Here is a 56,353-nt window from a genome sequence, read left to right as displayed (position 1 = left end):
CCGTCGTGGTGAGAAGGGCAACGCTCAGGCCGCGATGCAGACCTTCGAGGCGACTCGTCCGGCCGTCGGCGCCCAGGCGCTCGGCATCGCCCGCGCTGCGCTCGAGTACTCGACGGAGTACGCGAAGGAGCGTCACGCATTCGGTCGTCCGATCATCATGAACCAGTCGATCGCGTTCATGCTCGCCGACATGGCGGTCGAGGTCGAGGCCAGCCGCAACCTGATCTGGCGGGCCGCGTGGCTCGGCAAGCAGCGTGGCTTCAAGCACGCCGAGGGTTCGATGGCCAAGCTCAAGGCCGGCCGCACCGCCACGTGGGTGACCGAGCGTGCGATCCAGATCCTCGGTGGCTACGGCTACACCCGTGAGTACCCCGTGGAGCGTTGGCACCGTGACGCGAAGATCCACGACATCTTCGAAGGCACCGAGCAGATCCAGCAGCTCGTCATCAGCCGGGCCATCTCCGGCCTGCGTATCGAGTGATTCTGTAGTGATGGCCGGTCAGCGATTCCGATCGCTGGCCGGCCATTTCTCGTTTTCATGCCGAGTGATCCTCGCTGCGAGCAGGAGACGCCGTGCTCAGTCGCTCTGATCGTTGTCGAGGACTTGCTGGAGTTGGCGTCGAAGGGCCGGGATGTCGCGTTGAACCAGGTCGCCGATGATGTCTTGATCGATATGGAAGTAGGCGTGAGCGAGGATCACTCGTGTGCCGACGATCTCGCGCCACGGGATCTCGGGGTGGGCGGAACGGAGCTGATCCGAGAGATGCGAAGCGGCCTCGCCGAGCACTTCGATCCATCGCTGTGCGGCGGCCTGGACGACGGGGTCGGTGGCCAACACGTCGGGATCGGAAGCGTGAGCGATCAAGAGGTCGCACATCTCCACCATGTCGAGGAGTCGGTCCCGGTCGTTCCTCACAGCTCGACGGCGTCGTGCAGAACCCGTGTCGAGACACGCGCTCGGAGGCCGGCCTCGGTGACGACGTCGACATTGTGTCCGAGGAGTTCTTGGAGGTCCATCAGCAGCCCTCCGAGGTCGAAGAGTCCTCGGTCCTCATCGAGATCGACGAGGAAGTCGATGTCGCTGTTCTCGGTTGCATCGCCTCGAGCGACCGAGCCGAAAATCCGAACTCGCGATGCTCCGCGAGCGCGTGCCGTCTCGATGATCTCGTCGCGGCGATTCCGCAAGTCATTCAACATCGGTGAGCTCACAACACAGAGGATAGATCCATGGGGGCCGCCCGCGAGCAGAGCCCGCTTCCTTCGCGAGGCGTTCCAGCTGTTGTCGATCAAGCGCGGCGTCGCCCAACGGGCACCAAAAAGCGCAGAACCGGGGTACCTATTCTCGTCCTCGGCACGGTTGGCCTCGGTGACGGACCGTCTGCCGTTGGCGGCTCCTTCTCAGTTTTTCCTTCCGGCCGTGAAGGGGTTGTGGCAGGGTGGGAACAGTTGCTGTTGCCGGGTGACTGCCCGGCGGTGCGTGAGGGAGGCACAGATGGGTTCAATGACGCGGAAGCGTTGGGCGGCGATCGTGGCGGCGGTTGCCGTGACGTTCGGTGCATCGAGTCTGCTGATGGCGAGTTCGGGAGAGAGTCCGGCGTCGGTGTTCGTACCGATCTCGCCGACACGAGTCCTCGACACGAGGGCCGTCGCGGCGATCGGGTTGGACGGCAGTTTCGTCACCGAGGTGCCGCGCACGTTGACGGTGACGGGAGTGGTCGAAACGGACCTCGGCGATCGCGAGGTGGTCCCGGACGGCGCCACCGCGGTCGTGTTCAACGTCACCGTGGTCAACCCGTCGTCCGGTGGATACGTGTCGTTGCGCCCGGGCGACGCAACCGGTGTACCGGCAACCTCGAGCATCAATTTCGGCGCCGGCCAGACGACTGGCAACGCCGGCACGGTGTCATTGCCAGTGAGTGGCGCAATGGCGGGAGCACTCGACATCTACTACAAGGGCGCCGTTGCCGGAGCCGAGACCGAGGTGGTGCTCGATCTCACCGGCTACTACATCGAGGGTGCTGGCGAGCCGGGTCCTGCTGGCCCTGCCGGATCTGATGGGGCACCGGGACCCGCTGGGCCGCAGGGCCCGGCGGGGGTTGCCGGATCTGATGGAGATGATGGCGCGGATGGGGCTGACGGGGCTGATGGCGCGCAGGGTCCGGTCGGGCCGCAGGGTCCCGCAGGTGCCGATGGAGCGCCAGGATCTGTTGGGCCTCCGGGGCCGGCTGGTCCGCCCGGTTCGCCGGGGTCGGCTGGTGCTGATGGGGCTCAGGGTCCGGCTGGTCCAGCCGGTGTGCCGGGTCCGCAAGGTCCACAGGGTCCCGCTGGATCCCAAGGCCCCGCTGGCGACCAGGGCCCCGCTGGACCTGATCACGTCGTATCCGGTCTGGTGGGCTCCGACGGTGAGGTGCGATTCGGAGAGGGTTTCACCGCGATCAGATTTGGGGTGGGTCGGTACCTCGTGACCCTCGACACCGACCTCGCCCCTGGTTTCGTGATGCCAACCGTCACCCCGTTCGCCAGCGCACCGGCGATGGCGACGGTCGACTCCGTCGCGGCCTCAAGTTTCAGCGTGCGCACGTTCGCTGAGGTCGGCGGCGACTTCGTTCCCGCAGATGAACAGTTCCACTTCATCGCTCGAGACGGGGCCCCGCAGAACTGACGCGGGAACAGCGCTCGGTGCCAGGCCCCATCGTTGATGGCTTGGTCGAACGGCGGGCAGCGGCATGCTGAGTTTCGGTCATGACCGGATCGTTCGCCACGACACCCGCACGGGCTTTCGAGCAGAGTTCGAGCGACCGGCGAGGAGTGGATCGTTGCTCGTCTCCGGTACGGAGGTTCGGGGCGACTGAACGGCTCCTGTCTCGACAGCCCTACTCCCAGAATGCGGCGACGGCTTGGCCGTCGAAGTTGTGGAACCAGATCTCGGCGAAGAGCGGACCGTCGAGTCGGGCGAGATGGAGCGTCAGGTTGTCGAGCGGCGCACGCCCGGCGCGTTCGGCAGTGATGCGGAAGTAGAGCGCCACATAGTGGTCGCCGATCAAGGTGTCGAGGAGTTGGAATCGCTCACCGTCGTCGGTCTTCGCGGCGGTCTCGAGAAGGAACGTCGCGAGCGCGTCGACGCCGACGAGGTCGCCGACCGCTGGAACGTGTGCGACCACGTCCGGCGAGACGGCGCTGAGCACGGTCGCCCAGTCTGCTTGTTCCATGGCGATGCCGACCCGGGAGGCCAGCTCGTTGATGTCGTGGGGATCAGTCATGACGCCCGATTATACGACGTCAAACATTCGACGTCGAAATATCGGGAACGGTAGTCTCTGCTTCCATGAGCAGTGATCCGATCGACGCACTCGTCGAGTCATGGCAGCGTGAGCTCCCCGGCCTCGACGTGGCGCCCATGGCGACCGTGGCGCGCCTCAATCGTCTCTCGCTGCTCGTCAATCGGCGGATCGAGGAGACGCTGGCCGCGCACGGCAGTTCGCTGGCCGACTTCGACGTGCTCTCCGCGCTCCGCCGAAGCGGCGCCCCGTACCTGCTCAAACCGTCGGATCTGTCACGTCAGGTGATGCTGAGTCCGAGCGGGATGACGCACCGCGTCGACCTGCTCGAAGCGGCCGGACTCGTCGAGCGGCGGCGCGATCCTGCGAACCGGCGCACCATGCCGGTCGCCCTCACCGAGGCGGGCGTCGAGGCCGCCGAGGAACTGGTGCGCGTCGTCGTCGACGTCGAGTCCGAGATCCTTGGCCGACTGACTCGCGCACAACACAAGTCGATCGACGACGCGACGCGGACTCTCCTCGCCGACCTCACCTCCTAACGCGCTGTCAGTCGGTGATCACGCGCACTGCGAAGTCGACGCCGACCGTGCTCTGGTGCTCGTGGTCGCACGCGACGTTGATGGCGCCTTCTGATGTCAGCCCGGCTTGCGTCTCGGCAATGCCGTCATCGCTGCGGTACTTGCGATACCACGTCGACAGGTTGTCGTTCTTGGCGCCCATGTAGTAGGTCTCACCGGCTTCGAGGGTCAGTGTGAAGTCCTCGGAGTAGTGCCACGCGTCCTGTGAGACCGTGCCCGGGGTGATGGGCGCACTCTCATAGACGACGTCGTACGCAGCGTCGAGCACGAAGAAGTCGATCTCGGGAGCTCCTCCGATGGGTCCGGATCGGAAGTAGACGCCGAGCCTGCGAATGGTGACGTCGCTGTCACCGACGACGAAGCGGGTTCCAGCACCGGAGCATCCACCGCTCAGGGATTCTTTCTGCCCCGACAGCCCCGTCCAGGTGTCGTGAAGTTCACCGGACTCGCAGATGTAGGAGGCGCCGTCGATCTCATCGGGGTCGAGTGTTCCGTCGGCGTTGTCGTCGAGGCCGTAGTCGAAGCGGTCGCCGCCGACGGCGCAGTTGTCGCCGACCGGCTCGGTTCCCGCCGAGATCAGACTGTTCAGGCCATTGGCTCCGTCGGCTCCCGGGTCGCCGTCGGCTCCCGGGTCACCGTCGGCTCCTGGAGATCCGTTGCAGACGTAGCTGGTGGTGTCGATCTCGTCGTCGTCGAGAGCATCGTTGCGGTTCTCGTCGCTGCCGGCGTCGACCTTGAGGCCTCCATGCGCGCAGTTCGTGCCGGTCGGTTCTTCGGTGGTGTCGATGAGTGTCGTGAGTCCGTCTGCCCCGGCGGGACCGACGTCGCCTTCGGCTCCGGCTGGGCCGGGTTCGCCGGAGGGGCCCGCGGGCCCTTGAGGTCCCTCTGGGCCGGCGGGCCCTGGTTCGCCCTGCGGTCCGGTTGCGCCGCCCTCGGTCGGCACGTAGTAGCCGGTGACGTCGATCACGAGGTCGACGCTGCCAGCGCGGTTGTATAGGTCGAATGACCCGGAGTCCGACAGAGCGACGGTGACGGCGTTCGCGGTGGGTGGTTCATCAGGCGCCGGGTTGAGACTCGCGGCCAGGGGGCGCTGGCCGCCCGGCCAAGCGGTCACAAAGGTCGATTCGGTTGCGTTCACCGCCGTCACGTTCGAGTTGATCGCTGTGGCGGTGGCGGGGATGTCCGAACAGTTGCCGTTTGTTCCGGTGGCCTGCACGGTGTTGGTCGTATCGTCGGTGAGTGTCGTGATCGTTCCTACCTGCTCGGTCGGGCGCGTGTCGAGGAGTCGACACGGTGTGATCGCGACATATGACGATGCCTCGCCGCTCGTGGCGGCGCTCGCCGTGATGATCCCGCCGGCGGCGGTGACTGCGACAGCGGCGCCAACGGCTGCCCAGCGGCTTCGATGTAGCGACTTCATTGCAGCGACTCTCCGTTGTGGCCGACGTCCGCGGGCGTTCGCATGCGAACAGGGGTGATGGGGTCATTGGAACCTCGTCGCTTCGTCGCGAGGCCCTGACCCGACTTTTCAACGAAAGAAGCTAGCAATCGCTCGCCGTCACCGTCAGCGGTAGTAGATGGCGTAGGGGGTGTCGTCGATGATGTGGACGTCGATGGGGATGTCGTAGATCGACTCGAGAATCGCCGGGGTCATCACCTCGACCGGCCGGCCTTGAGCGACGATGTCGCCGCCCTTCAGGGCGACGATGTGATCGGCGTGCGCCGCCGCGAAGTTGAGGTCGTGGATGACGATGACGACGCTCTTGTTCTTCTGATCGACGAGCCGCCGAAGGTGCCGCATCATCCGCACCGAATGGCGCATGTCGAGATTGTTCAACGGCTCGTCGAGCAACACGTACGGCGTGTCTTGCGCGAGCGCCAGCGCCACGAACGCCCGCTGCCGCTGACCCCCCGAGAGCTGGTCGAGGTGCCGACGTTTGAGATCACCGAGCTCGAAGAAGTCGAGCGCTTCGTCGACGATCCGATCGTCGTCGGGCGTCAGCCGACCACCCGAATGCGGGAAGCGACCGAACGCGACGAGCTCCCGAACCGTGAGACGCGACGTCATGTGCGTGTCTTGCCGCAGCACCGCCAGCCGCTTTGCCACGTCGTCACTCTTCGCCCGAGCGATGTCGAGCTCGTCGACGTGGACGGTGCCGGCGTCGGCCTCGGTGAGTCGCGAGATGATCGACAGCAGCGTCGACTTGCCCGCCCCGTTGGCGCCGACGATCGCCGTCAGCTTTCCCGGGAGCAACGACAGGTCGACGTCGCAGAGAACGGTCGACGTTCCGTATGCCTTGGAAACATGTTCAGCGCGGATCACAGGTCGGCCTCCCGCATCAAGAGCCAGATGAAGTAGACGCCGCCGACGAGGTTGATGCACACCGTCAGCGTCGTGGTGAAGTCGAGGAGTCGAGCGGCCACGAACTGGCCGCCGACGGTGACGATGATGCCGATCAACGCCGAGCCGATCGCCAGCGTGCGATGTCGATACGTCGGCAGCAGTTGACGAGCGAGGTTGGCGACGATCAATCCGATCAACGTCATCGGCCCGACGAGTGCGGTCGACGTCGCCACCAGCACCGTGACGATCAGCAACGTCCGGTCGACGACTCGTCGGTAGTCGAGTCCCAGCGTCACCGCACTGTCACGGCCGAGCGCCACCACGTCGAGCTTGCGCATCAACGGCACCGACAGCGCAAGCGCAACGATCGTGACCGCCGTGGTGATCGTGAGAAGCTGCGGGTCGATCGTGTTGAAGCTCGTGAACACGAGGTCTTGCAGCGTGAGGTAGTCGTTCGGACTCAGCAACCGCGAGGCGAAGAGCGCGAGGCTGGAGAACAGCGTGCCGAGCACGATGCCGACCAGCACCAGCACGAACAGGTCGCGAGTCGTGCGGCGCAGGATCGCCCGATACAGCAGCATCCCGAACGCCGTCATCACCGCGGCGTTGATGACGAAGCGCGACTGCACGTCGAGGTTCACGACGATCGCCGAACCGAACGTCCACACGAACATCGTCTGCACGAGTTGGAACAGCGCGTCGAAGCCCATGATGCCGGGCGTGAGGATCCGGTTGTGCGTGACCGTCTGGAACATCAACGTCGCCACGCCCGTCCCCGCGCCGACGGCGACGAGCGCAACGAGCTGGCGAGCCCGCAGGTCCATCACGTAGTCCCACGCGCCCTCGACCAGCGCGAACTGATAGACGACGACGAGAACGACGGCGGCGATGGCCATGACCGCGAGCCGAACGGGGATCGAGTTGCGAGCGTTGGATGCGTCGGTGTCGGAGTCGGCGCTCGATCCGGCGACGGGGGAGAGGACGTCGGTGCTCATCATGCGGTCAGATCGGTGCGGGCACGGAGGATGAGGACGACGAACGCGAGCGCCCCGAGCACTCCGGCGATCGTGCCCACCGGCACCTCGTACGGGTGGCGGACGATGCGCCCGACGACGTCGCACGCGAGGACGAAGCCAGCACCGGCGATCGCCGTGATCGGCAACGTGCGGCTGAGGTTGTCGCCGGCGATCATCGACACCACGTTCGGCACGATGAGCCCGAGGAACGGGATGGCGCCGACGACCACCACGACCACCGCGGTGTTGACCGAGGCGATGACGAGGCCGAGGTTCAACACGGCGTGATAGTTGACGCCGAGGTTCTTGGCGAACTGCTCACCGAGGCCCACCACCGTGAACCGAGCGGCGAACACGTACGCCACCACGCCGCCGACGAGCACCGCGTAGAGCGGCTCGTACCGGCCGCGCAAAACCCGGGAGAACGAGCCGGTCGTCCACACGTCGACCAGTTGCAGCAGGTCGGAGCGATAGGCGAGGAACACGGTGATCGCCGACACGACCGCACTGAACATCAGCCCGAGCAGCGGCACCACGATGATGTCGACGATGCGGATCCGCTTGAGCAGCCGGACGAACACGAACGTGCCGACGAGGCTCGTCGCGATTGCCACCAACATCCGCGTGAGCAACGAGTTCGACGGGAACCACAACGTGGCGAGCACGATGCCCAGCACCGCCGACTCCACCGTGCCGGCCGTCGACGGCGACACGAACCGGTTGCGGGTGACCTGCTGCATGATCACGCCGGCCACGGCGAGCGACGACCCGGCGAGCAGCAACGCGATCAACCGCGGAATCCGGGCGATCACCAACGCTCGATACGCATCGGTGTCGGACTCGAAGATGCTCCACGGGGCGACATTGACGACGCCCACGAACAGCGACAGCAGCGACGCCACCGCCAGCCCGGCGAGCGCGATCGGAATCGCGGCACGCCGCCCCGGAGGGCTGTGTTCTCCGGAGCGGCGCACCAGCATGGGGAGACTCAGAGCACCGACTGGACGTCGGCGAGAATCTGCTCGAACGAGCTCGGGGCGTAGGTGGCGATGTACCACGAGAAGCCGTCGACCTCGACGATGCGATCGTTCTTCGCCGCGTCGGTCGTGTCGACGAGACCGTTCGACAGCACCTCGAGTGCCGGCGACGCTTCCTCACCGATCGTCTTGCTGCGATCGAGCACGAACACGACACCCGGGTTGTACTGGACGAAGAACTCCTGGCTGATCTCCTGGCCGTGCGACCCCTCGTCGTCGACGGGAGCATCGGTCGGCGCGAAGCCGAGGTCGTCGAACACGATGCCGTAGCGCGAGCCCGGTCCGTAGGCGCCGACCGTGCCGCCACTCACCTGCACGAACATCGTGCTCAGCTCGCTGGCCGCAGCAGCCTCGGCGGTGTCGCTGATCGAGGCTTCGATCGCTCCGAGCCGCTCGCTCGCCTCGTCTTCGAACTCGAAGATCGTCGACAGCTGCTCGACGCGCTCGATGAACTGCGGGATCTGCTCCTCGGCGTTCTCGTAGCGGATCGACATGTCGATCACGGCGGGGGTGATGCGCTCCATCTCGGCGACCACTTCAGGGGTGCCGCTGCGCGAGCCGACGATGATCAGGTCGGGTTCCATGGCGCTGATCGCCTCGTAGTCGGGTTCGAACAGCGTGCCGGCGAGAGCTGCCGACTCGGCGACGGGGGCGAGGTCGTCGGGGAGCGTGCCGACGGCCTGTGGCGCTCCGTCGACCTCGACGCCGAAGTCGGTGAGCGTGCGAATCGCACTCCAGTCCATCACCACGACCGTCTCGGGGTTGCGGGGCACCTCGACCGTGCGGCCCTGCGAGTCGGTGATCGACACGGTGTCGCCGGCGGCCGGAGCGTCGGTCGTCGGGGCGTCGGTCGACGGCGCTTCGGTGGCGGCGGTGTCGTCGGCGGGGGCCTCGGTTGCCGGTGCGCTCTCGGTGTCGGACGCCGAATCGGTGGCAGCGGGCTCGGTGGTCGCTGCCTCGTCGGCTGATCCGGTGTCGTCGCTGCCGCACGCGGCGAGCGTGAGGGCGAGGACGGTCGCGGCGGACGCGGTGAGGTGGAGACGGTGGCGTGTTCGCATGGTTGGAGTAGCTCTCTGATTGGGTTAGGGAAACCTAACAACAATGGGTAGGCAGAAAGTACTACCGGTCTGCTCAGAGAACCGCAACGTTCACGAACGACTGGTCGGAAAATCGCCGCTGGACACGCCCGCCGCCACGCGCACTTGTTTCCCTCGGACCAGGTCCAAGGGAAACATCCAGGGGAACGAGGGTGTCGCCGACGGGATGTGGGTGACGGCAGATTTCTTTCGAAAGCTCCGCGACTTCCCGACTCGTGCTGCGTTAGAGAAGATGCCAGCCGCTCGCAGAGCTGGGAGATGTCGTCAGGAGCATCAGTTGAACACCCCCTCCGCCACCCGCCTGTTCCGAACGAAGACCTCACCGCCGGTCGACGGAACCTCAGCTCTCGCGGATCCCGTCGTCGACGGCGATGCCCGTGGTGCTCGCGTCATCTCCATGCCGGCTCCGGCGCGAACCGACGTCGGGGTCAATGCCCCGTTCGCACCACCCGCACCCACCACCCCGGCGGTCGAGCCGATGGCCGCGCCGCACGCCGACGCGCCTGCGCAGCGCAGCAACGCGGCGGTGCTGACGACCGAACTCGTCGGAGGCCTCCGCACGGCGAGTCGCCACATGTCGCGCCCGTCGGCCTCCGAAGGCCACCTGCGCACCGAACTGACGATCACCGCGCGACGCATCGACTCGGTGATCAATGCAAACGACGCTCACGGCCAGGCGTGGGCGATCGCTGCGATGTCGCTCGTCCACGACGCTGGAGCGGCCCTCGATCAGCGACGCATCACCGACGGCTGGCAACTCCTCCGTGCCGCGCAGACCGAACTGCTCGACGGCCTCGACCGGCGCGGCCTCGCGGTCGAACGAGCCAACATCACCGGCAGCGATCTGGTCATCGACGACGACGTCGACACCGACGTGCTCCGCAGCGAGGTGTGGGCGATGCGCCACACCAAGAACACGTACCGCGCCGAACTCGAGCGACGAATGTTCGAAGCCGCCCGCGGCCTCTTCCACCGTGCGTGGATGATCATCGGCGTTCTCGTCCTCGGTGCGGTGGGTGTCCTCGTCGCGGCGCCGTCGAGCGACTCGGCCGACGCACTCGGCAGCATCACCGCGTACCTCACGATCATCGGGCTCGGCATGACCGGTGCAGCCGTTTCGCACGTCTTGTTCACCGACAGCTCGAAGCGGGCATCGGCGGTCTCCGAAGTTGTCAACCCGGTGCACGTCGTCATGCTGCGCCTCGCCTTCGGCGCGGTGGCCGGGCTCCTCGTCGTCGTGCTCCTGCAGGCCGACATCCAGAACCTCGTCAACGTCACCGCACTGTCCGCCTACCCGTGGGCGATCCTCGGCGGGTTCGCCGAGCGCTATGTCGATCGAGTCATCGACCGCGTGGAGGTCGATGCACACGCAGCGGCAGCCGAAGCCTGCCGCATCGGAGTGTCGTGAGCGGCGCCCACGAAGCTCCCCAGGCGGTTGGAGCGATCGGACGCATCATCGGGCTGCTCGCTGGTCTCGTGCTCCTCGCAGCCAACCTCGGCACCGTCGACGTCGACGTACTCGTGGTGTCGATACCGGTGCCGCTCTCGTTGCTCGCCCTGGCCGCAGGCGGGGGCGGAGCGTTCGCCGCGCTGCGATGGAACGCGGCGCGGATCGCTGCAGAGCGGGATCGTCGCGAACGACGCCGCGAGATGGATCGTCTGCTCGGTCGTCGCTCGTCGGCGGCCGTGCGACACTGACGCATCGACCTCAAGCGCACCATGCCCGATGTCGGGATTCCCGCTGCTGACATGGCGGCGAACGACACGCAGATCAGTTGGCTCGTCGAGAACTACGGCGGCCTGCTGTATCGCGTCGCGTTCGCTGTCGTGGGTAACCGGCAACTCGCGGAGGACGTCGTGCAGGAGGTGCTCGTCAAAGCGTGGACCTCGATGCCGTCGTGGGACGGTGACGAGCCGATCAGATGGGCGCGCGTCGTCACCAGGAACACGGCGATCAGCACCGTTCGGTCGGTTGCAGGCCGACCCTTCGAGCCCCTCGACCCAGACGACGGCTCGCTCGTGTCGGGCGCAGCCGACGCCGATTTCGAGCGCTCGGAGGAAGTCGCCGAGATGTGGGCCGCGCTCGGTCGACTCGACGACGACTCGCGCCTCCTGCTCGTCTTGCACGAGGTCGACGGCCTCTCGTACGAGCAGATCGTCGAGGCAACCGACCTGACGATGTCGGCGGTCAAGTCCAAGCTGTACCGAGCCCGGCTCACTCTCCGGAAAGCGATGAACCAATGAAGTTCTTCCGTCGTAGACCCTCCGACGACGACCTGTTGTCATGGCTCGAAACAGGCGAGCCTCGGCGCGTCGACAAACTGCTCGACGATCCTGACACCACCGATCGCCTCGAACGCCTCACGGCGCTACCCGCCGACGACCTCGCGGCCTTGCATGACGTGGTCGAGCCCGCTGACGGGTTCGCCGAACGTGCCGAATCTGCGGTGCAGACCCGGGTCGGTGACCTGCAGCGTGTCGGCACCCTCTTCGGGCTGCTCGGCCTCGGCGCCGAGACGGCGAAGACGCTCACGTCGGACGATGAACTCTCATGAGCATCACCAGTGATCTTCAGCGCCTTCCCGCCGCGACGGCGCGGGTGGGTGCGAGACTCTCGACCATGAACGACACGTGGTGGTGGGCCGCCGGGTTGATCGCCGCCGGCCTGGTGCTCGGCGTGATCGCGAGCGTCGCGGCGCGCAAGTACCTTGGTGCAGCAGGCCGGCGCCCGGCGCTCCGCGAGGCGGCCGGTCCGGCCGCAACGCTGCTGTTCTGGCTGTTCGTCGCGGCGGGCTTGATCGCCGCCGTGGCGTCGTCGAGCCCGACCACGATCGAAGACATCCCGTCAGATCTCCTGGGCTGGCTGCCACGACTCGGCGTGGCCGGGATCATCCTGATCGCCGGATTCGTGATCGCCACGATCGCCTCGACGGGCGTCGCCCGAGCAGCCAGTCGCGCGACAGGTCGCCGGCAGCCTGCGGTCGAGACGACGGTGCGTTTGGGTGTGATTGCCGGCGCCGTCGTGCTCGCGCTGACGCAGTTGGGGGTCGACACGACGATCCTCGACGTCCTCGTCGCGGCCACCGCGTTCGGTGTGGCGCTCGCCCTCGCCGGGATCGCCGTCGTCGGTGGCCGTGACACGGCTCGATCCGTTGCGGCCGGGAAGCAGTTGTCCGAACACCTCGAGGTCGGTGCACGCGTCACGATCGGGAACCACACCGGCACCCTGCAACGGCTCACCGCCACGCACGCGGTGGTCATCACCGGTTCGGGTGACACTGCCGTCGTGGCGTTCGCGTCGATCGGCGATGTCATCCTCCACCCGACGCCCGACGACGCCTGACCACGTCTGACCGTGCGGCTCGGCGCGATGGTCGCACGCGCCCGCCTTTCCCCCGGCCCAGATCCAACGGAACCACGGGGGTCGCAATAACCGGAGCGAGGGTCGATCGGGCTGGGCTACGTTCGTTTCGAGTCGGGGAGCGGCCCCGGCACTGGGAGGTAGCCATGAAGTTCACGACGATCCGACGAGTCGCAGCGGTGTTCTTGACCGCAGGTTTGTCGCTGGCGATGACCGGTTCACCGGCGTCCGCCGACCGGCCGACACGCGTCGACTTCACCGTCAGCGAGATGCTTCCGATCGGTACGCCCGGCGACTTGAGCGCCAGCGACGTTCCCGGGTGCGAGTCGGGCACGGTGACCACGCCGGATGTCGACACCTACGAGCGAGGCCGCCGCACCACGTTCACCGGCACGAAGCTCGTCGACTGCGGCGACGGCGACTCCTTCACGATGTGGTTCGCCGCGACCGGGGTCGAGTGCCGCGAGACCATCAGAGGGTTCTGGGTGCTCGTCGGTGGAACCGGCTCGTTCGACGGAGCGTGGGGAGCCGGGCGCCTGACCGGCGACTACGTCTCGGCGACGGGCGGTCAAGGCGACTTCTGCGACAACGCCGGCGTCGACGATCGCTACACCGGCCGCATCCGCCTCGCCGGCTGAGCATCTGCAAGGCATCAGACGCCTGCCATGCGGCGGTCGGTTGATGGCAAACCGGGCTGAAAACGCACAACGCCGCCGATCCGTTCGGATCGGCGGCGAAGCTCAGACTGTTGAGGTCAGATGCCGCGGACGTTCTGGGCTTCGTCGCCCTTGCGTCCCTGGCCGATGTCGAATTCGACCTTCTGGCCTTCGTCGAGCGACTTGTAGCCGTCACCCGAAATGTTCGAGTGATGGACGAAAACGTCATCCCCGTCGTCACGTGAGATGAAGCCGAAGCCCTTCTCGTTGTTGAAAAACTTTACGGTGCCTTGCATTGGTTCACTTTCGCTTCGAACACGCCGACGTGACGCGTTCGCGGTCACGATACGCCATAGAACCCGCGCAACGGCCGGAAAAGAATAATCGACCCGCGAATGCAACTCCCAGAAATCCGCCGAAAAACACCAGATCGGAGCGCAGAGGCTCCTGCGAGCACCGTCGGGCAGGGCTGATCAGGCAGCGGTAACGTCCGCCGCGGGCGAGCCGCGCCCCGCTGTCGAGAGGCCAACACATGCAACCCGTACCGATCGCCCGATGGAGTGAGCTGCCCAACCGGGAGCCGCAGGGGGCACTGATCGGCAACGTCGATCTCGTCATCATCCGCTACGAAGACAACCACTCCGTCCTCTACGGACGCTGTCTGCATCGCGGCGCCATGATGGCCGACGGCCACCTCTCCGGCGACGATCTCATCTGCGGTCTGCACGGCTGGGACTACGGCATCCACACCGGCATCAGCGCGTACAACAACGACGAAGCGCTCGAGAAGTTCGCGAGCTGGATCGACGACGACCGACTCATGGTCGACGCCGACGAGATCGCCGACTGGGAGCGGACGCACCCGCAGCCCTACGACCGAGATGCCTACCAGGGCGCCTACCAAGACGTCCACGGCGCTCCGGAGGAGCCGCACGTCGGCCTCATCAACACACTCGCTCGCGATGGCCTGTCGAAGCTCGGTCACCACGGCACCGTCACCTCGATGGGCGTGCCACGTGACCGACTTCCCGCCTGGGACGACATCCAGTTCGTCACCGCGCAGATCGCTCGGCGGCCGCTCCTCGACGACGTCGACGTCGCCACGCAGACCGTCATCGGCCCCAACGCAAAGCGGCCACTCGTGCTCGAACGACCGCTCTTCGTCTCCGACATGAGCTTCGGCGCGCTGTCGGAAGAAGCGAAGGTCGCGCTCGCCATGGGCGCCGATCAGGCCGGCACCGGCATCTGCAGCGGCGAAGGCGGCATGCTGCCCGAAGAGCAAGCGGCCAACAGTCGCTACTTCTACGAACTCGCGTCGGGCCGGTTCGGCTGGGAACTCGAGAAGGTCGAGCGCGTCCAAGCGTTCCACTTCAAGTTCGGTCAGGGCGCCAAGACCGGTACCGGAGGACACCTGCCCGGTTCGAAGGTGCAGGGCAAGATCGCCGAGGTCCGCGGCCTCGACGCGGGTGAGGACGCCGTCAGCCCGGCGACGTTCCCCGACCTCATCACACCTGTCGACTATCGCGAACTCGTCGCACAGGTGCGCGACGCGTCGGGCGGGATACCGATCGGCGCCAAGCTCAGCGCGCAACACATCGAAGCCGACATCGACGCCGTGCTCGACATCGGCGTCGACTACGTGATCCTCGACGGTCGCGGCGGCGGGACCGGAGCCGCACCCGTGATCTTCCGCGACAACATCAGCGTCCCGACCATCCCGGCGCTCGCCCGCGCCCGTCGTCACCTCGACGCGATCGGGCGGAGCGACGTCACGCTCGTGATCACGGGCGGGCTTCGCACGCCCTGGGACTTCGCGAAGGCGCTGGCGCTCGGCGCCGATGCGGTGGCCGTGTCGAACGCCGCGATGCAGGCCATCGGATGCCTGGGCATGCGGGCCTGCAACTCGAACAACTGTCCCGTCGGCATCGCCACGCAGAAGCCCGAGCTCCGCGCTCGGCTTCCGGTGCAGGACGCAGCGAACCGGCTCGAACGATTCTTCCGAGCGTCGACCGAACTCATGGAGGTGCTGGCGCGAGCGTGCGGCCACGACGCGCTCGACCAGTTCGACGTCGACGACCTCACCACCTTCGACCGTGAGATGTACCACCTCACCGGGATCGCCTACGGCGGCGTCAACCCCTGAGCTGCGCCCTCGGGTCGACGGCGCGCCCAGCCGTCATCGTGACGGTCGGTGTCGTCGTGTCAGTCGACGTCGTCGGGCTGGTCGGTGTCGTCGGTGATCCCGAGGGCAGCTTCGAGCGTGGCCAGTCTGGCCTCGAGCAACTCGACGCGCTGAGCGAGTGTCGGGCCACGATCGTCCATGGCGCCGCTCACCCCCGCAGCTGCCGGCGCCGAACTCGGTGACGTTCCCGCAGCGACGTCGGGCACGAACTCGCCGAGCAGGTGCGCCCACCGGTCTTGGCTCTGGCCCGATGCGCGGCCGATGTTCGCCACGAGCGGATCGCGTCGTTCGGCGAGTCGAGCCAACACCGCCTCGATGCTGTCGGCCGACTCGAAGCCGGTGCCCTCGACGGTCGCGTAACGCTCGGTCCGGGTCTTGAGTTCGCCCACCGACTGCGGGCCACGCAACATCGTCACGGCCAGCACCGCGACTTCGTCGGCGTCGAGTTCGAGCGCGTCGGGGAGGATGTGGCGGTGCTTGTCGGACCGGCCGCTGGCGTTCGTGCGGGCGAGCCCCTCCTGGCGGATCTCCAACATCGCGTCGACCACGGTTCGCTCGTCGAACTCCACGAGCGGATCACGGTTCGACTTCTGATTGCACGCGTTGACGAGCGCGTTGGTCGACAGCGGGTAGTGGTCGGGCGTGGTGGCGCCCTTCTCGATGAGGCATCCGAGCACGCGGATGGCTTCGGCGGTCAGCTCCATCGCCCCACGGTAATCGCAGTGCGTTGTGCGCTGACCGCCGCCATATATCGCGAGATTCTCGGAAGTGCGCTCCACGTTCAGTGGTCAGGCGTCACAGATGTATGGTCCGGCGATGGCCACGAACATGCCCGTTCCGCAGTCGCTCGACGACGTCACCGCTCACTGGATGAGCGAGGCACTCGGCGGGTCCATCGACTCCATCGACGTCCGGCCCATCGCCGCCGGCGAGGGCTTCATGGGGCAACTCGCTCGCGTCGGCATCACGTCAGCCGACGAGAAGGTGCCGGCATCGGTCATCGTCAAGCTGCCCACCGCCGACCCGGGCGGCCAGGTCATCGGCCAGATGATGGGCGTCTGGGAACGCGAGCACTGCTTCTACCGCGACGTCGCTTCGCAGATGACCATCCGCGTGCCCACCGCCTACGTCAACATCGCCGAACCGCCCTGCCTCGTCCTCGAAGACCTGGCGCCCGCCACGGTCGGCGATCACGTCGCCGGCGCCACGCTCGATCAAGCGCAACGTGCCGTCGACGCGCTCGCACGTCATCACGCCGCATGGTTCCAACACCCGTCGCTGACGACGTACGAGTGGATGCCCGGCCTCGACGACCCGTCGGTGCTCACGTTGAAAGACACCTTCGACATGGGATGGCCGCTGTTCCTCGAACGGTTCTCGGGCGAGTTGCCCGAGCGTTGCCTGCGCTGGTGTGAGCGCTTCGTCGAAGACATCCCGACGTGGATCGCCGGACACTTCGACGACCTCGTCACGATGACACACGGCGACTTCCGGCTCGACAACCTCTTCTTCTACGACGACGGATCGGTCGCCGTGATCGACTGGCAGATGAGCATGCGCGCTCCCGGCCAGGGCGACTTCGTCTACTTCTGCGCGAACAACCTCACCACCGAGATGCGCCGCGAACACGAGCACGATCTGCTCGAGCGCTACGTCGCCGGACTCCACGCCGGCGGCGTGCCCGCGGATGCGGTCACGGTCGACATGGTCAGGCAGGGCTACCTCGAAGGTCTCGTGTTCTACGCCGTGTCGTTCGGAGCGAGCCTCCTCACCATCGACCCGGCCAACGAGCGAGGCGCCGCGCTGTTCGAAGCGCTCGTTCGGCGCACCTTCGCCGCGGTCGACGACCTCGACGCCGGCCTCGCGCTCGGCTTCCCCGTCGACGGTTGACCGGTCGTGGCCGAGTCGACCTCATCGCTCCTGACGCGATGTCGACACTCGGTCGCTCCGGGTCGCTGGCCGTCGACCCCGATGGCTACCGTCACGAGTGAGCCATCCGTCACACCTTGCGGCGGCTAACCCCCACACGAGTCGAAGGTCACGAAGTACACGAAGTCACCACAACCGAGGAGCATCATGTCGACGATCGAGGAAGAGATTCCGCAACACCTGCGAGGCAACTGGGCCCCGATCCAGGACGAGCGCACGATCACGCGCCTCGCCGTCACCGGCACGATCCCGTCCGACCTCGACGGCCGCTACCTCCGCAACGGTGCCAATCCGCTCACCGGCATCAGTGATCATCCCTTCGTCGGCGACGGGATGATCCACGGCATCCGTCTGCGCGACGGTGAAGCCCAGTGGTACCGCAACCGCTACGTGCAGACGCCGTTCATCGCCGAACCCGACCGAGAGGTCATCGACATGGCGGCCAGCCTCACCGACATGACGTCGTCGAAGGCCAACACCAACGTCGTCGGACACGCCGGACAGATCCTGGCGCTCGAAGAAGGCCACTTCCCGTACGTGCTCGACGGCAATCTCGAAACCGTCGGAGCAACCGACTACGCCGGCAAGCTCACCGGGCCGTTCACGGCACACCCCAAGATCTGCCCGACCACCGGCGAGATGCTGGCGTTCGGCTACTCCATGATGGAGCCGTACCTCACCTACCTGCGGGTGTCGGCCTCGGGCGAACTCGTGCAATCGGAGAACATCACCGTCGGCGGCCCCACGATGATGCACGACTTCAACGTCACCGCCAACAACATCGTCTTCATGGACCTGCCCGCCGTGTTCGATCTCGAACTGGCGATGAAGGGCGAGCTTCCGATCCGGTGGAGCGACGACTACCCGGCCCGGCTCGGTGTCATGCCTCGTACCGGCACCGACGCCGACGTCGTCTGGTACGACATCGACCCCTGCTACGTGTTCCACCCGATGAACGCGTACGAGGAGAACGGCAAGATCATCATCGACGTCGCCCGCCTCTCGCACATCTGGCGTGACGGTCCGATGGACTTCCCGGCGCCCGCATTGCACCGCTGGACCATCGACGCCGCCACCGGTCGCGTCGGCGACGACCAGATCGACGACCTGCCCGCCGAGTTTCCACGTGTGCCCGACTCCGTGGTCGGGCTGAAGCACCGCTACGGCTACATGATGGCCAACGCGGCCGCATCGGCGTTCGAAGAACCCATGTCGGCCAACGGCGCCATCCTCAAGTACGACCTCCAGACCGGAGAGCGCACCAGCGTCGAGGTCGGCAAGGGTCGCCTGCCCGGCGAAGCGTCGTTCGTGCCCAAGGCCGACCCGAAGAGCGAAGACGACGGCTACCTGATGACGTACGTCTACGACGCCGGCAACGACGCGAGCGAGTTCGCGATCTACGACGCCGGCTCGATGAGCAACGACCCCGTTGCCACCGTCGAGCTGCCACGAGTTCCGTTCGGCTTCCACGGGAACTGGGTTCCCGCCACCATCGCCGACTGAAGCCGTGTGTTGGCCCGATGGGGGTCGGGCCAACACGCGATTCCGCGATCGCATTCCCGCGATCACGGCCAACCACGAAGACACGAAACAACTTCGGCGCCACTTCCGGCTCCGACCAAACAGGGGGAACCATGTACCGATCACATCAACCGTCGTCCCGACGTCGGGGAGCGCGCCAACTCGGCGCGCTGCTCGTCTCGTTCGGACTCTTTGCCGCAGCATGCGGTAGCGACGACGACGAGTCGTCGACGACCGATCCAGCGCCTGTCGAATCCGACGCACCCGCCGAAGAACCCGCAGAGGAGCCCGCCGATGAACCAGCCGAGGAGCCTGCTGAGGAACCCGCAGAGGAACCTGCCGAAGAACCTGCTGAGGAGCCTGCGGACGAACCTGCCGACGAGCCCGCAGAGGAGCCTGCTGAGGAAGGAGAGGTCGCTGCATCGGCGTCCTTCCCGAACCTCGATCCGCCCACCGGCGAACCGATGAAGGTCGCCCTCGTCAACTCCGAGGGCACACCGGGACTCGACTTCCCCGACATCCGCATCAACGTCACGTCGACGATCGACTACCTCAACCAGCACGGTGGCTTCGGCAACCGGCCGATCGAACTCATCGACTGCACGGTCAACGGTTCGCCCGAAACCTCGCAGGCCTGCGCCCAGGAAGTCACCGGCGAAGGCGTCGAACTCGTGCTGCTCGGCCTCGACCTCTTCCCCGACTACGCGACCTACACGGCCGCCGACACGCCGGTCATCGGCATGCTGCCGATCCTGCCCGGCGACTACGCCGCCAACGCACTCTTCCTCACCGGCGGCAACGCCACGACGAGCGGAGCGATGGCAGCCGCAGCCAAGGAGCACTACGGGGCGACCACGGTCGGCATCGTCAGCGCCGACAACGCCGGAGCGAACGCCAGCGAGGCGGCGCTGACCGCGGCACTCGATGTCGCCGGCATCAGCCACACCACGGTCAAGGGCGGCGACAACGAAACCGACGCCGGCTACCAGGGCCTCATGCGCCAGGCGGCGTCCGACGATCCCGATCTGCTCATCTCGCTCTACGCCGATGCCGGGTGCATCGGCACCATTCGTGGCCGCGCCGCGCTCGGTATCGACATCCCCGTGATCACCACCAGCATCTGTGCCGACGCCGAGATCATCGAAGAAGTCGGTGACGACGCGCTCGGTTGGGTGTTCGTCGGCATCGAAACCGATCAGATGACCCCGGAGCGCGACATCCTGCAGGAGATGCTGGCCCCCGGCCTCGGCGTCGACCCGTCGGAAGTCGACCCCAACGCACTCGGTCTCGGTGGACTGGGCGCTGTCTTGGTGATGTCGCTGGCGACCTACTCGATCGGCCTCGTCGACGAAGGTGGCGAGGTCACCGGTGCATCGCTGTACGAGTACATGAAGACGACGCCGGGCCTCGCCCAGTGGCCCGACAGCCCGCCCGTCGAGTGCGGAGCATCGCCCGACTACCCGGCGATCTGCGCCTTCACGTTCCCGTTCGCCGAATACCAGGAAGGCGGCGGCGTTCTCACCGTCCCAGGTCTCGAAGCAGTCTCGAGCCTCGACTACCTCCCGTGATCCATCGGACAACGGCAGGGAACTGAACGAGAAGACATCGAGGAACGGATATGACCGACTACGCGTACTACTTACTGCTGGGCACGGGGGCGGGTGCGATCATCGCTGCACTCGGCCTCGGCCTGGTGGTCACCTTCCAAGGATCCGGAGTCGTGAACTTCGCTCACGGCGCCATGGCGATGTGGGTGGTGTACGTCTACGCAGACCTACGCGAGGGGTCATATCCGTTCCCGATTCCCGGCCTGCCCGGCAGATACCACTTCAACGACGACGTGGGGTTCTGGTGGGCGATGTTCCTGGCGATGAGCACGGCGGGTTTGCTCGGGCTGCTCGTCTATCTGCTCATCTTCAAACCCTTGGCGAAAGCCCCGTCGTTGGCCAAGGTCGTGGCCAGCGTCGGGCTCGTTGTGGTGCTCACCGCGCTCGTCGACCGTCGCTTCGCCGACAAGACCAGCATCCGCGTCGGCAAGATCCTGCCGCGTGAGTCGGTCACGATCACCGACGACCTGACCATCCCGCGCGACGGGTTGTGGCTGGCGCTCGTCGTGATCGTGGTCGGCCTGGCGCTGTGGGCCTACACCCGGTTCAGCAAGATCGGGCTGGTCACTCGTGCTGCCGCTGAGAACGAGAAGGGCGCCGTGCTGCTCGGCTATTCGCCGAACTTCCTGGCTGGTGCCAGCTTCGTGCTCGCCAGCCTCACCAGTGGGTTCGTCGCAATTCTCGCCGCACCGATGATCCAACTCGGGTCGAACGTCTTCACCTTCGGCTACCTCATCCCCGCGCTCGGTGCCGCGCTGATCGGCAAGTTCCGCAACGTCGGACCGACCGTCGCCACAGGCTTCGCCATCGGCATGATCCAGTCGACCTTCACCAAACTGCAGATCGATCTCAGTTGGTTCCCCGAGTACGGCGCTCGTGAAGGGCTGCCGTTCATCGTCATCATCGTGGCGATGTTCGTGCTCGGCGATCAGATGCCCGACCGCGGTGCGGTCGACAACTGGAAGCTGCCGGCCGTCCCGCAATCGCGGGTCACGCTCGGCACGGTCGGCGTGCCGGTGGTGCTCGCCGTCGTCGGCCTGATCGCCCTCGGCCCCCTGTGGCGTGGCGCGATCATGACCACCGTCATCGCCACGGTGCTCGCGCTGTCGTTCGTGGTGCTCACCGGATTCGGCGGGCAGACATCGCTCGCCCAACTCGCCTTCGCCGGTGTCGCCGGCTTCACCCTGTCGAAGCTGGCGGTCGGGTGGGGAGTGCCGTTCCCGATCGCGCCGCTCCTCGCCGCGTCGGTCGCGGCCATCGCGGGAGCGATCGTCGGTATTCCGGCGCTACGACTCCGAGGCACCAACCTGGCGATCGTCACGCTGGCCGGCGGCGTCGCGATCGCCGAGTTCATCTTCAAGAACCCGCGCTTCGTGGGCGATGCCAGCACCGGCGGCGCCCAGATCCCCAACCCCAAACTCGGTGGCTGGGACTTCGCGCTCGTCTACGGCACCAACTCGTCCCGGCCGGTCTTCGGCATCTTCCTCGTGGTCGTCGCGCTCATCTTCGCCCTCCTCGTCGCGAACCTTCGGCGCAGTGGCACCGGCCGACGGATGCTCGCCGTCCGATCGAACGAACGCGCCGCGAGCGCAGTCGGCATCAAGGTCACCACCGTCAAGGTGCAGCTCTTCATGATGTCGGCGTTCATCGCCGGTATCGCCGGCAGCCTCATCGCCTACCGATTCGGCGCCGTCTCCGACACGTCGTTCGGTGTGGTCGCGTCGCTGACCGCGCTCGCCGTCGCCTATCTCGGCGGCATCACGAGCGTGAGCGGAGCCGTCACCTCCGGCATCGTCGCGGCGTCCGGCGTGGCCTTCTTCGCGACCGGCCGGATCATGGATTCGTTCGGCACCTGGGAGGCGTACATCGGCGGACTCATGCTCATCATCACGGCGATCCTCAACCCCGAGGGCATCTCGGGAGCCGTCCGAGCCTCGGTCGCCGAAGCCAACCAGAAGAAGGCGCAGAAGCTCGCCGACAAAGAGGCAGCCGCCGCGACGACGCCGCAAGCGACCGTCGCGGCATAGCGCCCGGGGCCGCTCAGCCGTCGAGGTCGATGCCCTCGAAGTCGGGGATGCCGTCGTCGGCCATCTCGATGGGTTCGGTGTGTTGCGCTTCGTCGTGCTCCAGCGACACCGTGCCGAACTGCGAGTCGAACGGGTCGTCGTACGGCCCACTGCCGATCGGGTCGACGTGATCGGGGCCGTAGTCGATCGGATCGGGCGGGGGCTGCTGGCCGCCGCCACCCGACGGTTCGGGATCGGGGCCTGCAGGTTGCTTCAGGTCGTCGCTCGATGTGCTGGGGGCGTCGCCTCCGCCGTCGCCGTAGCCCTCATCCGCGGGGTCGACGTTGCCCGGGTCTCGAGGGTCTCGTCGGCCCGGTGCGTTCTTCAGTGAGTCGAAGATGCTGACGCCACCTCGGTTGCCGTCACCCCAGCCCGGATGACCCACGTCGGTGCTGCCGCCGTCGTCCTGGTCCTGCTCCTTGTCGGCCTGTTCCTGCTCGGCTTCCTCCCGCTTGCGCGCCTCCTCCTTCTCCTGCCGGTCGATCTCCTCGCGAGCGCCCTGCTCCTGCTCGCCGCGCGTCGAGGTCTCCTTGCCCGAGCCTCCCATCTCCCGGTCGATCTGCTTCGCCTGTTCACGAGCCGGGCCCTTGAAGAGATTGCCCACGATGTCGACCACCTTGTCGGTCAAGGTGATCTCGCCGTCGCCGTCGAAGTCGGCGATCTCGTCGTCGTCGCCGCCTCCGGCGAGACTCGACGGTGGCCCCATCGGTTCGTCGTCGGACCCGGCGTCGTCGCCACCGACGCCGGTACCGGGAGGTCCACTCGGAGCACCACCTGCGGCGCCGGACGGTGTTCCCGATGAGGGCGCGTCGTCGTACGCGGTCTGTTGCAGCCGCTCGAGCTTCTCGTCGGTGAGGAGTCGGGTGTCGGTGAACTCGCGGAAGGCGTCCGCCGCGGCGTCACCGGTGAGGATCTCGCCACCCACATTCGCCTCGAACGAACCATCGCCGTAGTCGGTGAACGTGTTGCCGGTGCTGTTGTCCATGTACACGTTCCAGTCGCCCATCGTCTCGTAGGAGACGCCGATGTCGGTGAGGCTGTCTTGGCCCCATCGGTCGTCGGCACCCGCCGTGGTGCCGTCCCACGGGTTGGTCGTGTCGACCGAGTCGTACGGATCGACCAGATCGGGGACGCCATCGGTCGGGGTGAAGTCGTGAGCCTCGGGCCGGTCGCTGCCGTCGTGGATCGGGGCCTCGGCCGGTCCGGTTCGATCGAACTGGTCCGCCGGATCGTCGGAAGGTTCATCGTCGAACCCGTCTGGCAGTTCGGCCTCGGGAACGTCGGGCGGCGGCGGTTCGTCGGTCGGGCCGTCGACGGCGACGTCGCTCGCCACCTGGTCATCTCCGGCTCGCTCGTCGGCTTGTTCATCAGCCGCGGTCTGCTCGTCATCGGGGTCGGGTTGCGGTGGCTCCGCTGAGGCGGTGTCGGCCGCCGGTTCGTCGGGACCGGCGTCATCGGGAGAGCCGGCGTCATCGTCGGGGATGTCGTCCTCGACGTTCGTGGGCGTGCGGGTGTCGGTCACGGCGGGCCTCTCGATGCTGTCGGTGAGCTCGGCCCTCGGTGACCGTGCTGCGTCGACGCCCACTGTGCGGATCGGCACTCAAGACTCACTCAACGCGTCGAGCGGACCGCTGAGCGGCACGACAACCGCCCGCTTGCTGGTCGCGCCGGCGAGATGTCTGCCGATGTTCAAGGTCACGACACCCGGAGTTCATCGAGACGTGACTCTGTCGCCGTCGGAACGGTCTACGGTTGGCGGCACACGCCCGGGCGGGGCGTCGCATCGCAACTCTGGAGGATTCTCTGTGAATGGTCAACCCCGAACTCGCCGTTCGAAGATCGGCATCGCCTGGGCGCTCGCCGCGACCGGTCTCGTGACCGTCGCCGCCGGCTCGAGCGCGGCAACCGCCGCCCCGGCCGGCGATCTCTTCATCTCCGAGTACATCGAAGGGTCGTCGAACAACAAGGCGATCGAGATCTACAACGGCACGGATGTCGATGTCGACCTTGCCGCCGGCGGCTACGAGATCAACATGTACTTCAACGGCAGCGTGTCGAGCAGCTCCAACGTGCCGCTCACGGGCACCGTGGCGGCAGGCGACGTCTACGTCGTCGCCGACAACGACGCGGGCCCGGCGATCCTTGCCGAGGCAGACCAGACCTCCACCAACAACTTCTTCAACGGTGATGACGCCGTCGTGCTCTCGAAGGCCGGCGCACTCGTCGACGTCATCGGGCAGATCGGTTTCGACCCGGGTTCGCAATGGGGCACCGGTGACGCCAGTACGCAGAACAACACGATCCGGCGTGCCGCTTCGATCTGCGCCGGCGACACCGACGGCTCCGACGAGTTCATTCCAGCCACCGAGTGGGTCGGGTATGCGCAAGACACGTTCGACGGGCTCGGGGCGCACACGTCCGACTGCGGCGATCCGGTCGAGCCGACCATCCTCATCAACGAGTTCGACTCCGATCAGACGAGCACCGACTCCGCCGAGTTCATCGAACTGACCGACGGCGGCGTCGGCGGTACCGACCTCAGCGGCCTCACTGTCGTGCTCTACAACGGCAGCAACAACCTGTCATACGACGCGATCGATCTCGACGGCGTCACCACCAACGCCGACGGTTACGCGGTCATCTGTGCCAACGCGGCCACGGTGGCCAACTGCGACGTCGATGTGAGCCCCGACACGAACTGGCTGCAGAACGGTGCCGACGCCATCGCGCTCTACGAGGCCGACGCCACCGACTTCCCCAACGGCACCGCAGTGACCCTCGACGGCTTGGTCGACGCGGTCGTCTACGACACGAACGACTCCGACGACCCCGAACTCCTGGTGCTCCTCGAAGCCGGTCAGGCCCAGATCAACGAGAATGAAGGCGGATCCGCCACCACCGTCTCGGGCCAGCGATGCCCCGATTCGAGCGGTCTTGCCCTCCAGACCGACACCTACGAACTCTGGGCGCCCACGCCGGGCGTCGAGAACGCGTGTGAGATCGTCGTTCCGCCGCTCGACTGCGCCGTCGACGTGCCGATCACGCTGATCTCCACCATCCAAGGCGCCGGATCCGTGTCGCCGATGGTCGGTGACACGGTCGTCGTCGAAGCGGTCGTCACCGCGATCCTCACCGACCTCAACCGTGTGATCATCCAGGAAGAGGTCGCCGACGACGACGGCAACCTGCTCACATCCGAAGGCATCGCCGTGTTCGGCGGCACCCTCCCGGACGGCCTCACCGTCGGCACCACCGTGCGCGTCGAAGGCACCGTGTCGGAGTACGAGACGAGCAGCAACGGAGTGGACTCGTCGCTCACCGAGATCGCGCCGAGCGCGATCGTCGCCTGTGACGACCCGGCCATCGCGATCGATCCGACCGTCGTGACGCTGCCGCTGCCGAATGCCGACGCACTCGAAGCGGTCGAGAGCATGCTCGTCACCCTTCCCCAAGACCTCGTCATCTCCGAGTACTTCAACTACGACCGCTTCGGTGAAGTGGTCGTGTCGTCGGAGCGGTTGCTCACGCCGACCGCCGAGTTCGAGCCCGGCCCCGACGCCACAGCGGCGACCGCCGCCAACGAACTCGACCGTCTCACCATCGACGATGGTCGCGGCAACCAGAACCCCGACCCGGCGATCCACCCGGGCAACGGCGGAGTGTTCGACCTGAACAACCTGTTCCGTGGCGGTGACACGATCACCGGAGCGACGGGCATCATCGAAGACACCTTCGGTCTGTTCCGTCTGCAGCCCACCACGTACGGCACGTTCACCGAGCAGAACCCGCGGACCGCCGCACCCGACGACGTCGGAGGCGACATCACCGTTGCCTCGTTCAACGTGCTCAACTACTTCACGACGCTCGACGACGGGACCAACGACATCTGTGGTCCGGCGCAGAACCTCGAGTGCCGCGGCGCCGACGAAGCCGAAGAGCTCGTTCGTCAGCGTGACAAGATCGTCGCCGCCATCACGGCGATCGACGCCGACGTCGTCGGACTGATCGAGATCGAGAACAACGTGAACGACGATGCGGTGATCGACCTCGTCGACAGCCTCAACGCCGTCAACGGCGCCGGTACGTACGACGCCATCGACACCGGCACCATCGGTGACGACGCCATCAAGGTGGCGTTCATCTACCAGCCGGCGGCGGTCACCCCGGTCGGCGACTACGCCCTCCTCGACGGCTCCGTCGACCCGCGCTTCATCGACTCGAAGAACCGGCCGGTGCTCGCACAGACCTTCAGCGACGCCGACGGCGGCATGGTCACGGTTGCGGTGAACCACCTGAAGTCGAAGGGCTCGTCGTGTGTCGACGTCGGTGACCCCGACGCCACCGACGGCTCCGGCAACTGCAACGGTGTGCGCACCGAGGCGGCCGAGGCGCTCGTCGACTGGCTCGCCACCGACCCGACCGGCAGCGGCGACCCCGACGTCCTGGTGATCGGTGACCTCAACTCCTACGACAAGGAGACGCCGATCGACGCGATCATCGCCGGCGCCGACGACACCGCCGGCACCGCCGACGACTACGCCGACCTGCTCGCTCAGTTCCAAGGTGAAGACGCCTACACGTACGTGTTCGACGGCCAGTTCGGCTACCTCGACCACGCGCTGGCCAACACCTCGCTGCTCGGACAGGTGACCGGCACGACGGCGTGGCACATCAACGCCGACGAGCCCGACCTGATCGACTACGACATCTCGTTCAAGAAGGACGCTCAGGACGCCATCTACGCGCCCGATCCGTACCGCTCCTCCGACCACGATCCGGTCATCGTCGGGCTCGATCTCGACGCACCCGTCGTGGTCGGCGAACTCGACATCGACAGCGCACTGATCGTGCTCGGTCGTCGAGGTGGCGGCAAGGCCGTGATTCGCGGCAGCGTGCCCGAGTCGTTCAGCTCGTGCCCGTCGTTCGCTCTGTCGATCGACGGTCAGCAGGTGACCGACCGGACGATGTTCCGTCTCGGCAGCCGCTGCGTGGCGATCGGCTGGTCGGGAATCATCTTCTTCGACCTGAACTCGTCGGAGTTCACAGCCATCGTGACGCTGCCGAGCTCGTTCTCACTCGACGACGACACGGTCGACTTCGGTCTGCTGCTCGACGACGTCGAGTTCGCGACGCAGGTCGACGGTCGCAGCGCCGGCCGGACCTGGTTCGGTCGCTAGGCCACCACCACGGGCTCGGTCGTCAGAGATCGAGGCCCTTGGCGACGACGGGCACGAGGCGATGGATCTCAGGCGGGGCAGCGAGCAGCTGCCCCGATGAGGCCATCGCCTTGGCCATCGCTTCGCCCTTGCCGTGCGCTGCCACGGCGGCGTCGTCGGTGTACAACTCGAAGAACCAGTACACGTTGTCGGCGTCGCGGTGGGCCGAGTAGATCTCGAGGCCCGCTTCTTCGTTGCTGGCCTCGATCAGCGCAGCGAGTTCGGCTTCGAACTCCTCGGCCTTCCCATCGGCGCAGACGAGTCGTGCAATCAGTGATGACTTGGCCATCGCCTGAACATAACCGGACGCTTTGTCTCAGAGACGAGTCGTCCGGTCGTCGGCGACTCGAACCGCTCCGATGTGAGCTCGTCTCGTACGCGGTGACAGTCTGGCTCGATGACGGTGCAGGCCAGAGCGGAATCGGTGGAGTCGATCTCCTCCGATGCGTGGAAGGCGCTGGCCATCGGAGCCGCCGGATTCGTCCTCGTCGGTTTCAACAGCACGGCGACCAACATCGCCTTCGCCGACATCGCCGACACGTTCTCGAGCGTCCCGGAATCGACCGTGCAGTTCGTGTCGTCGGGCTACTTCATCGGAACCGCAGCGTTCCTGCCGCTCGCCGGGCGAATCGCTGATCGTCGCGGACGTGCGCGCATCTTCAACCTCGGTGTCGCGCTCTTCGCCGTGTCGGCGATGCTCTCGGCGTTCGCTCCCAACGTCTGGGTGCTGATCGGCGCTCGCGCCTTCCAGTCGGTCGGCGGTGCGCTGATCATCCCGTCGTCGTTGTCGATGGTGCTCCCGATGTTCCCCGCCGGTCGGCGCTCGACCGCCGTCGCCGCATGGGCAGCGGCCGGACCGCTGTCGGCCGCCGTGGCACCGTCGCTGTCGGCGGCCGTGCTGCAGGTGAGCAGTTGGCGTTGGCTCTACTTCCTGAGCGGGCCGATCGGACTCACCGTGTTGGCGATCGGCCGTCGCCGACTGCGCGAGGTGACCGAACCCGACGGCCGAGGCCGGCTCGACACGTTCGGCGCTGCGCTCGGCACCGCCGGCATCGGACTCGTGGTGTTCGCGGTCGGCAAGGGTTCCGACTGGGGCTGGGGGAGCGGCGCCATCGTCGGCTGCTTCGTCGCGGCCGTCGTGTTCATCGCCGCCTTCGTCGTCCAGTCGATCCGTCACCCGCAACCGATGATCGACTTCTCGCTGTTCCGACACCAGCAGGTGTGGATCGCGAACGTCGCCAACACCTTCATCTCGGTCACCAGCCTGTCGGTCTGGCTGGTGTGGCCGCTGTTCCTCGGTCGGGTGTGGGACTACTCCGATCTGCAGATCGGACTGGCGCTCACGGCCGGGCCGGTGGCTGCCGGACTCATGACGTTGGTCGGCGGACGAGTCGCCGAGCGCATCGGCCCGCGTCTGCCGATCCAGTTCGGCAGCGTCGTCATGGTCGTCGCCATCGGCTGGTGCTGGCTCTTCCTCGACGACGACGGCAGCTACCTCACCACGTTCCTGCCCGGCGTCATCTGCTTCGGTCTGGGCTGGGGTTTCTCGTCTCCGACGATGAACAGCGCCGCGCTCGAAGCGGTGCCCGAGCAGGCGTGGGGCACGATGAACGCCGCGTTCAACATGTTGCGCAACGTGGCGGGCGCCATCGGGATCGCCGCAGCCGTGGCGTTCATCGGCGAGAGCGACCGGGTCGACGTGCTCGCCGCGTTCGATCGGGCCTGGGCCTTCCTCTTCGCCACGACGGCCGTCGGCGCGACGATCACCCTCTTCTTCTCACCCCGCCGAACCTGACCGGACGCTTTGTCTCTGAGACAAAGCGTCCGGTCAGCGGGCGGCGTCGACGGCTCGGTAGTGGCGGGTCAACTCGCTCAGCCGCTCGACCAGGTCGGCGTCGAGCGGGTTCGCCTCGGCGGCGACCGCATCGGCGAGCTGCGCACTCGAACTCGCACCCACGATCGGCACGGTCACGTCGGGATTCGCCAGGACCCAGCCGAGCGCCATCTGCGCCATCGAGATGCCTGCGTCGGCAGCCAGTGGTCGTATCGCGTCGACGACCTCGAACTTGTCGTCGGCCCAGTACCGCTCCTGGTAGCGCTTCGACGCACTGCCGAGCGTGAAGCGCGTGCCCTCGGTCGGCCCGGTCGACGGTTGATGCTTGCCGCTGAGCAAACCGCCCGCGATCGGGTTGTAGACCATGACCGCCACGTCGTCGTGCCGACACAGCGGCAACAGCTCACGCTCGATGTCGCGGAACAGCAGGTTGTAGCGCGGCTGCACCGACTCGTATCTGGAGATGCCCAGCGCCTCGCTTCGACCGATCGCCTTCGCCAACTGCCACGCCGCGAAGTTGGAGCAACCGATGTAGCGGACCTTGCCGGCGCGCACCATGTCGTCGAGTGCTCGGAGCGTCTCGTCGATCGGGGTGTCGGAGTCGAAGAAGTGGATCTGGAACAGGTCGAGATAGTCGGTCTGCAACCGACGCAGCGACGCGTCGAGCGCCCCGACCACGTGCTTGCGACTCGCGCCCCGGTTCCACGGGTTGGGTCCCATCGGCGCCCAGAACTTGCTCGCCAGGATCACGTTCTCACGGTTGCCGCGCTCGGCCATCCAGCGTCCGATGATCTCTTCGGTCAAGCCGGCGAGTTCGCCGTCTTGCCCGTTCGGATACATGTCGGCCGTGTCGACGAACGTGATGCCGGCGTCGAACGCCGTGTCGAGGATGTCGAACGAGGTCGCCTCGTCGCACTGGGTCCCGAACGTCATCGTGCCGAGGCACAGCTTCGAGACTCGCATGCCGGTGCGGCCGAACTTCACGTGGTGCATTCGGCCGACCTTAGGTGTCGGCCGCTCGTCGTCGTCGACGCAGCCGCAGCGGCTGCACCGTGCCGCTCGCAGTGGCACGCACCGGTGTACGATTCGCGAGACTGGTGAATGGCCATCGACGAACTGGTTCCGACGATCGACATCTCCGATCCGAGCGATGACGAATTCGCGGCGCTCGATCGAGCGTGTCGTGACCACGGGTTCTTCCTCCTCACCGGCCACGGCCTCGACGCGCTGATCGAGGAGACCTGGGTGCAAGCCCGCGAGTTCTTCACCGCCGACCGTTCACTGCGCGTGGCCGTCGAACGCGATGACCAGAACCCCCTCGGCTGGTTCGATCGGGAGCTCACGAAGCGCAAGCGAGACAGCAAGCAGGTCTTCGACTTCACCGACCCGAACACGCCGGCCGTCGATGCGTACAACCGCTGGCCCGACGGCTTCGACCGGTTCCGGCCCACCCTCGCCGCCTTCTACGACGCGTTCAGCGACCTCGCCGAACGCACCGTCGCCCTCGTCCACCGCGCCCTCGACCTGCCCGACGACGTGATCCGCGATCACGTCGGCGACCGGACGACCAGCTCGGTTCGCCTCAACCACTACCCGGTCGGCGACCCTGTGCCCGAGAACGAGCGCGACGGACTGCGGGAACTCGGCGACATGGCCCTCGGGTACCACACCGATCCAGGCGTGTTGACCCTGCTCCTGCAAGACGCGACCGGTGGTCTCCAAGCGCAGGCGGCCAACGGTGACTGGGTCGACGTCGAGCCGCGGCCCGGCACGATCGTGGTCAACCTCGCCGACGCGATGCAGGTGTGGACCAACGATCAGTATCGAGCGGCCGTCCACCGGGTGGTGCCGATGACGAGCACCGACCGGATGAGCATCCCGTACTTCTTCAACCCGCCACGATCAGCGGTGATCGAGCCGATCGGACGACTGGCCGGCGACGCTCCCCGCTACCGCTCGTTCGTGTGGCGGGACTACATGCGGGCCCGGACCGAAGACAACTACGAAGACCTCGGTGCCGACGACACGCAGATCGCCGACTACGCCATCGGCGCGACCGCTACGGGTTGAGCGTCGTGCCGAAGGTCGGCTGCGGCGTACACGTGCTCTCGAGCGGTGGTGCCGGCGGCTCGACCTGATCGAAACGGGTCTCCCAATCGGTGATCTCGACCGCTTCGAGCGAGAGGATGAACTCCTCGAGTTCGCTGAAGCCGAGCTGGTCGCTGCGCACGTTGAACACGGTGTTGCCGTCACGCCAGAACACGCTCGTGAGATTCGGTGACAGGGGAGCGCTGTCGATGAACGCGGTGTCGCCGAGGAACGTGGTGGCCTGGAACTGTCGCCCACCGAACGCCAACTGAGCGAGGGATCCGCCGGGCGCCTGAGCCAGCAGCACCGGAGCGGTGGTGTCGCCGCGTGGCACCTGGAACTGCGCCGTGAACGTGTTGACGCTCGTACCGATGTCGATGATCGACCAACCGGTCGGCAACGTCGTGTCGATCGTGGCGAGCCCGTCGATCGACGTCGCTTCGAGCAGTCCGGTGATCTCTGGTCGGAAGAGCGGCTGACCCGGTGCGTCGTTGAGCAGCACGAACCCGCACGGAACCTGGAGCTGGTACGAGGGCGGGTCACCCTCGACGAAGTCGCTCGCCGTGCCGACACCGAGCGCGCCGATGATCTGCACGTCGAGCCCGTCGGTGTTGCCGACGTCGCCGTCGACTTCGGCGAGCCACACGTTCGTTCCGTCGGGCGCCTCGAAGATCACGGCGCTGCTGCCCGGAGCGGGGGCGCCGATGTTGACCGTGTCGACCGCCAACGCGTTGACCGGGAGCACGATCGGGAAGTCGTCGGTCACGCCGGTGCGCTCGATCGGCGCCACCGTCGTGGTCGAGGCCACCGTGGTGGTGACCTCCGTGGTGGCCGGTGTCGTGGTGCTCGATCGAGTCTCGGTGTCGTCGCTGCCCCGGTTGACGAACGCCCACCCGGCGGCACCGAGCGCGGCGAAGAGCAGGAGCCCGGCGCCCGCCTTCGCCATCGATCCGCTGGAGCGTCCGCGTGGCGCTGCGAGGGCGCGAGTACCACGCGGTGCCGTCGACACGACCGCACCGCTCGCCGACCGCGCCGAGATGTTGCGTGACACGTCGCCGTGTCCGACGCCGAACAGTTGCTCGCGGATCATGCGTCGCTCGACCAGGGGCATCGGATCGACGTCGGGTCGGACCGATTCGATGATGTCGATCGCGCTCACGATGCTCCGTCCTTCGAGTCGGACCCAACGGTGGCATCACTGGCGCCGAGTGTCGACTGCTTCGACGCGGTCACGGCTTTCTTGAGGTCGCGTCGGATGCGTCCGAGGCTGGAACGGACGGTGCCGACGGCGAGGTCGAGTGCCTCGGCCACGGCGGCGTGCTGGCAGCCCTCCCACAGCGACAACAGCAGGATGTCACGATCGTCGGGTGCGAGCTCGGTGACGGCGCGCATGGTCAAAGCGATCTCGTCGTCGGGGAGATCGTCGACGTCGACCTCGGCCGTGTCGATCCGCTCCCCATCGGGTCCGCGAACCGTGATCAGCGGGTCGCGAGCGATGCCCCCGGTCCGATCGACCGGGCGCAGCCGCAGCAGGTGCTGGCGTTCGGCGTCGGCATGGCCGCGCAGGATCACCGTGGCCGTGCCCAGCAGGAACAGGCGCTCCGTGCCACTCTCGGGGTCGAAACGATCCCAGGTTCTCACGGCCTGCTCGAACACCTCCGAGGTCACCTTCGCGCCGAGCGCCTTGCCGACGCGGCGGGTGACCATTGCATGGACAGCATCGACGTGGTCGTCGTACAACCTGGCAGCGGCTGGTCCGGTCAAGGGCACGCCATACTCTGCCAAATCCGCGCGGCCCTCGCGAGAACCCTTCCGATTTCTTCATGGAACTGACGCGCGAGCGCCGGTAACACCGTCGATCCGTGCGTCGAGCGCCCCGACGCCTGCGCGCTCCGCCGAGCCGATCTGGAATCATGGACGGATGAACCAGCCGTCCGAACGTCGCCTCGACACCACCTATCCAGCCGCCCGCCGCCGGTTTCTCGCCGCGGCGGAAGCGATCGGCGGCGAGGTCACCTCGTTTCCTCACCCGCTCCCCGGGCGTGACGGCGAAGAACTCGCGATCGACGTCGTGTCGCACGGGCCCGACGATGCCGACGCCGTGCTCCTCGTGGTGTCGGGCACGCACGGAGTCGAGGGATACACGGGCTCGGCGCTGCAGAGTTGGTGGCTCGACGAGCGCGCCGACCAGGTCGCCGAGGGCGTACGCCTGGTGATGCTGCACGCCTTCAACCCGATCGGGTTCTCGTGGGTCCGCCGCGTGAACGAGGACAACGTCGACCTCAACCGGAATTTCGTCGACTGGTCGAACCCGCCGACCAACGAGGGGTACGCGCGAGTCGCCGACCTCCTCGTCCCCGAGACGTGGGACGCCGACACGCAGTCGAGCACCACCGACGCGCTGCTCGCAGTTGCCGGCGAGGTCGGGCTCGACGAGTTCCAACAGATCGTGAGCGGCGGCCAGTACGACCACCCGACCGGCATCTTCCACGGCGGTTCGGGGCCGGTGTGGTCCCACCGCTGGCTCGACGAACACTTCCCGGCCATCGTCGGCTCGGCGAAACACCTCGGGGTGATCGACCTGCACACCGGCCTCGGCGACTGGGGGCACGGCGAGTTGATCGCTCACGAATCGAAGGGCGAGCCCGGCTACGAGCGTGGCACCGCCTGGTGGGGCGACATCCGATCGATGCACGACGGCGAGAGCGTCTCGGCGTCGCTGAGCGGCGACTGGCTGGCGACGCTCGACGACCGAGTGCCCGACGCCGAGGTCACCGCTGTCGCATTGGAGTTCGGCACCGTCGACGTGTTCACGGTGCTCCAGGCGTTGCGCGCCGATGCCTGGCTGCACGCGAACGGCGACCCCACGGGCGACGAAGCCGGGGCCATCCGTGACCAGGTGCGGGCCGCCTTCGCTGACGACGACCCCGCATGGCTCGCGACGCTGATCGCCAGGTTCGATCAGGTCGCCGGTCAGGCGCTCTCCGCGCTCACCGCGACGTGACGTGTGCGCGGTTCTGGATTTGTCGCGACGAAATCTCCCGTCACGGCGTCTGACGAACGTCAACGAATCGTAAAGCCCCCAGAAAACGTCGCTAGTCTCTGGTGGCCTGCTGCCGATCGGTGCGCGAAGTGCCAGCGCGAAAGAGGAAACCCCACATGTCAAAGTTCGTACGTCTCGCAGTTGCCGCCGTGGCCGCTGTCGCTGGCTCCCTCGTCGTCCTGCCCGGTGTGGCATTGGCCGATGTCAGCATCGACATCAGCGTCGACTTCCCCGACAGTCCGCTGACGGTCGGGGAGACCGGACTTCCGGCATCGGTCGTGCTCGACAACCAGAACTCCGACGTCGGCGACGATGGTCAGACGCTCGTCATCTGCAACGACGACGACGGACTCGGCGCCGCCACCCCGGTCAACGACTGCCCGAACCCCAGCGGGAGCGACGATCCGCCGCTCGACAACACCGGCCTGCGGGTGCTCGCCGGTTGTGGCGTCGTCAACGGCACCGAGTGCACCACTCCCGACCCGGGCATCTTCACCCCGTCGGCGACGGGTACCGGCCGGGCCGCCACCGAATGCGCAGGCGTGACGTTCGACATCGTCGTCGACGCAGCCACCAACGTGTGGGTGTTCGACCCGATCACGGTGCCGAACATCGAGATCACCGACGCCGCCGGGACCGATCCCGAGTGCATCATCGACTTCACCGTCGACGTCACCAACTACCCGACCATCGACATCGGCACCGCCGCCGGCGCGCAGACCCGCATCCTCGGCTCGGTCTTCGCCGTGAGTGAAGACTCCGGCCTCGGCACCATCGAGAACGCCGACGACCAGGTGAGCACCACCCGGTCGGTCTTCCAGGCCGTTCCCCAACTCGCCACGCAGGCGTCCGGAACGATCGCACTCGGCGACACCATCACCGACACGGCCTTCGTCACCGAACGCGCCAACCCCGACGAGACCGGCACGGTCGACTTCGCCCTCTACGGACCCGACGACGACACCTGCAGCGGAACCCCGGTGTTCGAGTCGACCGGCAACCCGATCTCGTCCGGCAGCAACCAGGTCACGTCCGATGCGTTCGCACCGCAGGCCGTCGGCACCTACCGCTGGATCGCCAGCTACAGCGGCGACCGCAACAACGAACCGGTCGCCGGCGAATGCAACGACGCCAACGAGTCGGTCGTGGTCACGCCCGGTCAGCCCGTCCTGGCGACCGTCGCCTCGCCCACCGTGCGCCTCGGCGCCGGCGAACTCACCGACACCGCCACGGTCAGCGGCCGCGTCGGACCGCTCGCCTCCACGGTGAGCTTCTCGCTCTTCGGCCCCGACGACGACACCTGCGCCGGTCCGGCCATCTTCACCGACACCGACGTGGCGTTGCCCACGGCGACCAACTCGGTCACCTCGGCCGGCTACACGCCTACCGAACCCGGCACCTACCGGTGGATCGCCACCTACTCCGGTGATGCGAACAACTTCCCGGCCGCCGGGGAATGCAACGACGCCAACGAGTCCACCGTCGTCGAGAAGGCACAGCCGGTGCTCGCCACCGACGCCGGCCCCGACGTGTCGATCGGCGACCAGCTCACCGACACCGCCACGGTCACCGGACGCGTGTCGGCCGGTGACGCCACGCTCAACTTCCGCCTCTACGGCCCGAACGACGACGACTGCTCCGACGACGCCGTCTTCGAGCAGCTCGGCGTTCCGTTCGCCGCCACCGACGACAGCGTCACCTCCGAAGGGTTCACCCCGTCGACGGTCGGCACCTACCGCTGGGTCGTCACCTACTCGGGTGACGACAACAACGAGGGTGCCGTCGGCGAATGTGGCGACCCGCTCGAAACCGTCGAGGTCGCCCTCGGCGCACCCACCATCGTCACCGAAGCATCGGCCAGCGTGCCGGTCGGTGTCGGCCAGCTCTCCGACGCAGCGATCGTCAACGGCCGGGTCTCCCCGCAGGTCGGCGCCACCGTGAGCTTCCGTCTCTACGGCCCCGGCGACACGACGTGCTCGGCAGCCCCCGTGTTCGAAGACCTCGACGTGGCCTACCCGGTCGGCGGTGGCACGATCCGCTCCGGCACGTACACCCCGACCGTGGCCGGCACGTACCGATGGGTCGCTTCGTACTCCGGTGACGCCAACAACCTGCCCGCCGTGGGCGAGTGTGGCGACCCGGCCGAAACGGTCGTCGTGACGGCTGCTCCGGTCACCGAGCTGCCGGCGACGGGTTCCGAGACCCAGATGTTGATGCGTTCGGGCGGGGCACTGTTCCTCGTCGGCATCGCCATGGTGGGCATCGGCAACCGCAAGCGCTACGCCCGCTGACCGATCCCGTCACCCCGAGTTCTGTGTGAGCCGTCCCGCTGAGCGGGGCGGCTCACGCCGTTTTCAGCACCCCGACATCACCCTCTGGGTCCGTTGAGGATGATTTCGAGCCTGGCCAGAAATCACCCTCTGGGTCCGTTGGGGGTGATTTTGAGCCTGGGCGAAAATCGTCGTCAGGTCGGTTGGGGGTGATTCTGAGCCTGGGCAGGAATCGTCGGCTCACCCCGTTTTCAGCACCCAGACATCTCCCTCTGGGTTCGTTGAGGATGATTTCGAGCCTGGGCAAAAATCGTCGTCAGGTCGGTTGGGGATGATTTCGAGCCTGGGCAGAAATCGTCGCGAGACTCGTTGGGGATGATTTCGAGCCTGGGCAGAAATCACCCTCTGGGTTCGTCGGGGGTGATTTTGAGCCTGGGCGAAAATCGTCGTCAGGGGACTGGGGTGAGCGGGGGGCGGTCGGCGAGGACCTCGACGACGTTGCGCGCCGCAAGGTCAGCCATCGCCCCGCGGGTCTCGATGGTCGCCGAACCGAGGTGGGGGATCAACACCACGTTCTCGAGATCGAGCAGACCGGGATGCACCTCTGGTTCGTGCTCGAACACGTCGAGCCCCGCACCGGCGAGGCGACCGGATGCCAGCGCCTCGACCAGCGCCGCCTCGTCGACGATCGGACCACGAGCGGTGTTGACGAGAAATGCCGACGACTGCATCGAGCGCAGCGCCGCCTCGTCGATCAGGTGGTGGGTCGCATCCGAATACGGGCAGTTGAGCGACACGACGTCGCTCGTCGCGAGGAGTTCGTCGAGCGACACGAGCGACGCACCGAGTCGGTCCTCGATCTCGCCATCGACCGCTGAGCGGTTGTGGTACACGATCGACATGCCGAACGCCTTCGCCCGTTCGGCGAGCGCGACGCCGATCGCTCCCATCCCGACGATGCCGAGCCGTCGACCCTGCAAGCCGGTGCCGAGCATCATGAACACGCCCCACTTCCACGGCTGCCGCGACCGGATCACGCGCTCCGCCTCGCCCAGTCGGCGCGTCGACATCAGCGTCAGCGCCATCGCGAGGTCGGCCGTTGCGTCGGTGAGCACGCCAGGCGTGTTCGTGACCTCGACGCCACGCGACCGGCAGGCATCGACATCGACGTTGTTGAATCCCACTGCCACGTTGGCGACGACCTTCAGGTGAGGCGCCGCATCGAGAAATCCGTCGTCGACTCGGTCGGTCAACAACGTGACCGCCGCATCGGCCTCGGCGAGTTGTTCGTCACGAACGTCGGCCGGGATCGGGTCGTCGCCAGGCCACGCCCACACCTCGCCGACCGACCGCAAGATGTCGAGTCCCGACTCGGGAATCCGGCCGGTGACCAGGATCTTCGGCTTCGGTCGGGAGTTGTCGAGCGTCGTCATGAGGGCAGAATCCAGTCGGCGGTGGCGTCGAATCGTCGAGGTCGCGGGCAGTCCGACACGGTAGTTGCCGTCGTGGCCCGTCACCCGCTCGGCCCCGATCGGCGCCACGACCGGTGATACTGAGTACATGGCGAAGCGACCGGCACTGCAACACGTGACCATCCACGGTCACGCGGTCGGATATCGGCGCGCCGGTTCGCGCAACGCCGAGACCGTTCTGCTGATCCACGGTCTGGCCGGGAGTTCGAAGACGTGGGACGCCGTCATGCCCGGCCTGTCGGAGCACTACGACGTCGTCGCGCCCGACCTGCTCGGCCACGGCGAGTCGGCGAAACCCCGCGGCGACTACTCACTCGGTTCGTTCGCGAGCGGTCTGCGCGACTTCCTCGCGATGATGGAGATCGACTCGGTCACCATCGTCGGGCACTCGTTCGGTGGCGGCGTCGCGATGCAGTTGGCATACCAGCACCCGCACCTCGTCGACCGACTGGTACTCGTCGGCTCGGGTGGCCTCGGCCGCGAGGTCTCTCCGCTGCTGCGCATGCTCTCGCTGCCCGGCGCCGAGTACCTGATGCCACTCGTGATGCCCAGACCGGTGGTCGACGGCGCCACGGTCGTCGGCCGATTCCTGGGGCGTCACAACCTGCGCTCCGCGCGGCTCGGCGAGTTCTGGCGGGGCTACGCGTCGCTGGCCGGCGCCGAGAACCGCCATGCGTTCGTCAAGACGATGCGTGGCGTGATCGAGCCGGGTGGGCAGACGGTCAACGCCAACGACCGCCTCTACCTCGCCGCCCGGGTTCCGGTGATGATCGTCTGGGGAGACCGCGACGGCGTCATTCCGGTCGCGCACGGCGTGGCCGCCCACGAAGCGATCGTCACCAGCAGGCTCGAGATCCTCGAAGGCGTCGGGCACTTCCCGCACGTCGAAGCTCCCGATGCGTTCGTGGCGGCACTGGTCGACTTCCTCACCACCACCGAACCGGGCCCCGACGACGCGACACTGCGTGAGATCATGGTCGCGCACGCCGACGACCGTTGAGCGAGGTCGTCGTCAGGCCACGCGCCGGACGACGATCGACTCGGCACCGTCGGCTTCCTCGTGGCGTACGACCTCGCAGTCGTCGCGATCGAACGCCGCGGCGAGCTCACCCGATGGCGCATGGAACGACCCCGGTGTCGTCGCACCCGTTTGGGACAGGACGGTCACGATCGCGATGCCGTCAGGATCGAGTCGCTCGACGATCACGTCGTACAGCGACGTGTCTCGGAAGCGTTGGCAGACGATCACGTCGAAGCCACTCATCGATTCCGGGACGCCGTCGTCGAGATCGTGAACCGCGACGTCGACTCGACCGTCGAGGCCGGCCATCGAAACCGCCTGCTTCGTGAGTTCGACCGCCTTCGGTGACACGTCGACGGCGGTGACGTGGAGTCCACGCGCCGCGAGCCACACCGACTCGGCCCCGGTGCCACACGCGAGATCGAGTGCTCTGCCCGACGTGGGGATCAACGGGGCGGTCGCGTCGTCGAGTGCGTCGGGTCGTCTGGCTGGTGACGGCGAGCGACGCTCGTAGCGCGCGTCCCAGTGCGTGGCATCGTCGGAGGTCATCATCGGGCTCCGTCAGTGTGCCCGGTGCAGGGGCAATGTGCAGCAGCGGAAGCTCCCGCCCGTCTTCGGAGGTTCGGAATACGGGACCTCGACGACCTCGATACCGCGTGCACGCATCTCGCCGTTGATCCGCGTCATCGACGGCTGCGACACGACGGTGTCGGGTGACAGCGAGAGCACGTTGGTGCCGAGTGCCTGCTGCTCGTCGCGGGTGACCTCGATGAGTTCGTAGGTCTCGCGCAGCGTCGCCGGAATCTCGCGCATGCCGCCGGGGTAGATGAGCGCGTATCCGTCGCCGACGGGGAGGAACGAGCAGTCGAGATGGAGCACGTCTTCACCGTCGTCGAGTCCGCTGAGGGTGATCGGCACGATCTCGTAGTCGGGCACCAGTTGCATCAGCCACGCGGCGCCGGCGAGTGTGGTCCGCTGCCCGATGCCGACGAACACCTTGCCGCGATCGACGATGACGTCGCCGCCCTCGATGACGAGGTCTTCCGGTCCGAACAGCACCTTGACGTCTTCGGGGAACCGTTCGAACAGGTGCGAGTAGCCGCGCCACTCGAGCCGGCGACTCCTGGCCGCCATGGTGGTGACGATGAAGGTGGTGCCGATGACGACGCCGATGTCGCGGGTCATCATCTGGTCGGGCACGTACGGCAGCGCATGCGGCTGGATGACCGACACGCCGCGCGAGCGCAACACGTCGATGAAGCCGTTGAGTTGCGCCGTGACCGCCTCGGGCGTCGGGGCGTCGGGGCCGTCGTAGTACTGCCGTTGCGTCTCGTTGATGATCTCGGCGTCGACCTGCAGGAAGTTGTCGGGGTAGCCGACGATCACCGAGCGGAGCGGCGCCGTTTCGGAGTCGACGAACACGTCCATCATCGGCGGCGCCTCGGTGACATGGCGATCGCCGTTGCTCCCGCTCCCATCGCTCCCGCTCGATGAATCCATCGGGGTCATCGTAGGGCTGTGATTTCCGTCCTGCCAGACCAACGGTCCGTCGATGAACCGTCGGAACGTGAAATCATCACGGGCGTGACCGACATCGACGACGTGTTCAACACCCAGACCGAGTACGAGAGCGGTTGGCTGTCACCCGACGACCTCGAGCTGGTGCGGGCCAACGTGCCGATCGTCTACGTCGACGCGGTGCCGGTTCGAGTCGATTCGCTCGGCAACGTCACCGAGGTGGGAATGCTGCTTCGCGTCGCTGCCGACGGGACCATCAGTCGCATGGTCGTGACCGGCCGTGTGCTCTTCGGCGAGCGCGTCCGCGAGGCGCTGATGCGTCACTGCGAGAAGGACCTCGGTCCGATCGCGCTGCCGCGAGTGCCGGCGAACCCGACGCCGTTCACGGTGGTCGAGTACTTCCCGAACCCGGAACGGTCGGGTTTCTACGATCCTCGTCACCATGCGGTGTCGCTCGCGTACGTCGTGCCGGTCGAGGGGGAGTGCGAACCCACGCAGGAAGCGCTCGATCTCACCTGGTTCACCCCGGAGGAAGCGGTGAGCGACGAGGTCCGTGGCCAGATGACGAGCGGTCACGACCGCCTCATCCGTCTCGCCCTCGCCCACGTCGGCAAACTCCCCTGACGACGCCCGTTCTGCCCCGGCAATGCGTCACGGATGACGGATCTGCGGGGTAAAACGTCGCGGTTGCGGGTGGGGTTGGTTCTGCCCCGGGAATGCGTCACGGGTGACGGATCTGCGGGGTAAAACGTCTTGGTTGCGGGTGGGGTTGGTTCTGCCCCGGGAATGCGTCACGGATGACGGATCTGCGGGGTAGAAGCTGGTCGGGACGGTGTTTCGGGCGGCGGTGAATCACATCATTGTCGTTTGTCGTCGCAATGATCACAGCCGGTCACGCTGAGCGCGTAAGATTTGTCTTGAAATGCCAGAGGGAGACACCATTCATCGAGCGGCGAGCGCGCTCCGGACCGCCCTTGCGGGTCGGCCGATGATGCGTTTCGATGCGCCGCGACTGATCGGTCCGGTGCCACAGGCCGGTCGCATCGTCGAGCGGGTGGAGAGTCACGGCAAGCACCTCGAGATCGAGTGGGACAACGGCATGGTCCTGCACACGCACATGCGCATGTCGGGCTCGTGGCACCTCTACCGGCGCGGCGAGAAGTGGCGCAAGCCCTACGAGCAGATGCGCGCGGCGATCGAGACCGACGAGTGGGTCGCGGTGTGCTTCAACGCCCCGCTCGTCGAGACCTACCGGCAACCCGACAAGCGCCGTCACCCCGGAATGGGGCGCCTCGGCCCCGACCTGTGCAAGCCCGACACCGACCTGAGCGTCGTGGTCAACCTACTGTTGTCGTACGGCGACGCCGATGCGCGCATCGCCGAGGTGCTGCTCGATCAGCGCGTGATGTGCGGCGTCGGCAACGTGTATCGCTGCGAAGTGCTGTGGGCCACCGGCATCAGCCCCTTCGCGAAGGTCGGCACGCTGAGCGAGCGAGATGCCATCAGACTCGTCAACACCGCGGCGTCGCAACTGCGCTCCAACCTGCAGACCGCCTCACGGGTCACCACGACCGAAGTGAAGGGCGGGCTCGCGGTGTACGGCCGCAACGGCCAGCAGTGCGCCCGCTGCATCTCGAGCGTGGAGATGCGACGGCTCGGCGAACACAACCGGGTGCTCTACTGGTGCCCCGGATGCCAGACGCACCTCGACCCGAAGCTCGACGCTCCGGTCGACGACACGCCGACGATGGATCGGCACCCCGCAGCGGCGAAGTTCCTCGCCGACCTGCCCTGGAACCGCGACGTCGGTTGACCCGTCGGCGGCGCTTCGTCGTCGTCAGCCTCGTCCCAGGATCTTGTCGACGTCGATCTCGACCACGGCTCGGTCATCGCGTTCCTTCGGCTCGCGATAGCGGCGGGCGTAGCCCTCGATCCCCGGTCGCACCTGCTCTGGGTCGGTCACGAGCCGCACCCGACCTTCGAGGGTGAGCCACCGGCCACCGTCGACCTGACTCACCGCGGCACGCTGCCCGGCGGCTGCCATGCGTCCGGCGTTGACCGCCTTCTGTGACGTCGCCCAGGTGATGACCCGAGCGACCTTCGCGTCGGGGTCGTAACTGAACCCGACGGCGACGACATGCGGTGAGCCGTCGGTCCGCAGCGTGGTCAGCGTGGCGAGATGCCGCTCCCGGAGGAACTCCAACACCTCATCGGACAGGTCGTCGACATCGAGAGCCATCACTGCTGTCTAGCCCGGCACGGCGCGGCCGGGCCACCCCAGCCGGTCATGTCCCGCCAGACGCGACGGACCGGGCCGTGCGAGCTCCGAGGGAGCACACACGACCCGGCCAGGGGGTCGACTATTCGGTGGCGATCGCTTCGAGCACGTCCATGTTGCTCGCCTTGTACGACGGGTACAGCGCGGCGAACAGGCCGGCGACGACAGCCCCGACCAAGATCAACACGACGATCGTCGGGTTGAACGCCAGCTGGCCGATGATGTCGTCGGGCACCGCCAGCGACAGCACGACACCGATGAACGTGCCGAGCACGATCCCGATGATGGCGCCGAAGGTCGACACGATGATCGCTTCCCAGCGGACCGACCTCCGGGTCTGTCGCTTGTTCATCCCGACCGCTCGCAGCAGCCCGATCTCTCTCGTGCGCTCGAACACACCGAGCGCCAGGGTGATCGAGATGCCGATGACCGCGATGAGGATGGCCACGAACAGCAGCATCGAGATGATGATCAACAACTGGTTGATCTGGTTCTCCTGCTCCTCGATGAACTCGGCGTTGGTGCGCACGAGCGCCTGCGGGAACTCGGCCGCAGCCGCTTCGACCGCAGCGTCACCGTCGGCTGCCGTGACCCCGTCACGCAGCTTGGCGATGATGAAGAAGTCGCGCGCCGGGGCGTCGCTGACCGACTCCAACGTGTCGAGGCCGATCAGCCAGTTGCCGAACGTCGAGTTCGAGTAGATGCCGGCGACCTCGAGCTGTCCCTGCACGCCGTTCTGATACGTGACAGCGAACGAGTCGCCGACCTCGAGGTCGAGATCGCCCGCCGGGTCTTCGTGGATGAGCGCCTGGTTCAGTCCGAGCCCGGCGATCGAGCCCGAGACGAGGCCGGGGTCGACGAGATCCGCGAACGCATCGGCATCGACGGCGCCGAAGCTCTTGACGTCGCCCTCGACCAGACCGCTCGTCCCGCGGACCGGCGTGACGGCCTGGAGTTCGGGCACCTCGGCGAGCGTCTCGGCGACCACGGGCGACAGGCCTTGGAAGCCCGTCGACTCGGTGACGACGTAGTCGGCGGTGACCGCGTTCTCGAGCGTGTCGACGAACGTGGCGCGCAACGACGAGGCGAACACCGCCGCCGCGCTGACCAGCGCGACGCCGATCATGAGCGCCGCCGCGCTCGACGCGGTGCGCCGCGGTGCCCGAGCGACGTTCTGACGAGCGAGCGCTCCCGGCGTCTTCAACAGTTTCTCGACCGGCCAGCCGATCGCCTTCGTGACCGGCGTGGCGATGGTCGATGACACGCTGGCGACGCCGAGGAACAGCAGCAGACCGCCGCCCCCACCCAGGAAGATCAGGCCGGGCGTGCCACCGGGGGAGAGGAACATCCCGATCAGGAACATCGCTCCACCCAGGACGGTGATCACCGCACCGGCGATGAGGCGCTTGGTCTTGAGTGCATCGAAGCCGAGCTCGGGACGCATCGCTGCGACCGGAGGGATCTTGGCGGCACGACGCGCCGGGATGACGACCGACGCCATCGTGATGCCGATACCGACGAGTGCCGCCATGATGAACGTGCGCGGCTTCAGGATCGTGGCCGTCGACGGGAAACCCGCACCGGCAGCGTCGAACCCGAAGATGAGGAGTCGGGCGACGCCGATTCCGCCGGCGACACCCAGGATCGTCGCGACCACGCCGAGGATCAGCGCCTCGATCGTGATCATCCGTCGCACCTGCCTGCCCGACGCACCGACCGCACGAAGCAGTGCGAGCTCGCGCAGCCGTTGGCCGATCGTGATCTGGAACACGTTGTTGATGATGAACGCACTCACGAAGGCCGTGATGAACGCGAAGATCAGGAGCCCGGTTCCGAACACGCCGATGAACTCGTTGACGTCGGCAGCGTTCTCCTCGGCGACCTGCTCACCGAGCACCGCTTCGGTGCGCTCGGGCAGGATCTCCTCGATCGCCGCCTTGACCGTTTCGACGTCGGCATCGGGCTCGACGGCCACCTCGAGGGAGTCGACCTTGCCGTTGCTGGTGAGGCGCTCGAGCGCGGTGTCGAGATCGAGCGCGACGAGTTGCGCCCCGCCGAAGCTGTCGCCGTCACCCAGACCGATGAATCCGGTGATGCGGGCTTCGTACGAACCGGTGTCGGTCAGGTACGTGACGGCATCGCCGAGGGTGAAGTTCTCGTTGTCGGCGGTGGCCTTGTCGATGGCGACCTGGTCGGGGCCCATCGGAGCGACGCCTTCCTTGAGCGTGGCGCCCTGCAGCCCGTTCTCACCCTCGTACGACGTGCCGAACGTGGGAGATCCGGCCGGCGTGATGGCCTCGCCGTCGGCGTCGACCAACTGGGCGTAGCGGAACAGGTACGGCTCGACGACGGCGACGCCGTCGACCTCGCGGATGGCGTCGGCGAGTGCCGGGTCGATCGGGTCACGTTCGCCGTCGCCCTCGAACTCCTGCGCACTTCGCACCGACAGGTCGATGTTCTCGTTGAGCTCGGAGAACAGGTTGTCGAACGTGTTCTTGAGGCTGTCGGCGAGCACGAACGACCCGACGACGAACGACACGCTCGCCGTGATGGCGAGCGCGATCACGATGGTGCGTCCGAGTCTCGCCCGGATGCTCTTGCGCGCGATCAGCGCGGTGGAACCAGTAGCCATGTCAGTCTCCGAGGTGCTTCATGCGATCGAGCACCTGCTCGGCGGTCGGGTCGGCGAGTTCGCCGTCGATCTTGCCGTCGGCGACGAAGATGACCCGATCGGCGTACGACGCGGCGACGGGATCGTGGGTGACCATGACGATCGTCTGACCGAACTCGCGGACCGCGCGCCGCATGAAGTCGAGGATCTCGGCGCCGGTCGTGGAGTCGAGGTTGCCGGTCGGCTCGTCGGCGAAGATGATCTGCGGCTTCGACGCGAGTGCCCGAGCGACGGCGACTCGCTGTTGCTGGCCACCGGAAAGCTCGCTCGGACGATGCTTGACACGGGAGGTGAGGCCCACCGTGGAGATGACCTGTTCGATCCAGGCCGGGTCGCCGGCGTCGCCACCGAGCATCATCGGCAGCTTGATGTTCTCCTCGGCGGTCAACGTCGGGATCAGGTTGAACGCCTGGAACACGAAGCCGACCTTCGTTCGGCGCAGCTCGGTGAGCGCCTTGTCGTCGAGCGACGCCAAGTAGGTGTCGCCGATGTAGGTGGCGCCGCTGGTGAGCGTGTCGAGGCCGGCGAGACAGTGCAGGAGCGTCGATTTGCCCGAGCCCGACGGGCCCATGATCGCGGTGAACTTGCCGGTCTCGAACGCCACGGTGACGCCGTCGAGGGCGCGCACCTCGGCATCGCCGACGCCGTAGACCTTGGTGGCGTCGACGGCACCGGCAGCGCCGGACATGCCGGTGCTGGGAGCCGGGGGGACAGGGGGAGCCAAATCGGTTGACATGGTGATCATCCTGCCGGGCGACAGTCGAACTGTCGTCCACCTTCAGGATGATTCGCTCACACCCGTGGGCTGACCGTCACGCTCCCGGCGTCACCGTCATGCTCCGGGCGTCACCAGGCCCGACTCGTAGGCGGCGACGACGGCCTGCACGCGGTCTCGGGCGCCGAGCTTCGAGAGCACGCGGCCGACGTGGGTCTTGATCGTCGCTTCGCCGAGGATGAGCTCGGTGGCGATCTCGGCGTTGCTCAGCCCCTTGGCCATCAGACGGATGACGTCTTGCTCGCGCGAGGTCAGCTCGCTGATCCCGGGGAACGCATCGGGCTGACCCTGTGGCCGCCGGGCGATCTCGTCGATCAACGTCTGGGTGACCGACGGAGCCAGCATCGCGTCGCCGTTGGCCACGATGTGGATGGCATCGACGAGCTGCTCGGGCGGCGCGTCTTTGAGCATGAACCCGCTCGCCCCGGCGCGCAGCGCCGCGTGCACGTAGTCGTCGAGATCGAACGTGGTGAGCATCATCACCCGAGGTGAGTCCTCGCCCTGGCAGATGCGATCGCAGGCCTCGATGCCGTCCATGCGAGGCATGCGCACGTCCATCAGTACCACGTCCGGACGGGCCCGGTCGACCATCTCGACGGCGTCGAGCCCGTCGACCGCTTCGCCGACGACCGAGATGTCGGGTTCGGCCTCGAGGATCATGCGGAATCCGGTCCGCACCATCGCCTGATCGTCGACGAGCATCACCCTGATCATGCGACCACCTCCGCAGCGCTCGGAGCCGTCGTCGGCGAGCGAGGCGCGGCCGACGCGTCGGTCGGCAACGACACGGCGACTCGCCAGCCGCCGCCACTGCGCCAGCCGGCGTGCATGGTGCCACCGATCGCAGCGACCCGTTCGTTCATGCCGACGAGCCCGAAGCCAGGCTCGCTGTCGTCGGCCGCAGCGCCGCGCCCGTCGTCGGTCACGCTGATCGCCACCTCGTCGGCCCGGCGTTCGATGGTGACCGCCACCGAGGTGACCGGCCCGGCGTGGCGTCGGATGTTGGTGAGCGCTTCCTGGATGACCCGGTAGCCGGTGAGCGTGACGGAGCTGGGCAGATGCTGGACGTCGCCGACGACCGTGAGATCGATCGCCAGGTCGTCGCTGCGAGCGACAAGATCATCGATCTGGTCGAGGGCCGGCTGGGGCGCGAGCGTCGCCTCGGCATCGGTGTCGTCGGCCGATCGACGCAGCACGCCGAGGATGCCGCGCAGTTCGTTCATCGTCTGGCGGCCGGTCTCTTCGATGTTGGTGAGCGCCTGCTCGGCGTTGTCGGGCGCGGTGGAGAGACTGCGGCGCGCCGCTGCCGCCTGGATGACCATGACGCTCACCGAGTGAGCGACCACGTCGTGCAGTTCGCGTGCGATTCGGTTGCGCTCGGCGTTGACCTCGCGCTGGGCGATCAGCTCGCGCTCGCGCTCGGCCCGTTCGGCACGCTCCTGCAGCGCGGTGGCAGCGTCACGGCGACGGCGCAGGTTGTCGCCGAGCACGAACGCGGTGACGAGGATGATCGTGCTCGAGATGAACGACCCGATGTCGAGTTCGCCGACCGACAGCCCGGTGACGAACAGGGCGGCGATCGCGATCGCGATGAGTGCCACCACACGCGAGCGGATCGGCCCTGCCGAGTGCGCCCCGAGGGAGTACAGGGCGACGACCACACCGAGAAACCCGGCGCCGTCGACGTCGGCGAAGGCGGCGAAGACCTGGACGAACACCACGATCAACGTGGAGGCGACGGTGTAGATGCGGCGCCACAGGATCGGGAAGACGGCACCGACCACCAGGAGCGAGGTCCACCACGACGGATCGACGAAATCGATGTCGTCGTTCTCGAAATCGGCGAGGTGCAGCGTGAGCGCGATCGACGTGAGCGCCACGGCGAGGAGGGCGTCGGCGTACGTCGGGCGTTCGCGCAGCCAGCGAATGGGGTGTGGGCGCCGATCGAGCATCGTGTGGAGAACGCTAGTCATCGTCGGGGCCAGGTGGATCCTCCCGCAGGGGGAGGGCCATCCACCCGACGGTGGACTCGTTGCCCAGATGTTTCGACGAGCGCCTGCGGAATGTCGGTCCGGTACCGTGGGCGGTGAACAACCTGGTCGGGGAGTTGTTCGCGGGGCGTAGTCTGCTTCGATGGCATGCGCCTCGTGCTCGCAGCCGCTCCCCGAGGGCGCTCGCTTCTGTCCGTTCTGTGGCCACGAAGTGAGTTCGACCATGGCCGAGGAACGCCGCGTCGTGTCGGTGCTGTTCGCCGACATCGTCGGCTTCACCACGCTGTCGGAGCACCTCGACCCCGAGCGCGTCAAACGGCTGATCGACGCCGGCTTCGAGCGCATGATCGTCGAGATCGAGCGCTTCGGCGGCCGGGTCGACAAGGTGCTCGGCGACGGGATCCTGGCGCTGTTCGGCGCACCCACCGCCCACGAAGACGACCCCGATCGAGCAGTGCGCGCGGCGATCGAGATGCACCGAGCGCTCGAAGAGTTCGTCGAGTCCGACCCTGCGCTCACCGCCGACATCCGGATGCGCGTCGGCGTCAACACCGGCGAAGTGGTGGTGGGCAGAGTGTCGGGCAGCGACGACTACACGGCGATGGGCGACGTGGTCAACGTCGCGTCGCGTCTGCAGTCGATGGCCCCTCCCGGCGGCATCTACATCGGCGCCGCGACCGAAGCGGAGCTGTCGCCGCGCATCGAACGCGTGCTGGTGGCCGACTCCGAAGTGCGCGGCCGCGACCAGACCGAACGAATCTGGAGTGTCACCGGCCGGATCAATCGGTCGTTCCTCGCGCCCTCGCGCCACGACCTCCCGTTCGTCGGCCGGACGAGTCAGCGCGAGCTCTTCAACTCGGTGATGGGCCTCGTGGCCGACGGCCAAGGCGCGGTCATCACGGTGACGGGCGAGGCCGGCAGCGGCAAGACCCGCCTGGTCAACGAGTCGCTCGCTCGGTTCCCCGGTCGTCCCGTGGCGGTGTTCACCGGCGTGTGCGCGCCGTACGGCGAGACCAATGCCTGGTCGCCGATCGCGTCGGCACTGTTCCGCCTCATGGGCGCCGACCGCTCGACCCCCGCCGACGTGCTGCGTCAGACGGTTCACGATCGGGGCATCGAGCTGTACGGGCTCGGCGACTCCGACCCGCGGATGCATCGCTTCATCGAAGGCGCGATGCATCTGCTCGGCCACGCGTCCGACCTCGACCGAGTCGCCCCGTCGCAAGCCCGCGAGATCGTCATGCAAGTCGTGGTCGAAGGGCTCCATCGGCGTTCGCAGGCAGGGCCGGTGGTGGTCTGGATCGACGACGTGCAATGGGCCGACCCGCTCCTGCTCGAACTGCTCTCACGCATCGCCCGGTCGCTGATCGATCGTCCGGTACTGCTCGTCACGGCGCAACGTGACGACGCCGACAACGGGTGGCCGCCTGCGATCGACCACCCGGTCATGATCAACATGCCGCTCGATCCGCTGAGCAAGGGGGAGTCCGACGAGTTGGTCGGGGCCGTGTTCGCCGGCGATGACCCGGGCGATCAGCTCCGCAAGCAGCTGTACGAACGCAGCGGTGGCAACCCGCTCTTCCTCACGCAGTTGGCCAAGATGGCCCACGAACACCCCGGCGACGAGAATCTGCCGAGTTCGTTGCGCGCGCTGATCGCGGCGCGCCTCGACGCGCTGCCCGCCGCGCAGCGACTGATCATCGAGAACGCCTCGGTGCTCGGCACGTCGGGTTCCGACAAGGCGCTCGCACGGTTCGCAGAGGAGCTCGGCCAAGACTTCGAGACGAGCGACCTCGACGAACTCGACGACGACGGATTCTTCGACGTCACCGACGGATGGTGGCGATTCCGGTCCGAGATCGTGCGCGAAGTGGCGTATCAGACGCTGACCAAGTCGTCGCGCGCGCAGCGCCACACCGGAACCGCCAGAGTGATGCTCGACTACGGCCTGGGCCCGATCGATCAGGTCGCACACCACGCCGCCACCGCGGCCGAACTCGTCGCCGACATCGGCCCGGTCGAACAGGTGCCCGCCGACATCGGAGCACGGGCGGTCGACCTGCTCAGCCGAGCCGCCGAACGGTCACTCGAGATCGGGGCGTTCAACCAGGCGATCCGTCAGGCATCACGAGCGATCGATCTGGGCGTCGGCGACGCGGCGAGCATCCGATCGCTTCGCCTGCTGCGCGCCAACGCGTCGGTCGAGCGTCGTGAAGGGGCGTTGGCGGTGGTCGACGCGCGGACCGTGCTCGAATCGGCGGTGTCCGACGGCGACGAGGTCCAAGAAGCGATCGCCCGCCGCATCCTCGGCATGATCGCCCAGCAGGAGGGCGACCTCCCCCTGGCTCGCACCGAACTCGGCAAGAGCGTCGAACTGCTCCGCGCGTCCGACGAAGCGCACGAACTGGCCACCTCGCTCAGCGACCGCGGCTTCGTCGAAGTGTTCGGCGGATCGCTCGTCGACGCCGATTCGATCCTGAGCGAAGCCGAGACACTGGCCGAGGAGCTCGGTGACCGGCGCCGACTGGCGTGGATTCGCCAGCACCAGGCCTGGGTCGCGTTCCTGTCGGGCGACACCGAACTCGCCGAACAGCGACTCACCGCGTCGTCGGGACTGTTCGAAGACCTCGGCGACCGGTCGGGCACCGGCTGGGCGATGGGGCTGCTCGCGTACGTTCGTTTCTTCGAGCGGCGATTCGGCGACGCAGAAGAACTCGCAACGGCGGTCCGCAAGGAAGCAGCCGAGCTCGGCGAGCGTTGGGCGCCGGCGATGATGGACGCGTTGCTCGCGTCGATTCGCCTGTGGACCGGTCGATTCAGCGAAGCGGAAGAACTCTCCCGTCGGGCGCTCAACGGATTCCGCGAACTCAACGACCGCTTCGGCATCGTGCAGGCCCTCGTGCCGCGCATGCGCGCCCTGGTGGCGCTCGGACGGAACCAGGAAGCCGAGCGGGGTCTGGAGGAAGCGGTCTCGTTGGCCGACCTGTTCGGCGACCTCGCCTTCCCGACCATGGCGGCGGCCGGCACCGCAGCGCACCTCGGGCTCGGTGAGCGTGCGGTCTCGCTCGGCGAAGTCGCCGTGGAGCGAATGGTGGCGATGCACGCCGACGGCTCCGAGGCGCGGATCGGCCTCGCGCTCGGACTCTGCCAGGTCGGCGAACCCGAAGAAGCCCTCACCGTGTTGCTCGACGTGACCGCCGAACGGCCATACCTCCACGCCGTGAGCGCCATCGCCCACGCGATGCTCGGCGACGCCGCCGATGCGCTGCGCCACGCCGACGCAGTGACCGACGACGAGGGGTCGACGTACCTCGACCGAGTGCTCGCCGACGTCGCCGCGGGCGCCGCCCTGTCGTCGTCGGGTGACCGCGACGCCGCTCGATCGCGCATCGACGCGGCGCGCGCCACCGCCGGCCGAGCGGGCGACGAAGTGGCCAAGGCGCTCTCTCACGCAGCGGCGAGCGCGATCTGCGACGATGCGGAACCGTCAGAGATCGACCATCTCGGGTCGGGTTGGCATCGTGTGGTCGACGGCCTCGCTCGAGCCGTGTCTGCAGCGCAGCCCGAACTATCCTGAGATCGCTCATCCGCACTCGCAGGGAGATCGATGCTCACGAACACGCCACTACTCGAACAGGCCGACGAACTCCGCCGCGACGCGGCCGGACGCACGCCTGGACGATTGGCCGAGCTCATCGACACCCGAGTCGCACAGCTGGTCGGCACCGCCGCAGCCGGTGTGCGCCTGCCCGACGACGTGTCGCCGGCAGAGCAGTGCGTGATCGACATCGTCGAGCAGTTCCTCGTCGACGTCCACGGCATCACCGATCGCCAGTTCGCCCGACTGTCCGATCACTACGCCCACGACGAGCAGGTGGCGATCATGTTCCACCTCGCCCTCGCCGACGGGTTCGCCAAGCTCGACCTGGTGCAGCGAGCGGACGAAACCACGACATGAGCACCACACCACGCCTCCCCTCGGCGATCGACGGCCAGCCCGCCAACATGGGATCGTTGCTCGCGCACCAACCCGAGTTGGCTCGCGGCTTCGGCGCCCTCTACGCGCAGTTCTGGAGCCACGGCGTCGTCGATCATCCGACGAAGGAAACCGTCCGAATTCGCAACGCTCGGATCACCGACTGTGGCTATTGACGCAACGTTCGCTTCGCGGTCGCGAAGCATGACGGACTCGACGAGACGCAGGTCGACGACATCGACGACGGTTGGGACGACTCCGCGCTGTCCGACCGGCAGAAGGCGGCGCTCGGGTTCGCCGACGCGTTCCTCGATGCCGAGGGGCCGATGTCGAGCGATGTGGCCGCAGCCTTCGAGGCCGAGTTCACGCCCGAACAGCAGACCGAGATCGGCGTCGGTCTCGCACTCTTCCACGGGTTCTCCAAAGTGCTGATCGCGCTCGGATGCGAACCGTCGGAGATGGACACGGTCGAACTCCCGACCCCCGGAGCCTCCTGATCAGCGTGGAGCAACGATTCTCGACCGGGTTGATCGTCGGACGATTCGACCCACCACATCTCGGCCATTCGTACATGATCGAGCAGGCGGCGCAACAGGTCGACCAGCTCGTCGTGTACGTCAACTGGTCGACACAGCGTGACACCATTCCCGGCGAGCTCCGGGCGACCTGGCTCACCGACCTGCATCCGAGCGTCGAGATCCGGGCGGTGGCGCATCAGCTCGGCACCGACTTCGACGACGACGAACTGTGGGAGAAGTGGATGGCGCTGTTCCGTGCGCACTGGCCACTCGACGACGGGCCGCACGCCGTGTTCTCGTCCGATTCGTACGTGAGCGGTCTCGCCGAACGTTTCGGGGCAGAGGCCGTCGCGGTCGACCCCGAGCGAGCAGCGGTGCCGATCAGCGCGACACAGATTCGCGATCAGCCGGCGGAGCACCTCGACAAGGTCGCCGAACCCGTCCGCGCCTGGATCGAATCGAACTGGCTGCTCTGACCGACCCGGCCGCTCTTATCGCTCTGAGTAACGACCGACCTGGTCACACCCGCGTGAACGGATGTGACCAGATCGGCTGGCGGGAGATCAGCGGTTCGGCTGCTTGGTGACGCGCAGGTACGGCTTGACCGGCTCCCAACCGGCAGGGAACAGCTCCTTGGCCTCGTCGTCGGAGAGCGCCGGGACGATGATGACGTCGTCGCCGTCGGTCCAGTTGGCCGGCGTGGCGACCTTGTGATCGGCGGTGAGCTGCAGGCTGTCGATCACGCGCAGGATCTCGTCGAAGTTGCGGCCCGTCGACGCCGGGTAGGTCAGCGTGAGCTTGACCTTCTTGTCAGGTCCGATGATGAACACCGAGCGCACGGTCAGCGTGTCGTTCGCGTTCTCGTGGATCATGTCGTACTTGTCGGCCACGGTGCGGTCGGGGTCGCCGATCATCGGGAAGTTGACGGCGGTGCCCTGCGTCTCCTCGATGTCCTTCTCCCACTCGACGTGACTGTCGACGGGGTCGACCGAGAGGCCGATGACCTTGACGTTGCGCTTGTCGAACTCCGGCTTGAGCGCGGCGACCGTTCCGAGTTCGGTGGTGCAGACCGGCGTGAAGTCCTTCGGGTGGCTGAACAGCACGCCCCACGAGTCGCCGAGCCACTCGTGGAAGTTGATCTCGCCCTGCGTCGTGGGGGCGGTGAAGTCGGGTGCGGTGTCGCCGAGACGGACGGCCATGATGTTTCTCCTCTGAGAGTTTCGGGTGTGTCGATGGTGTGGAAACCGCGAGGGTAGCCGTCGAAATCATAAACCCGACAAATCGGGTCGGGTTTATCGGGTAGTCGTCCATCGCCCGGCTCGGGCCGGCATCTGCTTGGATGTGCACATGAGCATTCCGGTCGCCATCGACGCCCTCGAAGCGAAGACGCAGGAGTACGACTACGCCTACCTCCTCACGGTCAACGACGACCAGACCCCCAAGATCGTGGCGGTCCGGCCGGTGTGGGACGGCGCCACGATCACGATCGACGAAGGCGGTCGCTCGGCGCGCAACTCGGCCGCCCGCTCGACGGTGACGATCTCGTATCCGCCGCTCGACCCGACGGGCTACACCCTGATCATCGACGGGACCGCGTCGGTCGACACGGCCGGTGAGGCAGTGACCATCTCGGTTGCGCCGACCGGAGCCGTGCTCCACCGGCCCGCGCCGGCGGGCTTCGAGGCAGCAGCAGACGGTTGCGGACACGACTGCGCTCCCATCGACAGTTGACCCCGGCGTCGTCGTCGGGGCATGCGTCGTGTCTCGTCCGGTCGATCAGTCGAGACGGATGACCGCGGTGTTCAGCGGCCCGCGATCGATCATGGCGGTGCCCGTTCGACGCTTGCCGTGGAGCCACACGCGGACGCGCTCGTGGGCTTCGATGTTCTTCAGCCACAGCGAGTTCGACCGCACGGTGCTCACGACGAGGGTGTCGCCAACGCGTGTCGACACGAGCGGAACCGACCGCCACACGCCCGACTTGCGGCCCATGGTCTCGAGGAGCACCAGGCCACCGCCGATCGGCCACGGATTGGCGAAGCCCGAGCGCACGGTGGGTTCGACCACCGAGTTGAGCGCCTGGAATCCCTGGCGCGTGAGCTCGCTTCGATCGATCGACATGGCGACAGCGTAAGGGGGCCGTCCGCGACTCCGCTCGAGGGTCGACGGCGTCGACGTGGCCGCACGACATCGGCATCGACGAGTTGTGGCGCGACGCGCCTATCGTGCCCGGCGTGTCAGTGCTCGCGCAGATCGACTCGGCGACGGGGCTCGACGCCACGCTCGAGCGAACCGTCGACCTGGTCGGTGTGTTCTTCTTCGCGGTGTCGGGCGGACTGCTCGCCGTACGCAAAGGCTTCGAACTCGTCGGGGTCATCGCGCTGTCGCTGGTGACGGCGCTCGGTGGTGGAATCATCCGCGACGTGGTCCTCGGGGCCACGCCACCGACCGCGTTCGACGACGTGCTGTACCTCATCGTGCCGTTGGTCGCCGCCGCCGTCGTGTTCGTCGGGCACGCGATCATCGAGCATCGATTCCGACGGCCCGTGATGTTCTTCGACGCCGCCGGGCTCGGCCTGTTCGCCGCAACGGGTGCGGTCAAGGCGTCGGCGTTCGAAGCGAGCGCAGTCGGCGCCGTGCTCATCGGCGTGATCACGGCGACCGGAGGCGGCATCATCCGCGACGTGTTGGCCAACGACCAGCCACACCTCTTCCACCCCGACAGCCGGCTCTATGCGATCCCAGCGGCGCTGGGTGCCACGGTCATCGTCGTGGCATGGCGCAACGGCTTCTACTCGGGCGGCGTCGCCATCGGCGTCGCCGCCGCCGTGTTCTCGTTGCGGCTCGCCGCGCTCAAGTTCGGATGGCGCGCCCCCACCCCGAGGTGATCGACCTGGTCGTTTCCATCCCGGATGGGCATCGCCAGGTTGCGGTCGGGCGGCCGGTCTGCTCGGAGATTCGAGTCGACTCCTAGACTTCGGTCTCTTGCCCTCGTAGCTCAGTTGGATAG

54 protein-coding genes and 1 tRNA gene (2 of these 55 cut by a window edge) are annotated in these 56,353 nt (G+C 67.0%); 30 read left to right on the top strand and 25 right to left on the bottom strand.

The features are described 5' to 3' along the window. On the top strand, positions 1–481 hold the 3' portion of the coding sequence (locus tag YM304_RS17440) for an acyl-CoA dehydrogenase family protein (protein WP_015443039.1). The gene continues 740 nt to the left of window position 1, outside the view; 481 of the gene's 1,221 nt are visible here — the last part of the coding sequence; its start codon lies off the left edge, out of view; its stop codon occupies positions 479–481. A 96-nt stretch (positions 482–577) separates the two neighbouring features. Here the strand turns inward: YM304_RS17440 and YM304_RS17435 are convergent, their stop codons facing one another. Further along, positions 578–916 carry a HepT-like ribonuclease domain-containing protein gene (locus tag YM304_RS17435; protein ID WP_015443038.1) on the bottom strand — a complete coding sequence of 113 codons (339 nt, stop codon included), beginning with the start codon at positions 914–916 and terminating at the stop codon, positions 578–580. Beyond that, the gene (locus tag YM304_RS17430; RefSeq protein ID WP_041298407.1) at positions 913–1,197 is read right to left on the bottom strand and encodes a nucleotidyltransferase family protein; all 285 of its coding nucleotides are present in this window, start codon (positions 1,195–1,197) and stop codon (positions 913–915) included. The genes YM304_RS17435 and YM304_RS17430 overlap by 4 nt, the downstream gene beginning before the upstream one ends. 295 nt (positions 1,198–1,492) lie before the next feature. Here YM304_RS17430 and YM304_RS24285 point away from each other — a divergent pair, with 295 nt between their 5' ends. Then, the gene (locus YM304_RS24285) at positions 1,493–2,662 is read left to right on the top strand and encodes a collagen-like protein (protein WP_015443036.1); all 1,170 of its coding nucleotides are present in this window, start codon (positions 1,493–1,495) and stop codon (positions 2,660–2,662) included. Positions 2,663–2,873: 211 nt separating this feature from the next. Here the strand turns inward: YM304_RS24285 and YM304_RS17410 are convergent, their stop codons facing one another. Then, entirely contained in the window at positions 2,874–3,260 is a 387-nt protein-coding gene (locus YM304_RS17410; RefSeq protein WP_015443035.1) for a nuclear transport factor 2 family protein, read from the bottom strand. 65 nt (positions 3,261–3,325) lie between these two features. Here YM304_RS17410 and YM304_RS17405 point away from each other — a divergent pair, with 65 nt between their 5' ends. Next, entirely contained in the window at positions 3,326–3,817 is a 492-nt protein-coding gene (locus YM304_RS17405; RefSeq protein WP_015443034.1) for a MarR family winged helix-turn-helix transcriptional regulator, read from the top strand. Between the two features lie 7 nt (positions 3,818–3,824). On the opposite strand, the gene YM304_RS25310 is transcribed toward YM304_RS17405, so the two are convergent. The 5 genes from YM304_RS25310 to YM304_RS17380 form a co-directional block, all read right to left on the bottom strand. Continuing rightward, entirely contained in the window at positions 3,825–5,276 is a 1,452-nt protein-coding gene (locus YM304_RS25310; protein ID WP_015443033.1) for a DUF7151 family protein, read from the bottom strand. A gap of 144 nt (positions 5,277–5,420) precedes the next feature. Then, positions 5,421–6,179: an iron ABC transporter ATP-binding protein gene (locus YM304_RS17395; RefSeq protein ID WP_015443032.1), complete on the bottom strand. Its 759-nt coding sequence runs from the start codon at positions 6,177–6,179 to the stop codon at positions 5,421–5,423. Continuing rightward, positions 6,176–7,198 carry an iron chelate uptake ABC transporter family permease subunit gene (locus YM304_RS17390; RefSeq protein ID WP_015443031.1) on the bottom strand — a complete coding sequence of 341 codons (1,023 nt, stop codon included), beginning with the start codon at positions 7,196–7,198 and terminating at the stop codon, positions 6,176–6,178. Before YM304_RS17390 ends, YM304_RS17395 begins: the two co-directional genes overlap by 4 nt. Beyond that, complete coding sequence (locus tag YM304_RS17385; RefSeq protein WP_015443030.1) at positions 7,195–8,196, bottom strand: ABC transporter permease; 1,002 nt, start codon at positions 8,194–8,196, stop codon at positions 7,195–7,197. Before YM304_RS17385 ends, YM304_RS17390 begins: the two co-directional genes overlap by 4 nt. 8 nt (positions 8,197–8,204) lie before the next feature. Beyond that, complete coding sequence (locus YM304_RS17380; RefSeq protein WP_015443029.1) at positions 8,205–9,311, bottom strand: siderophore ABC transporter substrate-binding protein; 1,107 nt, start codon at positions 9,309–9,311, stop codon at positions 8,205–8,207. A 316-nt stretch (positions 9,312–9,627) separates the two neighbouring features. Here YM304_RS17380 and YM304_RS17375 point away from each other — a divergent pair, with 316 nt between their 5' ends. The 6 genes from YM304_RS17375 to YM304_RS17350 all read left to right on the top strand — a co-directional run bounded on the left by YM304_RS17375 (position 9,628) and on the right by YM304_RS17350 (position 13,349). After that, entirely contained in the window at positions 9,628–10,758 is a 1,131-nt protein-coding gene (locus YM304_RS17375) for a hypothetical protein (protein WP_015443028.1), read from the top strand. Further along, positions 10,755–11,048 (top strand): hypothetical protein, encoded by a 294-nt coding sequence (locus YM304_RS24870; RefSeq protein ID WP_015443027.1) that lies wholly within the window; start codon positions 10,755–10,757, stop codon positions 11,046–11,048. The genes YM304_RS17375 and YM304_RS24870 overlap by 4 nt, the downstream gene beginning before the upstream one ends. Positions 11,049–11,099: 51 nt before the next feature. Beyond that, positions 11,100–11,594, top strand: coding sequence for an RNA polymerase sigma factor (locus YM304_RS17365; protein ID WP_162142105.1), 495 nt, complete (start codon positions 11,100–11,102; stop codon positions 11,592–11,594). Continuing rightward, positions 11,591–11,905, top strand: coding sequence for a hypothetical protein (locus YM304_RS17360; RefSeq protein WP_015443025.1), 315 nt, complete (start codon positions 11,591–11,593; stop codon positions 11,903–11,905). Before YM304_RS17365 ends, YM304_RS17360 begins: the two co-directional genes overlap by 4 nt. A 65-nt stretch (positions 11,906–11,970) precedes the next feature. Then, entirely contained in the window at positions 11,971–12,693 is a 723-nt protein-coding gene (locus tag YM304_RS17355) for a mechanosensitive ion channel family protein (RefSeq protein WP_041298403.1), read from the top strand. A gap of 164 nt (positions 12,694–12,857) precedes the next feature. Continuing rightward, a complete protein-coding gene (locus tag YM304_RS17350) occupies positions 12,858–13,349 on the top strand; it encodes a hypothetical protein (protein WP_015443023.1) in 492 nt (163 codons plus the stop codon). Between the two features lie 116 nt (positions 13,350–13,465). On the opposite strand, the gene YM304_RS17345 is transcribed toward YM304_RS17350, so the two are convergent. After that, positions 13,466–13,663 carry a cold shock domain-containing protein gene (locus tag YM304_RS17345; protein WP_015443022.1) on the bottom strand — a complete coding sequence of 66 codons (198 nt, stop codon included), beginning with the start codon at positions 13,661–13,663 and terminating at the stop codon, positions 13,466–13,468. A 236-nt stretch (positions 13,664–13,899) separates the two neighbouring features. Between YM304_RS17345 and YM304_RS17340 the strand changes: the two genes are divergently transcribed. Next, positions 13,900–15,510: a glutamate synthase-related protein gene (locus YM304_RS17340; RefSeq protein WP_015443020.1), complete on the top strand. Its 1,611-nt coding sequence runs from the start codon at positions 13,900–13,902 to the stop codon at positions 15,508–15,510. 59 nt (positions 15,511–15,569) lie between these two features. Here YM304_RS17340 and YM304_RS17335 read toward each other — a convergent pair whose 3' ends face one another. Next, entirely contained in the window at positions 15,570–16,253 is a 684-nt protein-coding gene (locus YM304_RS17335; RefSeq protein ID WP_015443019.1) for a YceH family protein, read from the bottom strand. 112 nt (positions 16,254–16,365) lie between these two features. Between YM304_RS17335 and YM304_RS17330 the strand changes: the two genes are divergently transcribed. From YM304_RS17330 to YM304_RS17315, 4 genes are all read left to right on the top strand, one after another. Continuing rightward, positions 16,366–17,439: a phosphotransferase gene (locus YM304_RS17330; RefSeq protein WP_015443018.1), complete on the top strand. Its 1,074-nt coding sequence runs from the start codon at positions 16,366–16,368 to the stop codon at positions 17,437–17,439. Positions 17,440–17,625: 186 nt separating this feature from the next. Next, on the top strand, positions 17,626–18,981 hold the full coding sequence (locus tag YM304_RS17325; protein WP_015443017.1) for a carotenoid oxygenase family protein: 1,356 nt from the start codon (positions 17,626–17,628) through the stop codon (positions 18,979–18,981). A 131-nt stretch (positions 18,982–19,112) separates the two neighbouring features. Continuing rightward, the gene (locus YM304_RS17320) at positions 19,113–20,567 is read left to right on the top strand and encodes an ABC transporter substrate-binding protein (RefSeq protein WP_015443016.1); all 1,455 of its coding nucleotides are present in this window, start codon (positions 19,113–19,115) and stop codon (positions 20,565–20,567) included. A 50-nt stretch (positions 20,568–20,617) separates the two neighbouring features. Continuing rightward, positions 20,618–22,633 (top strand): ABC transporter permease, encoded by a 2,016-nt coding sequence (locus tag YM304_RS17315; RefSeq protein ID WP_015443015.1) that lies wholly within the window; start codon positions 20,618–20,620, stop codon positions 22,631–22,633. Between the two features lie 13 nt (positions 22,634–22,646). Here YM304_RS17315 and YM304_RS17310 read toward each other — a convergent pair whose 3' ends face one another. Beyond that, the gene (locus YM304_RS17310) at positions 22,647–24,194 is read right to left on the bottom strand and encodes a hypothetical protein (RefSeq protein WP_154723521.1); all 1,548 of its coding nucleotides are present in this window, start codon (positions 24,192–24,194) and stop codon (positions 22,647–22,649) included. Positions 24,195–24,477: 283 nt separating this feature from the next. Between YM304_RS17310 and YM304_RS22970 the strand changes: the two genes are divergently transcribed. Beyond that, the gene (locus tag YM304_RS22970; protein ID WP_015443013.1) at positions 24,478–27,849 is read left to right on the top strand and encodes an ExeM/NucH family extracellular endonuclease; all 3,372 of its coding nucleotides are present in this window, start codon (positions 24,478–24,480) and stop codon (positions 27,847–27,849) included. A 22-nt stretch (positions 27,850–27,871) separates the two neighbouring features. Here YM304_RS22970 and YM304_RS17300 read toward each other — a convergent pair whose 3' ends face one another. Next, complete coding sequence (locus tag YM304_RS17300; RefSeq protein WP_015443012.1) at positions 27,872–28,177, bottom strand: putative quinol monooxygenase; 306 nt, start codon at positions 28,175–28,177, stop codon at positions 27,872–27,874. 108 nt (positions 28,178–28,285) lie between these two features. Between YM304_RS17300 and YM304_RS17295 the strand changes: the two genes are divergently transcribed. Beyond that, positions 28,286–29,683: an MFS transporter gene (locus YM304_RS17295; protein WP_083908444.1), complete on the top strand. Its 1,398-nt coding sequence runs from the start codon at positions 28,286–28,288 to the stop codon at positions 29,681–29,683. 33 nt (positions 29,684–29,716) lie between these two features. Here the strand turns inward: YM304_RS17295 and YM304_RS17290 are convergent, their stop codons facing one another. Continuing rightward, entirely contained in the window at positions 29,717–30,715 is a 999-nt protein-coding gene (locus YM304_RS17290; RefSeq protein WP_015443010.1) for an aldo/keto reductase, read from the bottom strand. A gap of 108 nt (positions 30,716–30,823) precedes the next feature. Between YM304_RS17290 and YM304_RS17285 the strand changes: the two genes are divergently transcribed. Beyond that, the gene (locus tag YM304_RS17285; RefSeq protein ID WP_015443009.1) at positions 30,824–31,792 is read left to right on the top strand and encodes an isopenicillin N synthase family dioxygenase; all 969 of its coding nucleotides are present in this window, start codon (positions 30,824–30,826) and stop codon (positions 31,790–31,792) included. Here YM304_RS17285 and YM304_RS17280 read toward each other — a convergent pair. Together YM304_RS17280 and YM304_RS17275 are read right to left on the bottom strand one after the other, a co-directional pair. After that, entirely contained in the window at positions 31,782–32,969 is a 1,188-nt protein-coding gene (locus YM304_RS17280; RefSeq protein ID WP_015443008.1) for a hypothetical protein, read from the bottom strand. The genes YM304_RS17285 and YM304_RS17280 overlap by 11 nt on opposite strands. Then, positions 32,966–33,574, bottom strand: coding sequence for an RNA polymerase sigma factor (locus YM304_RS17275; protein ID WP_162142104.1), 609 nt, complete (start codon positions 33,572–33,574; stop codon positions 32,966–32,968). Before YM304_RS17275 ends, YM304_RS17280 begins: the two co-directional genes overlap by 4 nt. A 157-nt stretch (positions 33,575–33,731) precedes the next feature. On the opposite strand from YM304_RS17275, the gene YM304_RS17270 reads away from it, so the two are divergent. After that, positions 33,732–34,814: a DUF2817 domain-containing protein gene (locus YM304_RS17270; RefSeq protein WP_015443006.1), complete on the top strand. Its 1,083-nt coding sequence runs from the start codon at positions 33,732–33,734 to the stop codon at positions 34,812–34,814. A 155-nt stretch (positions 34,815–34,969) separates the two neighbouring features. Beyond that, positions 34,970–37,144 (top strand): hypothetical protein, encoded by a 2,175-nt coding sequence (locus YM304_RS17265; protein WP_015443005.1) that lies wholly within the window; start codon positions 34,970–34,972, stop codon positions 37,142–37,144. 428 nt (positions 37,145–37,572) lie between these two features. Here the strand turns inward: YM304_RS17265 and YM304_RS17260 are convergent, their stop codons facing one another. Then, entirely contained in the window at positions 37,573–38,556 is a 984-nt protein-coding gene (locus tag YM304_RS17260) for a 2-hydroxyacid dehydrogenase (RefSeq protein ID WP_015443004.1), read from the bottom strand. Between the two features lie 127 nt (positions 38,557–38,683). Between YM304_RS17260 and YM304_RS17255 the strand changes: the two genes are divergently transcribed. Further along, positions 38,684–39,595 (top strand): alpha/beta fold hydrolase, encoded by a 912-nt coding sequence (locus YM304_RS17255; RefSeq protein WP_015443003.1) that lies wholly within the window; start codon positions 38,684–38,686, stop codon positions 39,593–39,595. A gap of 12 nt (positions 39,596–39,607) precedes the next feature. On the opposite strand, the gene YM304_RS17250 is transcribed toward YM304_RS17255, so the two are convergent. Together YM304_RS17250 and YM304_RS17245 are read right to left on the bottom strand one after the other, a co-directional pair. Next, positions 39,608–40,168: a class I SAM-dependent methyltransferase gene (locus tag YM304_RS17250; protein ID WP_015443002.1), complete on the bottom strand. Its 561-nt coding sequence runs from the start codon at positions 40,166–40,168 to the stop codon at positions 39,608–39,610. Positions 40,169–40,177: 9 nt separating this feature from the next. Next, positions 40,178–41,116, bottom strand: coding sequence for a dimethylarginine dimethylaminohydrolase family protein (locus tag YM304_RS17245; protein ID WP_051071481.1), 939 nt, complete (start codon positions 41,114–41,116; stop codon positions 40,178–40,180). 84 nt (positions 41,117–41,200) lie between these two features. Between YM304_RS17245 and YM304_RS17240 the strand changes: the two genes are divergently transcribed. After that, positions 41,201–41,758 (top strand): NUDIX hydrolase family protein, encoded by a 558-nt coding sequence (locus YM304_RS17240; RefSeq protein ID WP_015443000.1) that lies wholly within the window; start codon positions 41,201–41,203, stop codon positions 41,756–41,758. Between the two features lie 298 nt (positions 41,759–42,056). After that, positions 42,057–42,947: a DNA-formamidopyrimidine glycosylase family protein gene (locus YM304_RS17235; RefSeq protein WP_015442999.1), complete on the top strand. Its 891-nt coding sequence runs from the start codon at positions 42,057–42,059 to the stop codon at positions 42,945–42,947. Positions 42,948–42,971: 24 nt separating this feature from the next. Here YM304_RS17235 and YM304_RS17230 read toward each other — a convergent pair whose 3' ends face one another. The 5 genes from YM304_RS17230 to YM304_RS17210 form a co-directional block, all read right to left on the bottom strand. Beyond that, a complete protein-coding gene (locus YM304_RS17230) occupies positions 42,972–43,373 on the bottom strand; it encodes a pyridoxamine 5'-phosphate oxidase family protein (protein WP_041298398.1) in 402 nt (133 codons plus the stop codon). A gap of 121 nt (positions 43,374–43,494) precedes the next feature. Then, entirely contained in the window at positions 43,495–46,044 is a 2,550-nt protein-coding gene (locus YM304_RS17225) for an ABC transporter permease (RefSeq protein WP_015442997.1), read from the bottom strand. A 1-nt stretch (position 46,045) separates the two neighbouring features. Continuing rightward, entirely contained in the window at positions 46,046–46,819 is a 774-nt protein-coding gene (locus tag YM304_RS17220) for an ABC transporter ATP-binding protein (protein WP_051071605.1), read from the bottom strand. 96 nt (positions 46,820–46,915) lie between these two features. Then, a complete protein-coding gene (locus YM304_RS17215) occupies positions 46,916–47,572 on the bottom strand; it encodes a response regulator (protein WP_015442995.1) in 657 nt (218 codons plus the stop codon). Continuing rightward, entirely contained in the window at positions 47,569–48,810 is a 1,242-nt protein-coding gene (locus YM304_RS17210) for a sensor histidine kinase (protein ID WP_015442994.1), read from the bottom strand. Before YM304_RS17210 ends, YM304_RS17215 begins: the two co-directional genes overlap by 4 nt. A 181-nt stretch (positions 48,811–48,991) precedes the next feature. Between YM304_RS17210 and YM304_RS17205 the strand changes: the two genes are divergently transcribed. From YM304_RS17205 to YM304_RS17190, 5 genes are all read left to right on the top strand, one after another. Further along, entirely contained in the window at positions 48,992–52,426 is a 3,435-nt protein-coding gene (locus tag YM304_RS17205) for an ATP-binding protein (protein ID WP_015442993.1), read from the top strand. Positions 52,427–52,456: 30 nt separating this feature from the next. Next, positions 52,457–52,807 carry a carboxymuconolactone decarboxylase family protein gene (locus tag YM304_RS17200; RefSeq protein ID WP_015442992.1) on the top strand — a complete coding sequence of 117 codons (351 nt, stop codon included), beginning with the start codon at positions 52,457–52,459 and terminating at the stop codon, positions 52,805–52,807. Then, positions 52,804–53,001, top strand: a complete 198-nt coding sequence (locus YM304_RS17195) for a carboxymuconolactone decarboxylase family protein (protein WP_015442991.1) — start codon at positions 52,804–52,806, stop codon at positions 52,999–53,001. Before YM304_RS17200 ends, YM304_RS17195 begins: the two co-directional genes overlap by 4 nt. Before the next feature lie 150 nt (positions 53,002–53,151). Then, positions 53,152–53,322, top strand: coding sequence for a hypothetical protein (locus YM304_RS24865; RefSeq protein WP_154723519.1), 171 nt, complete (start codon positions 53,152–53,154; stop codon positions 53,320–53,322). Between the two features lie 5 nt (positions 53,323–53,327). Continuing rightward, entirely contained in the window at positions 53,328–53,819 is a 492-nt protein-coding gene (locus YM304_RS17190) for an adenylyltransferase/cytidyltransferase family protein (RefSeq protein ID WP_015442989.1), read from the top strand. An 87-nt stretch (positions 53,820–53,906) separates the two neighbouring features. Here the strand turns inward: YM304_RS17190 and YM304_RS17185 are convergent, their stop codons facing one another. Next, on the bottom strand, positions 53,907–54,542 hold the full coding sequence (locus YM304_RS17185) for a peroxiredoxin (RefSeq protein WP_015442988.1): 636 nt from the start codon (positions 54,540–54,542) through the stop codon (positions 53,907–53,909). 148 nt (positions 54,543–54,690) lie between these two features. Here YM304_RS17185 and YM304_RS17180 point away from each other — a divergent pair, with 148 nt between their 5' ends. Further along, a complete protein-coding gene (locus YM304_RS17180) occupies positions 54,691–55,074 on the top strand; it encodes a pyridoxamine 5'-phosphate oxidase family protein (protein WP_041300476.1) in 384 nt (127 codons plus the stop codon). 45 nt (positions 55,075–55,119) lie between these two features. Here the strand turns inward: YM304_RS17180 and YM304_RS17175 are convergent, their stop codons facing one another. After that, positions 55,120–55,464 carry a nitroreductase/quinone reductase family protein gene (locus tag YM304_RS17175; protein ID WP_015442986.1) on the bottom strand — a complete coding sequence of 115 codons (345 nt, stop codon included), beginning with the start codon at positions 55,462–55,464 and terminating at the stop codon, positions 55,120–55,122. Positions 55,465–55,568: 104 nt separating this feature from the next. Between YM304_RS17175 and YM304_RS17170 the strand changes: the two genes are divergently transcribed. Beyond that, positions 55,569–56,231, top strand: a complete 663-nt coding sequence (locus YM304_RS17170; protein ID WP_015442985.1) for a trimeric intracellular cation channel family protein — start codon at positions 55,569–55,571, stop codon at positions 56,229–56,231. A gap of 99 nt (positions 56,232–56,330) precedes the next feature. After that, positions 56,331–56,353, top strand: a tRNA-Arg gene (locus YM304_RS17165); it runs 51 nt beyond the window's last position.

The sequence above is a fragment of the Ilumatobacter coccineus YM16-304 genome, assembly GCF_000348785.1.
Taxonomy (GTDB): Bacteria; Actinomycetota; Acidimicrobiia; order Acidimicrobiales; family Ilumatobacteraceae; genus Ilumatobacter_A; species Ilumatobacter_A coccineus.
Note: the sequence above shows the minus strand (reverse complement) of the source record. Positions and strands in the feature narration are given on the sequence as shown.

What these genes read in the sequence shown, in the direction of transcription:
- YM304_RS17180 (WP_041300476.1), top strand. Translation starts at nt 54,691, where the DNA reads ATGAGCATTCCGGTCGCCATCGACGCCCTCGAAGCGAAGACGCAGGAG.
- YM304_RS17245 (WP_051071481.1), bottom strand. Translation starts at nt 41,116, where the DNA reads ATGGATTCATCGAGCGGGAGCGATGGGAGCGGGAGCAACGGCGATCGC.
- YM304_RS17335 (WP_015443019.1), bottom strand. Translation starts at nt 16,253, where the DNA reads ATGGAGCTGACCGCCGAAGCCATCCGCGTGCTCGGATGCCTCATCGAG.
- YM304_RS17340 (WP_015443020.1), top strand. Translation starts at nt 13,900, where the DNA reads ATGCAACCCGTACCGATCGCCCGATGGAGTGAGCTGCCCAACCGGGAG.
- YM304_RS17215 (WP_015442995.1), bottom strand. Translation starts at nt 47,572, where the DNA reads ATGATCAGGGTGATGCTCGTCGACGATCAGGCGATGGTGCGGACCGGA.
- YM304_RS24865 (WP_154723519.1), top strand. Translation starts at nt 53,152, where the DNA reads ATGTCGAGCGATGTGGCCGCAGCCTTCGAGGCCGAGTTCACGCCCGAA.
- YM304_RS17200 (WP_015442992.1), top strand. Translation starts at nt 52,457, where the DNA reads ATGCTCACGAACACGCCACTACTCGAACAGGCCGACGAACTCCGCCGC.
- YM304_RS17270 (WP_015443006.1), top strand. Translation starts at nt 33,732, where the DNA reads ATGAACCAGCCGTCCGAACGTCGCCTCGACACCACCTATCCAGCCGCC.
- YM304_RS17330 (WP_015443018.1), top strand. Translation starts at nt 16,366, where the DNA reads ATGGCCACGAACATGCCCGTTCCGCAGTCGCTCGACGACGTCACCGCT.
- YM304_RS17235 (WP_015442999.1), top strand. Translation starts at nt 42,057, where the DNA reads ATGCCAGAGGGAGACACCATTCATCGAGCGGCGAGCGCGCTCCGGACC.
- YM304_RS17195 (WP_015442991.1), top strand. Translation starts at nt 52,804, where the DNA reads ATGAGCACCACACCACGCCTCCCCTCGGCGATCGACGGCCAGCCCGCC.
- YM304_RS17205 (WP_015442993.1), top strand. Translation starts at nt 48,992, where the DNA reads ATGGCATGCGCCTCGTGCTCGCAGCCGCTCCCCGAGGGCGCTCGCTTC.
- YM304_RS17175 (WP_015442986.1), bottom strand. Translation starts at nt 55,464, where the DNA reads ATGTCGATCGATCGAAGCGAGCTCACGCGCCAGGGATTCCAGGCGCTC.
- YM304_RS17405 (WP_015443034.1), top strand. Translation starts at nt 3,326, where the DNA reads ATGAGCAGTGATCCGATCGACGCACTCGTCGAGTCATGGCAGCGTGAG.
- YM304_RS17295 (WP_083908444.1), top strand. Translation starts at nt 28,286, where the DNA reads ATGACGGTGCAGGCCAGAGCGGAATCGGTGGAGTCGATCTCCTCCGAT.
- YM304_RS17360 (WP_015443025.1), top strand. Translation starts at nt 11,591, where the DNA reads ATGAAGTTCTTCCGTCGTAGACCCTCCGACGACGACCTGTTGTCATGG.
- YM304_RS17210 (WP_015442994.1), bottom strand. Translation starts at nt 48,810, where the DNA reads ATGCTCGATCGGCGCCCACACCCCATTCGCTGGCTGCGCGAACGCCCG.
- YM304_RS17320 (WP_015443016.1), top strand. Translation starts at nt 19,113, where the DNA reads ATGTACCGATCACATCAACCGTCGTCCCGACGTCGGGGAGCGCGCCAA.
- YM304_RS17185 (WP_015442988.1), bottom strand. Translation starts at nt 54,542, where the DNA reads ATGGCCGTCCGTCTCGGCGACACCGCACCCGACTTCACCGCCCCCACG.
- YM304_RS17285 (WP_015443009.1), top strand. Translation starts at nt 30,824, where the DNA reads ATGGCCATCGACGAACTGGTTCCGACGATCGACATCTCCGATCCGAGC.
- YM304_RS17260 (WP_015443004.1), bottom strand. Translation starts at nt 38,556, where the DNA reads ATGACGACGCTCGACAACTCCCGACCGAAGCCGAAGATCCTGGTCACC.
- YM304_RS17390 (WP_015443031.1), bottom strand. Translation starts at nt 7,198, where the DNA reads ATGATGAGCACCGACGTCCTCTCCCCCGTCGCCGGATCGAGCGCCGAC.
- YM304_RS17220 (WP_051071605.1), bottom strand. Translation starts at nt 46,819, where the DNA reads ATGTCAACCGATTTGGCTCCCCCTGTCCCCCCGGCTCCCAGCACCGGC.
- YM304_RS17250 (WP_015443002.1), bottom strand. Translation starts at nt 40,168, where the DNA reads ATGATGACCTCCGACGATGCCACGCACTGGGACGCGCGCTACGAGCGT.
- YM304_RS17355 (WP_041298403.1), top strand. Translation starts at nt 11,971, where the DNA reads ATGAACGACACGTGGTGGTGGGCCGCCGGGTTGATCGCCGCCGGCCTG.
- YM304_RS17265 (WP_015443005.1), top strand. Translation starts at nt 34,970, where the DNA reads ATGTCAAAGTTCGTACGTCTCGCAGTTGCCGCCGTGGCCGCTGTCGCT.
- YM304_RS17230 (WP_041298398.1), bottom strand. Translation starts at nt 43,373, where the DNA reads ATGGCTCTCGATGTCGACGACCTGTCCGATGAGGTGTTGGAGTTCCTC.
- YM304_RS17350 (WP_015443023.1), top strand. Translation starts at nt 12,858, where the DNA reads ATGAAGTTCACGACGATCCGACGAGTCGCAGCGGTGTTCTTGACCGCA.
- YM304_RS17325 (WP_015443017.1), top strand. Translation starts at nt 17,626, where the DNA reads ATGTCGACGATCGAGGAAGAGATTCCGCAACACCTGCGAGGCAACTGG.
- YM304_RS17225 (WP_015442997.1), bottom strand. Translation starts at nt 46,044, where the DNA reads ATGGCTACTGGTTCCACCGCGCTGATCGCGCGCAAGAGCATCCGGGCG.
- YM304_RS17345 (WP_015443022.1), bottom strand. Translation starts at nt 13,663, where the DNA reads ATGCAAGGCACCGTAAAGTTTTTCAACAACGAGAAGGGCTTCGGCTTC.
- YM304_RS17380 (WP_015443029.1), bottom strand. Translation starts at nt 9,311, where the DNA reads ATGCGAACACGCCACCGTCTCCACCTCACCGCGTCCGCCGCGACCGTC.
- YM304_RS17315 (WP_015443015.1), top strand. Translation starts at nt 20,618, where the DNA reads ATGACCGACTACGCGTACTACTTACTGCTGGGCACGGGGGCGGGTGCG.
- YM304_RS25310 (WP_015443033.1), bottom strand. Translation starts at nt 5,276, where the DNA reads ATGAAGTCGCTACATCGAAGCCGCTGGGCAGCCGTTGGCGCCGCTGTC.
- YM304_RS24285 (WP_015443036.1), top strand. Translation starts at nt 1,493, where the DNA reads ATGGGTTCAATGACGCGGAAGCGTTGGGCGGCGATCGTGGCGGCGGTT.
- YM304_RS17300 (WP_015443012.1), bottom strand. Translation starts at nt 28,177, where the DNA reads ATGGCCAAGTCATCACTGATTGCACGACTCGTCTGCGCCGATGGGAAG.
- YM304_RS17385 (WP_015443030.1), bottom strand. Translation starts at nt 8,196, where the DNA reads ATGCTGGTGCGCCGCTCCGGAGAACACAGCCCTCCGGGGCGGCGTGCC.
- YM304_RS17410 (WP_015443035.1), bottom strand. Translation starts at nt 3,260, where the DNA reads ATGACTGATCCCCACGACATCAACGAGCTGGCCTCCCGGGTCGGCATC.
- YM304_RS17290 (WP_015443010.1), bottom strand. Translation starts at nt 30,715, where the DNA reads ATGCACCACGTGAAGTTCGGCCGCACCGGCATGCGAGTCTCGAAGCTG.
- YM304_RS17255 (WP_015443003.1), top strand. Translation starts at nt 38,684, where the DNA reads ATGGCGAAGCGACCGGCACTGCAACACGTGACCATCCACGGTCACGCG.
- YM304_RS17430 (WP_041298407.1), bottom strand. Translation starts at nt 1,197, where the DNA reads ATGTTGAATGACTTGCGGAATCGCCGCGACGAGATCATCGAGACGGCA.
- YM304_RS17365 (WP_162142105.1), top strand. Translation starts at nt 11,100, where the DNA reads ATGGCGGCGAACGACACGCAGATCAGTTGGCTCGTCGAGAACTACGGC.